Below are 53908 nucleotides of genomic sequence, written 5' to 3'. Positions count from 1 at the left end.
CGACGACAGAGTGGAGGCCGGATCATGATCGCCCTGTTCCTGTCCGCCTTCGTCACCCTGTTCGTGGTGATCGACCCGCCGGGCTGCGCGCCCATCTATGCCAGCCTGACCAATGGCGCGAGTGCCGCCCAGCGCCGGGCGATGGCGATCCGCGCGGTCGGCATCGCGACCGCGATCCTGCTGGTGTTCGCGCTGTGGGGCAAGCAGTTGCTGGGCGTGCTGGGCATCGCGCTGGACAGTTTCCGCATCGCCGGCGGCATCATGCTGTTCATGATCGCGATGGACATGGTGTTCGAAAAGCGCACCCAGCGGCGCGAGGACCGGGCCAACAAGCTGAGCACCGAAGAACCGCATGTCGAGGATGTGTCGGTTTTCCCGATGGCGATGCCGATGATCGCCGGGCCGGGATCGATCGCCACGGTCATGCTGCTGATGTCGCGCGCCAACGGCGTGGCGGAACGCGGCGTCGTGCTGGGCGCGGTGATGCTGACGCTGGTGCTGATGCTGGGGGCGCTGATCGCCGCCGGGCCGCTGATGGCGCTGCTGGGGCGCAAGATCGAGGCGGTGATCACGCGCCTGCTGGGCGTGCTGCTCGCCGCGCTGGCGGCGCAGTTCGTGATCGACGGGATCAAGGCGAGTTTTTGAGATGCGCATTCCGCCCCTGGCAGGGGCGGTGGCAGGCGTTCGCCGGACGGAGGGGTGTCGCCCCATTGACAGGGGGACACATCTCCACCGGCTCCGCCGATCCCCCTCCCCCTTTCAGGGGAGGGTTGATGTCAGCCGCGCATGTCGCCTTCCGTCACCGGGGCGATCTTGATTTCGACGCGGCGGTTGGACGCCTTGCCCTCCGCCGTGGCGTTGGAGGCGATCGGCTGGGTTTCGCCATAGCCGCGCGTGGCGATGCGGGCGGACTGGACGCCCCGGCTCACCAGATAATCGGCGACCGAGCGGGCGCGGCGTTCCGACAGCGCCTGGTTGTAGGCGTCCGCCCCGTCGCTGTCGGTATGGCCCAGCACGTCGATATAGGTTTTGGGATATTGCGCCAGAATCGCGCCGACATCGTTGAGGGTCGGCTGGAATTGCGGCTGCACCACCGAACTGTCGGTCGCAAAGGTGATGCCCGACGGCATCCGCAGCAGCAGATTGTCGCCGTCGCGAATCACGTCGACGCCGGTGCCGGCGGTCTGTTCGCGCAGCTTGCGTTCCTGCGCGTCCATATAGGCGCCGATGCCCGCGCCCGCGACCGCGCCGATGCCCGCGCCCAGAATCTTTTCGGTGCGGTCGCGCCGGCCACCGACCAGGTCGCCCAGCAGATAGCCGCCCAATGCGCCGCCGATGCCACCGATCGCTGCCTTGGACACGCGCCGATCCCCCGTGGTCGGATCGGTGGTGCAGGCGGTGGTGGCGAGCATGGCGGCGAGGCTGGCCGCCCCGATGATGCGATGAGAAATCCTCATTATCCTGTTCCCTTGTCTTGTGCGCCCGTAAGAGACGGCTGCCCGCATTAATGGCCAGGCCATGGCTTTGTTCCACATGCGAACTGAACTCTTGCTGATGGCAGTGTTGTGAAAATGAAAGATTTGCCGTTATAGCGTTGAACCGACCACCATGGCCACGATCCCTCCCCACACGCCGACGCCCTTTCCCTGGGTCGATCTCGTCATCATTCTGGCGCTTGTCGCCCTGAACGGCGTGTTCGCCATGTCCGAACTGGCGATCGTGTCCGCGCGCCGGCCACGGCTCCAAGCGATGGAGAAGGCCGGGCGCAAGGGCGCGCGCACCGCGCTGGCGCTGGCGGCCGACCCCGGCAAGTTCCTGTCGACGGTGCAGATCGGCATCACCCTGATCGGCATCGTGTCGGGCGCCTATTCCGGGTCCAGCCTGGGCGGGCCGGTGGGCGAGCGGCTGCAAGGATTTGGCCTGAGCGCGAATACGGCGGAAAATCTGGGTTTCGCACTGGTCATCGGCCTGACCACCTATGCCTCGCTGATCGTGGGCGAACTGGTCCCCAAGCAGTTCGCGCTGCGCAAGCCCGAACCGATCGCGGTGGTGATGGCCACGCCGATGCTGTGGCTGGCCCGCTTCACCGCGCCGATCGGCTGGCTGCTCGACACGTCGAGCATGTTGATCTTCAAGGCGCTGGGCCTGGCCCGCGAATCGGAAAGCCATGTCACCGCCGAGGAACTGCACCTGATCGTCGCGGAGGCGAGCAAGTCGGGCGTGATCGAGGAAAGCGAGCGGGCGATCATTTCGGGCGTGGTGCGGCTGGCCGACCGGCCGGTGCGCGAAGTGATGACGCAGCGCATGGATGTCGACTGGATCGATATCGGCGCGGATGAAGAAACGATTCGCGCCCGCCTGCTCGACACGCCGCACACCCGCCTGCCGGTGGGGCGCGGGTCGGTGGAGGACATTATCGGCATCGTCCAGGCGCGCGACATCATGACCGCGCTGTTCCGGCGCGAGCCGCTGAACCTGGCATCGCTGATGCGCCGGGCGGAGGTCGTACCCGATCAGGTCGATGCGATGGACGCGCTGGAAGTGCTGCGCCGGTCCGACGTGCCGATGGTGATGGTCCATGACGAATATGGCCATTTCGAGGGGATCGTGACCCCGGCCGATCTGCTGTCCGCCATCGCCGGCCATTTCGCGTCCGACCGCGACGCCTATGACGAGCCGGACATGGTGGAGCGCGAGGATGGCAGCCTGCTGGTGTCGGGGCAGATGCCGATCGACCAACTGGCCGAACGGATCGGCATCGACCTGTCCGAGGATCGCGATTACGCCACCGTCGCGGGCCATGCGCTCTGGCTGCTCAAGCGGCTGCCCGAAGTGGGCGATTATGTGGACGATCAGGGGTTCCGGTTCGAAATCGTCGACATGGACGGGCGCAAGATCGACAAGCTGCTGGTAACGGAACGATAGGGGTTTATCCTATCGCTGGCCCTGTTCCGGGCGTTGTTCCTGGCCCTGGCCCTGGCCGCCCAGTAGCTGATATTTGACCCCCATCGCCTGCGCCAGATGGCGGAGCCGGCGTTCCACCGCCTCACCGAACAGGTCCACATCATCGTCGCGCAGATAGAGGGCGATGCGGTCGCCCTGATGTTCCAGCCGGGACACCGCCAGCGGCCCTTCCACCCCGCCCGACAGGCGTTGCGCCAGGCGGATCGCCAGGCCCCACAGCGCCGCGCGGCGCAACGCATCCGGCCGGGCGATGCGGTCAAGGCCCATCGGCGCGGTGACGCCGCCGCCGAAATGGCTGTGCAGCGCCTGCGCCAGCATCGCCCGTTCATCTGCGGTGATGCCGACCCAGTTGCTGTGCAGCGCGATTTCCACCCCGCGTTCGGCGCGAAAATCGGGATTGGCGCGCCAGCTTACATCGGCGAGCAGGCAGGCGGCGCGACGGATGCGGCGCATGGCCGCGTCGTCATCAGGAAAGAGCGGCGCGATCCAGCGGTCGATGCGGTCGCCATGGCCGCGAAAACGGGCCTGCGCCTCCCCTTCCGCCTCGGCCGCGACCAGCAGCGGGTCATGCGCGCGAATATCCTGCGGCAGATTTTCGTACAGCAGCCCTTCGCGCAGGCCATAGGCCGACACGATCAGGCGGCTGGACTTCAATTGCCGCACCACCACCGACAGCAGGGCGGTCGCATCGGGCAGGGTCGGCACGCGCGATCCGGTCATGGCCGGAATCTGCTTCAGCCGGGCGCGATCGACATGGGAAACGATGCGGGCCAGTTGTTCGGCGCGGGCGGCGGTCATTTCATATTGATGCACGACCGGCAGCGGGAAATGGGTGAGCTGCATGTCGAAGCGGGCCAGCGCGCGCCATGACCCGCCGACAAGGTAGAAGGGCAGGTCCGGTTCCGGCCGCCACCCGGCCTTGTCCAGCATCTTGGCGACGGTGCGTTCCAGCAGGCGTGGCCCCTTGGCCCGGATCTGGGGCAGGCGCAGCACGCCCAGCGGCAGCGAGATCGTCTGTTCGACCGCGCCGCCGCGCACCCGCGCCAGTTCCAGGCTGCCCCCGCCCAGATCGCCGACGATGCCGTCCGCATGCGGAATCCCCGACAGCACGCCCATCGCCGCGCCGATCGCTTCCTGCGCGCCGGTCAGCAGTTCGACGGTCAGCCCCAGCGCCCTGGCGCGGGCGATGAAGTCATGGCCATTGGTGGCGTCGCGCACGGCGGCGGTCGCGACGCAGCGTATGTCCGTCACCTTCATCGCCCGGCACAGATGGGCGAAGCGGCCGATCGCGCGCAGGCCGCGCTCCATCGCGTCCGGTTCGATCGCACCGGTTTTCGCCAGCGACGCGCCCAGCCCGGCCATCACCTTTTCATTGAAGAGGATGAAGGGGATGCGGCGCGGCCCGTCATAGACGACCAGGCGCACGCTGTTGGAGCCGATGTCGATGATGGCGGTGCGGGCGTGCGCCGGTTGCGGCGATGTCGCCATGCTTTCAGCGACAGCGCGGACCCGGCTCAGCATCGAATTCATGGCCGTTCAGCCCTTCCCGCGCAGGCGCAGGGTCGGCACCGCCGCATTGTCCAGCGCGGCGCCGCGCCCGGACAGCGACGGGTTGGTCATGAAATAGCGGTGCAGGTTGAACGGCCTGTCGCCCGGTTCCAGCCGCGTGTAGAGGCCATCGCTGTCGAGCGACCAGCTTTGTTCCGTATCGATCAGATTGGCGACCATGACCTGATCGAGAATCTGGTCATGGACCGTCGCATTTTCGACCGGCGCCATGAATTCGACGCGACGGTCGAAGTTGCGCGGCATCCAGTCGGCCGAACTGATATAGACTTTCGCGCCATTGTTGGGCAGCGCCTTGCCATTGCCGAACACGGCGATGCGGCTATGTTCCAGGAAGCGGCCCACGACCGACTTTACCCGGATATTGTCCGACATGCCCGGCATGCCGGGCCGCAGGCAGCATATGCCGCGGATGATGAGGTCGATCTGGACGCCCGCATTGCTGGCCGCATAGAGTTTTTCGATGATCGTCGGGTCGACCAGGCTGTTCATCTTGGCCCAGATGGTGCCGGGCCGCCCGGCACGGACATGATCGATTTCCGCGTCGATCAGCCGGCACAGCGTATCGCGCAGGTCGCGGGGTGACATGACCAGCTTTTCCAGCCGCGCCGGTTCGACATAGCCGGTGATATAGTTGAACAGCGCGGCGGCATCCCGGCTGTAGGCCGGGTCGGCGGTGAAGAAGCTGAGATCGGTGTAGATGCGCGCGGTGATCGGGTGATAATTGCCGGTGCCGAAATGGCAGTAGCTGCGAAACTGTTCGCCTTCACGCCGGACGACCATCGACACCTTGGCATGGGTTTTCCAGTCGATGAAGCCATAGACGACCTGCACGCCCGCACGCTCCAGCGCGTCGGCCCACATCAGATTCTGTTCCTCGTCGAACCGCGCCTTCAGTTCGACCACGGCGGTCACGGACTTGCCCGCCTCCGCCGCGTCGATGAGGGCGCGGATGATCGCCGACTGCTTGCCCGCGCGGTAGAGCGTCTGCTTGATCGCCACCACATCCGGGTCGATCGCCGCCTGTTTCAGGAAGGATATGACAACGTCGAACGCTTCATAGGGATGGTGGACGACGATATCCTTGGCCCGGATCGCGGCGAAACAGTCGCCGCCATATTCGCGGATGCGTTCGGGGAAGCGCGGGGCATAGGGTTCGAATTTAAGGTCCGGGCGATCGATGTCGACAATGGCGGACAGGTTGCCGATGCCGATGAACCCTTCCACTTCGACCACCACGGCGTCATGGCCCTGGAGCATGTCCTGGAGCATGTCCTCGACCGGCTCAGGAATGCGCTCCTCAATCTCCATGCGGATCACCCGGCCGCGCCGGCGGCGCTTGATCGCGCTGCGGAAGTGGCGGACCAGATCCTCGGCCTCTTCCTCTATCTCGATATCGCTGTCGCGGATGATGCGGAACACGCCGCTGGTGCGGACGCGATAGCCGGGGAACAGGTCGGCGGAAAAGCGGCGGATCACCGCCTCCAGCGCCATGTAGCGGGCCGGTTCGCCGGGGATGCGCACGAACCGGGCGAGGCGGGACGGGATCATCACCAGTTCACGGATCGGCTGTTTATCGGACAGGCGTTCCAGATCGAAGATGATCGACAGCCCTTCATTGGGGATGAAGGGGAAGGGATGCGCCGGGTCCAGCGCCTGGGGCGTCAGGATCGGGAAAATCTGGGTCAGGAAATGATCGCGCAGCCAGTTGGCGCAGGGCTGGTCCATCTGTGCCGTCGGGCCGATCACTTCGATCCCGACCTCCACCAGTTCGCCATGGAGCAGCCCCCACACCTTCTGCTGCGCGCGCATCAGGGTGGCGGTGGCGTCGGTGATCGCGCTCAACTGCTGCGCCGGGGTGAGGCCGTCGGCGGAACGCAGGTCGACATCCTGCAACTGCTGCCCCTTCAGCCCGGCGACCCGGACGGAGAAGAATTCATCCAGGTTCGCGCCGGAGATGGACAGGAAGCGCAGCCGTTCCAGCAGCGGATGGGCGCGGTTCATCGCCTCTTCCAGCACCCGCTGGTTGAACGCCAGCCAGGACAGTTCGCGGTTGAAATAGCGATCGCTGGCAGGCGCCAGGCTGGCGATGGAATCAGCTTCGGCCACGGATTACTCGCGCTGGTCGGTGGAGGGGGCGGGCGGGACTATAGGCAGAAAGCCTGCCGCTTGCAGGGCTTCTTTTGCCATTGCGACCGAAATCTTACGGCCCGATGACAGGGCGGCGCGATCGAGCAGCCCCGTCACCTGCGCAAGCGCGTCATAGCGCCGTTCGACCCGGCGCAGCAGCCAGTCGGGCACATCGGGCGCATAGCTGGCCCCGGCGCGGTCGAAGGCGCGGCAGATGAGCGCATGGGCCAGCGCCTCGTCCGGCTGCCCGATCGCGACATGGGGCACCGCGGCGAGGCGGGAGGCCAGGTCGGGCAACGTCACGGCCCAGCAGACCGGCGGCATCGTCCCCACCATCAGCAGCGGGCGGCGCGTGGTCTGCGCCTCGTTCCAGGCGTGGAACAGGCGATGGTCGTCGACGCCCTGGGCATCATCGATGATGTCGCCGCCGCTCCGCCGCGCGAAATGACGCGCCAGCGTCGACCGGCCCGACAGGGGCGGGCCGATCAGCACGCCCACCGACAGCGGCCAGTCGCGCCAGCGCTCCAGATGGGCGACGGCCAGACGGTTGGCGTCGCTGACCAGGAAATCGCCGGTGCCCGATGCCCCATGCCCGGTCGCCCCATGCCAGTCGAAAGGCAGGCTGATCTGGCTCATTGCGATGGCGCAGGCCCCTGCCGCCGGGTGATCCGCAGGGTCGTGCCGGAAACAGCGACGGCAAAGCCGCGCGCCTGGAGGCCCGCGCGCAGCATGTCGACGCTGCCATCGAAGCTGACCTGCATGACCGACGTGCCGCCCAGCGCCAGGCTGCTGGTGGTCGCGGACCGGACGCCGGGGATCGACCGGACGGTCGATTCGCTGGTGCCGATCGACCCGACATCGGGCGTGTCGAACTGGATCGCGAAGCTGGTGACGCCCGCCGATGCGGTCGGCGCGGTCGGCAATTCCAGCGATTCGACCGGCGCTTCGGCGGCATTCTCGATCGCCAGCGCGTCGGGATCGACCGGCTCCTCGATGATAAGCGAGGGGTCGGGCCGCAGGCGACCGTCATTGAGCGCGCGGATATAGAGTTCGTCGATCCGCCGGGCGCCCTCGTCCATCATCCGGGGGATGCCGCTGTCGTTGGAGGCGCGCAGGGTGACGCTGCCGATCAGGCTGTTGTCGGGGCCGTAGCGCGCGGTGAAGATGCCCGTCACCGGCCCGCCGGGCCAGGCCCGCTCCAGCCGCGCGATCGGGATCACCACATCGGCCGCGCCATATTGGTCGAGCAGCACCCGCCACCACAGGCGGCCGCGCCGCCCGGTCTGGCCCGCGTTCAGCAGGATCGGATCGGCGATTGATCCCGCAACGCGCACATAGTCGATCGCGCTGTCGCCGGTGCGATAGCGCGCCCACGCCTTCTGCCATTCATTGACCCGCTCATAGGAGACGGCGGAGCCACCATCCCACAGCACCGGGATCACCAGCAGCGGCGGGGATCGCATCACATTGCCGCTGACGCCCAGCAGCGCGCCGGTGCGGGCGCGGTCGAACAATATGCCCAGCGTCGCGACATAGCGGTTCGGCCCGGCCTGCTCATAGTCGATCTCTATGCCGGAGATCATCGCCTCAAGCTGCGAATCGGACAAGGCGGGCGCACCGCCGCCGCCATGGGTCCGCGTCCACAGCATCCGCCATGCCTGCCGCTGCGCCATGCGCCAGCCGGCATAGCGGGCGGTGTCGGCATCCTTGGCGAATACATCGACCTTCACCCCGCGCACTTCGAAATCGCCGCCGCTGGCGATCGGCGGCACGCCCCGCTCCCCTTCCATCTGCGCGAACAGCGCGGCGGCGGCGAGGCCGATCGCGACGGCGAACAGGATCTGGACGGGCCGCGAGAGCAGGCGCACGAAGGCTGCGGGGCGGGTTAGGGTCTGGCTCAGGCTCACGCGCGCCCTTTTGGCGGGATTTGCCCAGGATGCCAAGCGCCAACGCATCACGAACTTACTCCGTGCGCCCTGAGCGCAGTCGACGCCCGAACGGCATCGGGATGATAGCGCCAAGATCGAAGGTTCCGTTTTGCGCGCCTTTGCTCTAGGGCGCTCCCCCATGAGCGAGAACGAATCCTACAGCTACGCCAAGGCCGGCGTCGACATTGCCGCGGGCAACGCCCTTGTCCGGGCCATCGCCCCCCTGGCCAAGGCCACCCGGCGCCCCGGCGCCGACGCCGAACTGGGCGGCTTCGGCGGCTTTTTCGACCTCAAGGCCGCAGGCTATGACGACCCGTTGCTGGTCGCGGCCAATGACGGCGTGGGCACGAAACTCAAGCTGGCGATCGACCATAGCCGCCATGACGGCGTGGGCATCGACCTGGTCGCCATGTGCGCCAACGATCTGATCGTGCAGGGGGCCGAACCCCTGTTCTTCCTCGACTATTATGCCACCGGCAAGCTGGAGAGCGGCGTTGCCGAGCGTGTCATCGCCGGTATCGCCGAAGGGTGTCGCCAGGCGGGCTGCGCGCTGATCGGCGGCGAAACCGCCGAAATGCCCGGCATGTACGCGCCGGGCGACTATGACCTCGCCGGCTTCTGCGTCGGCGCGGTCGAACGGGCCAAGGCGCTGACCGGCAACCGGGTGAGGCCGGGCGACGTGCTGCTGGGCCTTGGGTCGTCGGGGGTCCACTCCAACGGCTATTCGCTGGTCCGCCGCCTGGCCGCCGACAAGGGCTGGCGGCTCGACCGCCCGGCGATCTTCGACCAGGACGTGCTGCTGATCGACGCGCTGATGGCGCCGACCAAAATCTATGTGAAGAGCCTGCTGCCGCTGGTCCGCGCCGGGATGATCAACGCGCTGGCGCATATCACCGGCGGCGGCCTGCTGGAAAACATCCCCCGCGTCCTGCCCGATGGCGCGCATGCAAGCGTCGATGCCGACGCCTGGCCGCAGCCGCGCCTGATGGCCTTCCTCCAGGCGCAGGGCCATATCGAGCCGGAAGAAATGGCGCGCACCTTCAACTGCGGCATCGGCATGGTGCTGGCCGTGGACGAAGCCCATGTCGCGGGCGTCACGAAAGCGCTGGAGGATGCGGGCGAAACCGTGTTCCGCATCGGCGCCATCGGCGAAGGCGACAAGGGCTGCACCGTGCGCGGCTCCACCGAAACGTGGAGCGCCAGGGCGGACTGGTCGGCGACGCATCTGGGCTGAGCGCCCTCCCCACCCCCGTTCGGTTCGCAGATCCTGAGCTTGTCGAAGGGCGAGAACGGCGCGCATAGTTCTCGACAGGCTCGAACCGAAGGGAGGGTGTGAGAAATGGCCAAGGCAAAAGTCGGCGTCCTGATCTCCGGCCGTGGCTCCAACATGGCGGCTTTGCTCTACGCGGCGAAGGCAGACGACTGCCCCTATGAGATCGTGCTGGTCGCCGCCAACGATCCTGATGCGCCCGGCCTGGCGCTGGCCGCCGCCGAGGGCATTGCCACCTTCGGCCAGAGCCACAAGGGGATGAAACGCGCCGCATTCGACGCGATCATCGACGCGCAACTGCGCGCGGCGGACGTCCATTATGTCGCGCTGGCCGGCTATATGCGCCTGCTTTCGCCGGAGTTCGTTTCGGCATGGGAAGGCCGGATGCTCAACATCCACCCCAGCCTGCTGCCCAAATATAAGGGGCTGGACACCCACCAGCGGGCGATCGACGCGGGCGACAGCCATGCGGGCTGTTCGGTCCATGTCGTGACGGCGGAACTGGACGATGGCCCGGTGCTGGCCCAGACGCCGGTGGCGATCCTGCCCGGCGACAGCGCCGACACCCTGGCCGCGCGCATCCTGATCGCCGAACATCAGCTTTATGCCCGCACGCTGGCCGATTTCGTCACGCGCGAGCGCCAGCCCGGCTGGCTGCTGAACAAGGTGCGCGCAACAGCGCTGGCCCTGCCGCAGGCGGACGAGATCGTCTCGCACGGGATGCCCTGCTTCGGCATCGTGAAGGGCAAGAAATTCGCTTACTTCACCCGCGACCATCATGGCGACGGCATCATCGCGGTGCTGGTCAAGACCACCGCGCCGGAAGAACAGGCGACCCTGATCGAGGCCGACCCCGACCGCTATTACCGCCCCGCCTATTTCGGCAATGACTGGATCGGCATCCGCCTCGACCTGGGCGACACGGACTGGGAGCATGTCGCGCAGCGGCTGCGGGCAAGCTGGCGACAGGTCGCGCCGAAGAAGCTGCTGGGGCTGATGGATATCGCCGACGCCTTTTAGGGCATCGTGCGGAAAGGCGGGACCGGGCGGCGGCACGGCGGTATCGGACGATCGCCCTGGGGTGCGCGGCCAGGAGGTACAGGCCCGGCAGTCATTCCCGACCGGCGATGCATGGGCTTACAGTGAACGGAAAGGGAAACTGGCTGGGGCGGCAGGATTCGAACCTGCGCATGGCGGCATCAAAAGCCGCTGCCTTACCGCTTGGCGACGCCCCAGCAGGGCCGACTGTGCATCGGCGTGGGGACGCCATATAGCGTGTGATTGGCGAAAGGAAAGCCTAGTCATCACAGTTTGATGTCGCCAATATACATTCTGCCCTTTCGCCGGATCATAGCCCTTCATGTCGGTTTCCAACGCGCCTTCCGCCCAGATTTCGCCTGCATCCCCGCTCTTCCTGCGCGAGGACGAGATACGGCGGGGGATCGAGATGCTCTATTTCGGCTATTCCGCCCTGACCCGCTCGATCGACGAGGGGCTGGCGGCGCAGGGGCTGGGCCGGGCGCATCATCGCGCGCTGTATTTCATCTCGCGCCAGCCCGATCTGACCGTCAAGGAATTGCTGCGATTGCTGGCGATCACCAAACAGTCGCTGGGGCGCGTGCTGAGCGACCTGATCGAACGCGGCTATATCGAAACGCGGACAGGGACCAGCGACCGGCGGCAGAAATTGCTGCGGCTGAGCCCGGCGGGCAAGACGCTGGAGGCCGAGATGTTCCGCGCCCTGCGCGAGAAGATGGCCGCCGCCTATGCGCAGGCGGGGCAAGGGTCCGTCACCGGATTCTGGCGCGTTCTGGAAGGGCTGATCCCCGAAGCGGATCGGTCGATGGTGTTCGGGCTGCGCGGCGGATAAGCGCGCAAGGGGCGAAACCTTCTGCCCGCTTGCGCGCTTATCCCGCTTCCCGTTTGCGTCGAAAGAGGAACCATCATGCGTACATATATGCTTGCCGCCACCGCCCTGCTGACCGCCGCCGGCCTGTCCGCCTGTTCGGAAAAGGCGCAGGACAATCTGGAAAATGCGGGATCGGCGATCGGCAATGATGTGAGCAATGCGGTCGATCATGCAGGCGCGAAGATCGACAAGGGCCTGGATAAAGCCGGACGCGCGATCGACAATGGCGCGGACAGGATCGACGCGGCGACCGACGAGGCGGCGGCCGACGCCAGGCGCGAGGCAGGCGAGGCCAAGCGCGAAGTCGGCGCGTCGCTGGAAAAGGCAGGCAGCGACCTGCGCAACGAATAAGGCGCGGGGCGCAAGGCGCGGGCTTTGCCCCCATGATCGCCCGATCACAAACCCGATCACAAAAGGGCGGTGGATCGCGCCACCGCCCTTCCCGCCTGCCTATTTCCCCGCGAACCAAGCCGTCAGCGGCGCCTGCAACCGGCTGCGCGTTTCGATCCGCGTCCTGATGGCGGAGATGGCGCGGTCCACCACCTTGCGCGATTCGGGCGTCAGATAACGGGTGGCATAGGCGTCCAGCTTGGTCGCCATCGCCGGGTCGGCCGACCCGCCGCCCAGCCGCGCCAGCGCCTGGCTGCGCGCCGACACGTCGATCAGCGCCTCATATTGCGCGCGATGGGCCAGCACATAATCGACCGCCAGCATCGGATGCTCCGCGCCCACCTGGGCAATGATCGCCGCGCTCGTCGTCTTGCCCGGCTCGTCGGTCAGGGCCAGGTCCAGTGCCTGCGCCGCCAGCTTCTCGTCCTTCGCGCCGCCCAGCAGCGCATAGGTGCTGCTCTTTTCCAGGTCGGTCTTTGCGCCCTTGGCCAGCGCGCGCAGCTTGTCCCAGGTCGCCTGATCGGCGTTCTTCGCGATGATCGACAGCCAGGTGTTGCGCAGCGGCCCGTCGAGCAGGGCGGGCTGGGCGAAGCGGCGGTTGGCCTCCGCCACCACCGCCCTGTCGCCCATGTCGCCCAGCGTCACCACCAGCGCCTGCCGCAGCACCGGCACCTGCGCGCCTTCACCCGGCTTTGCGTCATAGCCGATGCCGGTCAGCACTGGCCCCAGCCTGGCCGAGGCATAGGCCAGCACCCGGCCCTGCGCCGCCTTGTCGCTTTCCAGCATGGCGTGGGCGCTTGCCAGATAGCCCGGCACTTCCGCCATCACGGCGGGTGTCGCCGTCGCGGGCACGGCATCGATCAGGTCCATCGCCAGCCCGATCGGCTGATAACCGCCCAGGCCAAGCTGGAAATTATCCGCCAGCAGCCCGGTCTGGTCGATGCTCGCCAGCCTGGTAAAATCCTTCGCCAGCGCCTGCACATTGGCCGCCGGATAGAGCGAGCGATAATAGCCCGTCTGCCCCGCATTGACGACATAGGCGCCGCAGCCCGGCAGCGTCACCGTGCCCTTGCCCTGCAGGATCAGCCGCTGCGCTTCGCCGCCAATCGTCTGCGCCTTGACCGGCACGTTCCACTTGAGCGGCGCCTTGTCCTTCTGGTCGCGGCTGAACTCGCTCTGGCTCAGCGTCAGGACGGTCGATCCGCCCTTGCACATGGCGCTGTCCACCGTGACCAGCGGAATGCCCGGCTGGCTGGTGAAATCATGCGCGATGGCAACCAGCCCCTTGGCCCCCGCGCCCTCGACCGCTTTCCACAGGTCGTCGGTCACGGTGTTGCCATAGGCGTGCGCCTTCATATAGGCTTGGATGCCCGTCTTCCACGCATCTTCGCCGGCATAGCCTTCCAGCATGGTGATGACCGCTTCGCCCTTCTGATAGGTGATGGCGTCGAACGCCTGGTTCACCTGGTCGACGGTGGTGATCTTCTGCACGACCGGGTGCGTGGTGGCGAGCGAATCGAGGCTCATCGCCGCTTCGCGCCCGTCCACGCGGGTCAGCAGCATTTCCCAGTCGGGTTGCAGCTTGTCCGTCACCTTGGTCGCCATCCAGCTTGCAAAGCCCTCGTTCAGCCACAGATCGTCCCACCACGCCATGGTGACGAGGTCGCCGAACCATTGATGCGCCATTTCATGCGCGACGGTTTCGTAAATGCGGCGCTTGGTCGCTTCGGAGGTGAAGCGCGGGTCGACCAGCAGCGCGCGTTCGAAGGTGAAGATCGCACCCCAATTTTCCATCGCGCTGAAAAACTGGCTCTGGCCGGGGCCAGCGACATTATCCAGCTTGGGCAGCGGATAGGGGACGCCGAAATAGTCGTTGAACCAGGGCAGTATGCTGGCCGATGCGTCGAGCGCCAGTTGCGCCTTGCCCGTATTGCCCTTGCCGGTGATGACGCCCACTTCGGTATTGCCCGCCATCTTCGTCGCCCGGTCCAGTTCGCCCAGGCCGAAGAACAGCAGGTAGGAGGACATTTTGGGGCTGGTGCCGAACGTCACCAGGCTCTTGCCGCCGCCCAGATCCTTGGTCGCCTTGACCGGCATGTTGCCGACCGCCAGTTGGCCGGTCGGGATGACGGCGGACAGGTCGAACGTCGCCTTGTAGCTCGGTTCGTCCCAGCCCGGCACGAAGCGGCGCGCGTCGGGCGCTTCGAACTGGGTGAAGAGGGCGCGCTTCGCCGCGCCGGCATTGTCGGTATAATCGAGCGCGAACAGGCCGTTCGCCTGTTGGTTGATGATGCCGGCATAGGCGATGTCGACCATGTAGCGGCCGGGCGCGATCGGCTGGCCGAAATCGAACGTCACGGTCTGCGCGTCGGCATCGACCTTCGCGGTGCCCTTGATCGCCCTGCCCTTGGCAGGCGTCAGGGTGACGGCGGAGAAGGTCAGATCGGCCGCGTTCAGCACGAGCGCCGGCAGCGTGGTGGCGACGCTCACGTCGATCGTCGCCTTGCCGGTGAATGTCAGCTTCGCCGCATCGGGCGTCACTTCGATCGCATAATGGCTGGGCGCCGCGCCGCGCGGCAACTGGGTGGTGATGCCGGCGGCCGGGCCGGCGGGTGCCGTCTGGGCCAGTGCGGGCGACAGCAGGGCGAGCGGGGCGGCCGCAATCAGCAGCGGCAGGACTTTCTTGAAGGACATGGACGACTCCGACACGTCAGAAGGGCGCGATGAGACAATATTCCCTCGCGCGCGATAAACGCGGGATCGGCCGTTTCGCTGCATCGGTCAAGCGACGCATGCATGCGCCCATGTCGTTGGTCGAACATTGTTGGTCGTTCGTCAAACAGTGGGCGCAGGCGCCTGTTGCGACGCCCCTCTCACGCACGGATGACGGGCATCGCAACCTTCAGACGCAGAGAAAAACGCAGCGCCGCCCTGCACCAACGGCGTTCACCCCCGCCCTCTGTAGCCCGGCACGTCCTGCGCGGGCAGCCACAGGCCCGCCGGCGGCTCGCCCGATTGCCAGAACACGTCGATCGGGATGCCGCCGCGCGGATACCAGTAGCCGCCGATGCGCAGCCAGACCGGGGCCATCTCGGCGAACAGCCGCTCGCCGATGCCCACGGTGCAATCTTCATGGAAGGCGGCATGGTTGCGGAACGCGCCCAGGAACAGCTTCAACGACTTCGATTCGACGATCGTTGCAGCGGGTGCATAGTCGATCACCAGATGGGCAAAGTCGGGCTGTCCCGTCACCGGGCAGAGCGAGGTGAATTCCGGCGCGGTGAAACGCACAAGATAGGGTTTGCCGGGGCGCGGATTGGGCACATAGTCCAGCACCGCCGCTTCCGGGCTGGCGGGCAGGGCGCTGGTCTGGCCCAGATGCAGGGGGGGGATGGGAAGGTCGGTCATGCGCGGCCATCTACGCCATTGCACGGCTGATGTCATCGCCTTCGCATTGTTCACTTGCAGTTCAGCCATTCTTGTGCCTTGCCACGCTCATGGGGTCCATCATCCGTCCGTTGCTGTTCGCCGCGCTGCTTGTGCTTGTGCCTGCGCCTGTCCTCCCTGGGCCTGTCCTTGCCCAGCAGGCGGAGGCGCCCGCCACCGGCCTGTCGATCCCGCCCGCCGGCACCGCGCCCGACGCGAACCGGCAGGGACCGGAACTCAACGTCTATCGCGATCCGGTGACGCCGCGCGCCGCGCCGCCGGCGGTCGCGCCCACGGTCGCGCCGCCAGTGGCGCCAATGACGACAGTGCAGCCCGTCCCCCAGCCTGCGCCCCGGCCCGCCCCTGCATCCCCCGCTTCCGCCCGCACCGCCCCGGCTGAACCGCGCATCCAGCGCCCCGCACCACGGACGACGGCGGCACCGGATGCCGCAGGCGAAGCGGTCAGCCAGAGCGCGCCGGTCGCTCCGGTGCGGACGCCACCCCCGGCCCCCGTGACCAACGCGGGGGAAGCGGCCGCGCCGGTCGCCGCCCCTGCGCCCGTTCCCGTAGCTGTGCCTGCCCCTGTCCCGGCCGACGACCAGGATATACCCCGCGCCTGGATCATCGGCGCCGCGCTGGCGCTGATCCCGCTGGCCGCCTTCTTCCTGCTGCGGCGGCGCCGTCCGGCCAAAGCACTGGCAGCGCCAACGCCCGCCGCCGCGCCCCCCTCTCCGGCCCCGGCCCCATCTTCTCCGGTCCCGTCTCCGGCCAGGCCGGTCCCGGAACAGCCGGCCGCCGCCGTCCCGCCCGCATCCGCGCCATCCACGCCCGACGAAACCGACCGACCCTGGATCGACATGGACATGGCCGTCGGGCAGGCGCGCTATTCGATGATCGGCGTGACCATCCAGTACGGCCTGATCCTGCACAATCGCGGCAACCGGCCGGCACAGGACATCCTGATTCGCGGCATCGTGGGCAATGCCGGCGCACAGCAGGCCGCCCTGCTCCAGCGCTTCTTCAGCGGCGACGACGGCCTGCCGCTGCACAGCGCGGTGGGCATCGCGCCCGGCGAAACCGTGCAACTGACCGGCGAACTGCGCCTTGCGCCAGAGGATATCGTGCCCGTCACCATGGGCCAGCGCAGCCTGCTGATCCCGCTGACCGCCTTTGACATGGCCTATCGCTGGGACCGGCGGGACGCCGATCCGGGCCAGGGCCGCACCGCCCGCGCCTTCATCGTCGGGCAGGAACAGGAACCCCCGGCCGATCGCCTTGCGCCCTTGCGCCTCGACCAGGGGCCGCGCCAGTATCGCCGCGCCGCGGCCCGCGCGGCCGCGGAACTGACGCCGGCCTGATCAGCGCAACGCCCTTTAATCGCTGGCGGTCCCGCTCTAGTGTCCGACGACACAGGGTTGATTCGTCCTTGCGCGCGCAGCGAAGCAATCCATGCGCGCTCCAGTGGATCGCCGCGCTGCGCTTGCAATGACGGCGTGGGTCAATCTGACGTCATCCCGCTCCGAGACAGGCGCGCATCAAGGGACCGAAGGACGCCGCATGACCATTTTCCTGTCCACCGCAGACCTCGCGGCCCAATTGGGCCAGCCTGATCTGCGCATCATCGACGCAACGCTGTTCCTGCCCGGCACCCCGCGCGACGCCCGCGCGGAATTCGAGGCCGCCCATATCCCCGGCGCGGCCTTTCTCGACCTCGACACGCTGGCCGACCCGGACGCGCCCGCGCCCCATACGCTCCCGCCCGACCCCCTCATGACGCAGCGCGTGCAGGCGGTCGGCATCGACGCCGACAGCCGCGTCATCCTGTACGACAACAGCCCGATCCGCAGCGCCGCGCGCGCATGGTGGATGATGCGCCTTTATGGCGTGGGCGCATCGGTCGCGATCCTCGACGGCGGCCTGCCCAAATGGGTGGCGGAAGGGCGCGCCACGCACAGCGGCCCAGCCAGCCCCGCGCCCGGCACCGCCATCGCCCGGATCGACCGGGCGCAGGTCCGCACCAAGGCCGATATGCTCGCCAATCTGGACAGCGGCGCAAGCCAGGTGCTGGACGCGCGCGGCGCGGGCCGATTCACCGGCGCGGAGGCGGAACCGCGCCCCGGCATGGCGTCCGGCCATATCCCCGGCGCGCGCAACCTGCCCTATTCCGCCCTGTTCGCCGCCGACAACAGCCTGAAATCCCCCGACCAACTGCGCGCCCTGTATGCAGCGGCCGGCATCGACCTGTCCCGCCCCGTCATCACCACCTGCGGCAGCGGCGTCACCGCCGCCATCCTGCTTGCCGGCCTCGAAACGCTCGGCAAGACCGATATCGCCCTGTATGACGGCAGTTGGGCCGAATGGGGCCTGGACCCTGTGACACCGAAAGTGACAGGTGCCGCATGAAGGACGATGCTTCCGGCAAGGATGGGCGCAGGCCGCTCACGCAACTCGCCCAGGCCGGGCGCAAGCCCGAATGGACGGGGATGCCCGGCCAGCCCGGCGCGATCGTCAGCCCCCCGGTGTGGCGCGCATCGACCATCCTTTATGACGATGTTGCCCATTTGCGCAAAGCGGCGGGCAGCAGCACGCATGAGCGCCTGTTCTACGGGCGCAAGGGCACGCCGACCGCCTGGTCCCTTGCCGACGCGCTCACCGAAATGGAGCCGGGGGCGGCGGGCACGATGCTCTATCCGTCGGGCGTCGCGGCGATCGCCTGCGCGCTGATGGCGGTGCTGAAACCGGGCGACCGGCTGCTGATGGTGGACAGCGCCTATGATCCGACCCGCGCTTTCTGTACCCAATTGCTGGACAATTACGGTATCGAAACGATCTATTATGATCCCGCGAGCATCTCGCTCGATGCCCATCTGGCAGGCGGCCCGATCCGCGCCCTCTTCCTCGAAAGCCCCGGCAGCCTGACGTTCGAGGTGCAGGACGTGCCCGCGCTGACCGCCTGGGCGAAGGCGAACGGGGTCGTCACCCTGATCGACAACACCTGGGCGACGCCGCTCTATTTCCCGGCGCTGGCCCATGGCGTGGACATTTCCATCCTGGCCTGCACCAAATATATCGTCGGCCATAGCGACGTGATGATGGGCAGCGTGACCGCCACCGCCGACTGGTTCGGCCCCATTCGCCAGACCGCCTATCTGTTCGGCCAGATGGTCAGCCCCGACGACGCCTGGCTCGCCAGCCGCGGCCTGCGCACGCTGGGCATCCGGCTGCGACAGCATCAGGACAGCGCCATCGCCATCGCCCGGTGGCTGAACGACCAGCCGGAGGTCGCCCGCGTCCTGCACCCCGCGCTGCCCGACTGCCCCGGCCATGCCATGTGGCAGCGCGATTTTTCAGGATCGACCGGCCTGTTCAGCTTCATCCTGGACGGGGGGGACGAAGCGGCCCGCGCCGCCATGATCGACGGCCTTGCCCATTTCGGCATCGGCTATAGCTGGGGCGGTTTCGAAAGCCTCGCCCTGCCCGTCGATCCCGCCCGCTATCGCAGCGCGACGCAATGGCAGGCGGCCGGCCCCGCCATCCGCCTTCATATCGGCCTGGAAGACCCGGCCGACCTGATCGCCGACCTTGCCGCCGGACTCGCCCGTTTCCGGGCCGTGCGGGACGGAAGGGAAGCCGACCCCGGCGGCCCGGCGGGCTAACCCCGCATTTTGTTGCAGAGTAGCAACATTATGGCAGCAAAAGACATTAAGCAGCAATAATTTCTTGTGCACCGCAACGAGGAAAGGCATTTCCACACGGGTTGAGGCAGCCGGCCCATCCCAAGCGGGGGAAGCAGAGAGGCGGGCGCCTGGACGCAGGCGGGACGATCGCAGAACCATCAAGGGGATTAGCATGCGTAAGTCCATTCTCGGCCATTCGGCCCCTCTTTTCCTGGGCGCTCTCATCGGTGCGCTCGCCGCCGTCCCGGCGCCTGCCATGGCCCAGGACGCGCCCGCGCCCGCACTGACCGTCACCGGCAATGCGGCGGTCGTCACCGACTATCGCTTCCGCGGCATTTCGCAGACCAACAAGAATTTCGCGCTGCAAGGCGGCATCACCGTCAGCCACAAGTCCGGCTTCTACGCTTCGGTCTGGGGCAGCTCGATCGACGATTATGTCGCGGCCGGATCGGATCAGGAACTCGACCTGATCGGCGGTTATTCGACCACCGTGGGCGCCGCCACGATCGACCTGGGCGTGCTCTATTATTACTATCCGGGCAATGCCGGCCTCAACACCGACTTCGTTGAGCCTTATGCATCGGTCAAGGGCACGTTCGGCCCCGCCACCGCCAAGCTGACCGTCAACTACGCGCCCAAGGCGAAGGCGCTGTCCGTCGGCAATGGCAAGGAGGACAATCTCTATGTCGCGGGCGACCTGTCGGCATCCATCCCCGACACCCCGATCGGCGTGTCGGCGCATCTGGGCCACAGCTTCGGGCCCAGCTACCTGACGATCGGCGACGAATATACCGACTGGAATATCGGCGCGACCTACACCTGGGAGCATCTGACCTTCGGCGTCTCCTATGTCGACACCGACAAGTCGCTCTATTCGCCGGCGGGCCACAATATCAGCAAGGCCGGCGTGTTCGGCACCCTGACCGCCGCTTTCTGATCGCCTGACCTTTAGGGGGGTGAACCGGGCCGCGACCGCGCCAGCGATCGCGGCCCTTTTCGCGCGCGCCCTGCTTCACCCCGGTCGCGCCGCGCGAAGGCAAGGGAGGTGATCCAGCCGGACGCACGAAGGGGCATGGCATCCGCATCATTACAGGGTCGCCACCGCCGCCCGCCGCCCCTATATTGCCGCCATGTCCGCCCTGTCCCTTGCCCTCATCTTCCTTGCCACCGTCGCCGCGATGGAGGGGTTCGCCTATGTCATGCACCGCTGGGTGATGCACGGCCCCGGCTGGTTCCTCCACGCCAGCCACCACCGCCCGCGCACCGGCATGTGGGAAGCGAACGACCTGTATTTCGTGATCTTCGCCCTCCCCTCCATCCTGATGCTGCTGGGCGGGGTGCAATGGGGCTGGGGCGATTGGGCAACCGCGATCGGCGCGGGCATCGCCGCCTATGGCGCCATTTATCTGGGCTTCCACGACATCATCGTGCATCAGCGGGTCAGGCACCGCTATGTCGCCCGATCGCCCTATATGAAGCGCATCGTCCAGGCCCACCGCCTGCACCATGCGGTGGAAACGAAGGCCGGCACGGTCAGCTTCGGCTTCCTGATCGCCCCGCACCCCACCGCGCTCAAACAAACGCTCGCCCAGCGCGGCCGCGAAGGCGTGCGCGCGGCGAAGGGGCTGGAGGATGTGGGGGCGGGGGGCTGATTTGGGTGGATTGCGGAAGGACGGCTTCCAGTTGAACCACCATGCAAAGCAGACAAAATTCTGTTAGTTCGTAAACATGGGAATATTGCACAAATCTGCCGCCACGCTGGGTTTTTACGGCGACGATCTTGACCCAGAGGAGATCACTAACTTTCTTCGCATTGAGCCGACAGTCGGGACCAGAAAGGGCGGTGTTTGGCTGACAGGCTCAGGTGTCGAAAAGACGGCCAGAACCGGCGTATGGCGATTAGTTGCTGACCGGTGCGAGCCAGCCGATCTCGATGGTCAGATTGGCTGGCTGTTATCGCCGCTGCCGAACAATCTCGAAATTTGGCGGTCATTGGCCGCACGTTATCGCGGGCGAATATTCGCGGGCTTGTTCATGCATAGCGGCAATGAAGGGCTAACTCTCCAGCCGGATACACTTTCTATGATGGGAGGACGAGGGTTGGTCCTTGATCTTGACATATATGGCGCTGAAATGCCCGAGTGATCCAGTCGCCTCGCCAGTGGCCATCAGGGTGGTTCGGAGACTGTCCGTTTCGGGCACGGCAGCGGACGAAGCAGAACCGGATGGATCAATCGTTCGGGAACGCCCCCGACGGGATGGCAGCTTCGCCTTGAGGCGTGATGGACAGCAAATAAAAGGTCGCGCCTTCATTCGCCGGTGGAATGTAGTTCTCGCTTCTTTTCACGACAGTCAAAGCATCATCCCTGTTCATGGGCGCAGCAGCCCTTGCCTGCTCCCATGCAGTAACTTCAAGCGTTGTTAGGTAGCCACCCTCAATAAGAGGCACGAGAAAACCAACACTTTATTCGATGCTCCTGGTCGTCGGACCCGCCGGTATCTCCCACAACGCCCGCCAGTCCTCGTGGCAGTCTTCCAGAAGGCCTGTTTCATTATCTCCAAGTTCCAATGCCCAGCCCTTTCCGCTTTCTTCAGCGACATGCGTGCCATCGTTGGCGAGCGTCTGCAATCGGGAGCGGCACGCCCCGCGCCGAACGGCAACAAATGGTCGTCAGCGACCATTGCTCACTCCGTCGGCGGACAGTCCCCCAGTCAGCTTTCGTTCCCCCGCACCACAGTCTTTCCTATTCCGCCATTCTCTGGTTTACCCTCACCGATGGACCAGCCCCCCTCGTCACCCCCCCCCACGCCTGCCAGTCGCTGCCCGTCGCATCCGCGGCGCGCAGCAGGCGCGTCCCGGCGCGCCCCCGGCGCGTCGGCGTGACCCGATCATGACCGTTCCGTTACCCGCCTGTGGCCTCGCGATAGCCTCGCGATGGCCTCGGCGGTACTTTTGCCCCCAAACACCCGACGACGGTGTGAACTTCGAACGGGATACGCAACCGACGCTTTCGCGACGCGCCTGCGCCATCAAATCCCCGTTCCCCCTTCATCTTCCCCGCCGCTTGTTCTATGCCCGCACTCCAATTCCCAAGGGGACGCCGTTTTGATCCTGGACCTTGCCGCCGCCGCTTCGGGCGCGATTCATTTCAAAGATCTGGGGCTGGACCCGGTCGCGCTCGATCTGGGCTTCTTCACGCTCAAATGGTACAGCCTCGCCTATCTGGCGGGCATCCTGATCGGTTACTGGTATCTGCTCAAACTGGTGGCCCAGCCGGGATCGCCGATGGGCCGCCGCCATGCCGACGACATGATCTTCTACGCGACGCTGGGCATCATCATCGGCGGGCGGCTGGCCTATGTGATCTTCTACCAGCCCGAAATCCTTGCCCACCCGCTCGACATCTTCAAGCTGTGGAATGGCGGCATGTCCTTCCATGGCGGCGCGATCGGCGTGTCGCTCGGCATCCTCTACATGGCGTGGAAGGAAAAGCTCTCCTGGCTGCGCATCCATGACTATGTCGCCTGCGTCGTGCCCTTCGGCCTGTTCTTCGGCCGGCTCGCCAATTTCGTGAACGGGGAATTGTGGGGCAAGGAAACCGATGTGCCCTGGGCGATCGTCTTTCCCACCGGCGGCCCCTTCGCCCGCCATCCCAGCCAGCTTTACGAAGCCGCGCTGGAGGGCGTGGTGCTGTTCCTGATCCTCGCCTTCGCCTTCTGGAAAACCCGCGCGCGCTACAAGCCGGGGATGCTCGTCGGCCTCTTCATCCTGGGCTATGGCTGCTTCCGGTTCGGGGTGGAATATGTCCGGGAAGCCGACGCGCAGTTGATGGAATTCGCCGCGCGCACCGGCCTGCATATGGGCCAGTGGCTGTGCATCCCGATGATCGTCGGCGGCCTTTACCTGATCGCCACCGCCGGGCGGCGCCGGGTGCGGGTGGAACCGATTGCCGGGACGAACAGTGTCGCCTGAGCCGGCTTCGCTGGCCGACCGGCTGGCGCGGCAGATCGCATCGGGCGGGCCGATCTCCGTCGCCCATTATATCGGCGAGGCGAACCAGCATTATTACGCCACCCGCGACCCGCTGGGCGCGGATGGCGATTTCACCACCGCGCCGGAAATCAGCCAGATGTTCGGCGAACTGATCGGCCTGGCGCTGGCCGACATGTGGATGCGGTCGGGCCGCCGCCCCGATCCGGTCTATGCCGAACTGGGGCCGGGCCGCGGCACGCTGGCGGCGGACGCACTGCGGGCGATGGAGCGCGCGGTGCTCGCGCCCAAGGTGCATCTGGTGGAAACCAGCCCGGTGCTGCGCGGCCGCCAACGCGCCCTGCTGCCCCATGCGGTCCATCATGACGGCATCGACAGCCTGCCCGATACCGGCCCGCTGCTGGTGGTCGCCAATGAATTTTTCGACGCCCTGCCGGTCCGCCAGTGCATCCGGGTGGGGGATGAATGGCGCGAGCGGGTCGTCATCTGCCGCGAGACGGAGGGCCGCTTCATTCCCGTGCCCGGCTATCGCCGCATCGAATCGGGCCTGCCCCCGATCGCCGGTCAGGCCAGCGACGGGGCGATCATCGAAAGCCCGATCGTGGGCGCAGGCATCGCCTATGCGCTGGCCCACCGCATCGCCAAGCAGGGCGGCACGGCCATCATCATCGACTATGGCTATGAAGGCCCGGCGCTGGGCGACACGTTGCAGGCGGTCAAGGGGCACCGCTTTGCCGATCCCTTCGCCGATCCGGGCGAGGTCGACCTGACCACCCATGTCGATTTCACCATGCTGGGCAATATGGCGCGGCAGGCGGGCTTGCGCGTCCATGGCCCGGTGGGCCAGGGCGATTTCCTGCGCCAGCTTGGGCTGGACGCCCGCGCCGACCAGCTTGCCCGCGCCGCGCCGGAGCGCGCCGCCGAAATCGACGCCGCCCGCCACCGCCTGACCGACGGCGCGGAAATGGGCACATTGTTCAAGGCGATGGCCTGGACCCATCCCGACTGGGCGGACCCGGCCGGGTTCGAACGGCCTTAATCGTCCTGGTGGTAACGGCTGAGCTTGCGGATGAAGCCGATCAGGCCGGTCTGGCGGCTGCGCTTCATCCGTTCGGCGTGCAGGATCGTCTGCACCCGGCGGAAGCAATCATCGGCATCGACATTGCAGAGCACATAGTCATAGCCGTCCCAATGGGCGATCTCGTTCGCGGCGCGCGCCATGCGGCCCTCGATCACGTCCTCACTGTCGGTCGCCCGCCCGCGCAGCCGGCGCTCCAGCTCCGCCATCGAGGGCGGCAGGATGAAGATGCGGACGACATCGCCGCCGGCAATCTGGTGCAATTGCTGCGCGCCCTGCCAGTCGATGTCGAACAACACGTCCTTGCCCGATTTCAGCATCGCTTCCACCGGCGCGCGCGGGGTGCCGTAGCGCTGGCCGAACACATGCGCCCATTCCAGAAATTCATGCTCCCCGGTCATCCGGCGAAATTCTTCCAGATCGACGAAATGATAATCCCTGCCGTCAACCTCGCCAGGGCGCATCGGCCGCGTGGTGGCCGATACCGACATGGACAGGTCCGGCTCGGCAGCCAGCAGCTTGCGCGCGATGGTGGATTTGCCCGCGCCCGAAGGCGAGGAAAGGACGAAAAGGACGCCCCGCCGCTTGAAGTCGGGAGTCTCGGAGGAAATGGTGTCGGCCATGGCCGCTAGTGACGCCGCAGCGGCGTTTTTGCAAGAGGTCGCTTGCGTTGCCAGAGCATCGTGCGGAAAAACGGGAACCGCTTTTCCGCCAGAAATGATGCGACGACAGAAAAGAGGAGCGCGCTAGGGGCCGGTGCGGGCTTTACGGGCGCTTTCGATCGGGATGGCCGCATCACTATGATCGGGCAGCAGCTTCTGCGCCTTCTTCCGATCCGCATCGCGCTTCACTTCATAAAGCCTGCCCGCCATATAGGCGCCGGTCACGAACAGCGCGCCGGCGGGAAAGCGCATGATCAGTCGCTTGGCCCCGGCCCCGGCGATCAGGCCGACGACTCCCTTCTTGCCCGTCGCCGCCGCGACCCGTGCCGCAACGACCGTGGCCCCCAGCCGCGCCGCCTTTCTGAGCAGGCCGGCCTTTTTGGGCGGGCGTATCGTGACCAGCGGCGCGGCGGGGGTGAGCGGAGTCTTTTTCATAAGGCATCAATGTATCGAACCCCCGCCGGTTCCGCCATGTTGATGTGGATCAGACCATATTTTCGGGACGCACCAGCCGGTCGAACGTCGGCCCGTCCACCAGCCCCAGTTCCAGCCCGGCCTGCCTGAGGGTCAGCCCCTTCTTATGGGCATATTTGGCGATGGCGGCGGCATTGTCATAGCCGATCTCCGGCGCCAGCGCCGTCACCAGCATCAGCGAGCGGTCGACCAGTTCCGCGATCCGCGCTTCATTGGCGACCAGCCCCTCGACACAGCGGTCGGCAAAGCTCTCCATCCCCACGCTCAGCAGATGGATCGACCGCAGCACATTGGCGCCGATGAGCGGCATGAACACGTTCAGCTCGAAATGCCCCTGCATGCCCCCGATCGTCACCGCCTGCGCATTACCGATCACCTGCGCCGCCACCATGGTCAGCGACTCGCACTGGGTCGGGTTGACCTTGCCCGGCATGATCGAACTGCCCGGTTCGTTGGCGGGCAAATCCAGTTCGCCCAGCCCCGATCGCGGCCCCGACCCCAGGAAACGGATGTCGTTGGCGATCTTGGTCAGCGCCACCGCCAGCGTGCTGAGCGCGCCAGCGAAGAACACCAGCCCGTCCTTGGCCGCCAGTTGCTCAAACTTGTTGGGCGCGGCTTCGAAAGCGGTCCCGGCAATATCGCTGATCGCCGCGACCATATCCTCAGCCCAGCCTTCGGGAGCATTGAGGCCGGTGCCGACCGCCGTGCCGCCGATCGCCAGTTTGCGGATATTGCCGTTGAGCGCGCCCTCGATCCGCGCCCGCGCGCTCACCAGTTGCGCGGCATAGCCCGAAAATTCCTGCCCCAGCGTCAGCGGCGTCGCATCCTGCGTATGGGTGCGGCCGATCTTGACGATATGGCCCCAGCCTTCCGCCTTGGCGGTGAGCGCGCCGGTCAGCTTTTCCAGCGCCGGGATCAGCCGGTCGCGCGTCGCAATCACGGTCGCGACATGCAGCGCGGTCGGGAAACTGTCGTTGGACGACTGGCTCATATTGACATGATCGTTGGGATGGACCGGCGACTTGCCGCCGCGCGTGCCCGCCAGCTTCTCGTTGGCGAAGCCGGCGATCACTTCATTGACGTTCATGTTGGTCTGGGTGCCCGACCCGGTCTGCCAGATGACCAGCGGAAACTGATCGTCCAGCGCGCCCGACACGATCTGCTGCGCGGCATCCTCGATAGCGGCGACCAGTGTGGCGTCCAGCCCATGCTTGCCATTCACCCGCGCCGCCGCCTGCTTCACGATCGCCTGGGCATGGACGATGCCAACCGGCATCCGTTCGGCGTCGCCAAAGGGAAAATTCTCGATGCTCCGCTGCGTCTGCGCCCCCCAATAGGCGTCGGCGGGCACCGCTATGGCGCCGATACTGTCGGTTTCGGTGCGGGTGGCGGGCATTCTGGCAGGCTCCCGGTGGGGTTTGGATCGCGGATACAGGTGGCCATTGAAGGGTAAGCCACGGAAAACCAATCGGTCCGGGATATACCGGGTCGTCCGCGCGCCGAAACTTCTCAAACTTCTCCTGTGTGCGCCTTTGCATGTTTGCGGAGGATAGCGGAGAGGTGGCGTGTAGGACAGGGGGCGGGGTGACGGGAAGGTGCCAACTTAAGTCGTTGGACGGCGATTTGCCTATGCTTAGAAGCGGACGTTCAAATTTTTGCCCAAATTCGAGACATTTCTGCTGTCCCGATCGATGCGTAGAACGGCTACCCTGCTCTCCCTAAAGCCAGCTTACTTGTTCCAGCCGTCGACAATGGATTGTGCGGATCGCTTGGCAGAGGCGATGCCATCCTCCTTCATGTATGCCGCTACTTGATGGAGATAGTACGAGATTTTTTCTTTCGCGAAGCCGCCATTGTTAGCTGGCGGGGTAGCAAAGCCATGCCGATGCAGCTTATTCATTACCACGTTTAGATTGGCGATGACCGCTGGATTGGTGAACATACTGCTGCTGTTGTCGAGCGAGTAAGCGGCAAGCGATACATCATTAGTCAAAGCCTCAAACGGGCTCAGCCTGCCTCGCTTCGCCAGCCAACGACGAACAAACACGGTTGCGACGCATCCAAGCACGAAAAACGCGACGGCTAAAAACCAATCCGTCTGCATGATCCTGAAGAGCCAGTTTGGCAATGAGCGGACCAGCGGGTTTGTTGCGTAGCTGGTGAGGTTGGATTGCATCTCGCTTGCGGACTGGTTCGCCATAAAAGCGATCAACGCCAGCAAGGGCGATCCCACAAAGACGATCAGTTTCCAGAAGTTCTTCATGTGTCCCCAGATACTCCCTGCTCCAAAGCGTAAATCGGTGCATGGAAAATACCAAGTAATTAACCTATGCGTTCGCGCGAAAGATCGCAGTTGAGGCGCGTTGCGGTCGTCTGTTTTGACCAACCCGCTCGGCAGCTTCTCTCAAGGCCCGACGTCCGCGGGGAATGTTTTGAACAATCGGGGCTGGTCGGTGAGTGCGCGCCAGCGGCAGGTGTCGCCATATCATCGTTCCGGACCGGACATTCGCCTACCGGCCAAAGATCGACGCAGCCCCCTCAACCGGCCGCGCAAGCGCGCGACGCGCCGCCCGCCGCCTACTTCTTCTTCCCGAAGTCCACGGTCACGACATTGGAGCCATCTTCCGCCACCACTTGCGGGCCGTCATTTTCCGCTTCGTCATGGGGCTGCGGCAGTTCGTCGGCGGCGACCTGGAATTGCAGCGCGAAGTTGACGGCGGGATCGACGAAGGCGGTGATCGCGCTGAAGGGGATGTTGAGGTGGGCCGCGACCTGATTGAAGGTCAGGCTGACCTCGAAATGGCGGTCACTGACCTTCAGGTCCCAATATTTATTTTGCAGGACGATGGTCATCTCGTCCGGGAAGCGCTCGATCAGATGCCTGGGGATATCGACGCCGGGCGCCTGCGTCTTGAAGGTGATGTAGAAATGGTGCGCGCCGGGCAGGCCGCCGGTCTGCTGCACCTCGCCCAGCACCCGGCCGACGACCGCGCGCAGCGCCTCCTGCACGATTTCGTCATAGGGAATCAGGCTGTCGGGCAGATCATCGCTCATGGCCCAATGTCCTAACGGCGCGAAACAGGCGGTCAACCCCTGCAAGAGCAGATTGCATGACGCGCGCCACGCGCTATAGGGCGGCCATGCGCACGGCCGAGATTCACCGCAACACGGCGGAAACCCAGATCGACGTCACCGTCAACCTCGACGGAACGGGCCTTTATACGGTGTCGACGGGCATCGGCTTCCTCGATCATATGATCGAGCAACTGTCGCGCCACTCGCTGATCGACATGACCGTCAAGACGGTGGGCGACCTGCATATCGACCAGCATCACACGACCGAGGATACCGCCATCGCCATCGGCGAGGCGCTGGCCAGCGCGCTGGGCGACAAGCGCGGCATCAGCCGCTATGGCAGCGTCTATTCGCCGATGGACGAGACGCTGAGCCGCGTCGCGCTCGACATTTCGGGCCGCCCCTGGCTGGTGTGCAACCTGCCCTTCACCGTCACCAGGATCGGCGAATGGGACACGGAGATGGTGGAGCATTTCTTCCACAGCTTCGCCCAGGCGGCCGGGATCACGCTGCATATCGAACTGCTCTATGGCAGCAACAACCACCATATCGCCGAAAGCGCGTTCAAGGGGCTGGCCCGCGCGCTGCGTCAGGCGGTGGAGATCGACCCGCGCAAGGCGGACGCGATTCCCTCCACCAAGGGCATGTTGTGACCCATATCGCCCTCATCGATTACGGCGCGGGCAATCTCCATTCGGTCCATAACGCCCTGCGCAAGGCGGGCGCGGACACTGTCACCATCACCGCCGACGCCGATGTCGTGGCGAAAGCCGACCGCATCGTCCTGCCGGGCGTGGGCGCGTTCCGCGCCTGCCGCGATGCGCTGGTCGCGATCCCCGGCATGGTGGACGCGATGACGCAGGCGGTGAACCAGCGCGGCGTGCCGTTCCTGGGCGTATGCGTGGGGATGCAGTTGCTGGCGGACGCGGGCGAGGAGTTCGGCCGGCATGACGGGCTGGGCTGGATTCCGGGCACCGTGCGCCTGATCGAACCGGCCGACGCGGCGGTCAAAGTGCCGCATATGGGCTGGAACGATGTGGTGCTGCACGGCGCGCCGCCCCTGATCGAAGCGGGCGAAGCCTATTTCCTGCACAGCTATCATTTCGAAGCGGCGGACGCGCGCCATGTCGCCGCGACGACCGACCATGGCGGGCCGCTGGTCGCCGCGGTCGCGCGTGACACCATCATCGGCTGCCAGTTCCACCCGGAAAAGAGCCAGCGCTACGGCCTGTCCTTCCTGTCCCGTTTTCTCGACTGGCGGCCCTGAGCCTCCGTTCGCGCAAAGGTTGAACCCATGTCCCTGATCGTCTTTCCCGCCATCGACCTGAAAAACGGGCAGGTCGTCCGCCTGGCAGAAGGCGACATGGACCGGGCCACCGTCTATGGCGACGATCCCGCCGCGCAGGCACTGCTCTTTGCGGAGGCTGGCGCCCAGCATCTCCATGTCGTCGACCTGGACGGCAGTTTCGCCGGGCATGCGGTCAATGCGCAGGCGGTCGAGGCGATCGTCGCCGCCTTCCCCGGCCATGTCCAACTGGGCGGCGGCATCCGCAACCGCGAATCGGTGGAGCGCTGGTTCGACCTGGGCGTATCGCGCATCGTCATCGGCACGGCGGCGCTGAAAGACCCCGCCTTCGTCAAGGCGGCGGCGCGCGACTTTCCCGGCGGCATCGTCGTGGCGGTCGATGCGCGCGACGGCTTTGTCGCGACCGACGGCTGGGCGGAAAAGAGCGACATGCCCGTGATCGACCTGGCCCGCCGGTTCGAGGATGCGGGCGTCGCGTCGCTGCTGTTCACCGATGTGGGCCGCGACGGGATGCTCAAGGGCTGCAATGTCGACGCCACCGTCGACCTCGCCCGCGCCACCGACATTCCGGTGATCGCCAGCGGCGGCGTGGCGGGGATCGCGGATATCCGCATCCTCAGCCTGCACGCCGACGACGGGATCGAAGGCGTCATCACCGGCCGCGCGCTCTATGACGGGCGGCTGGACCTCAAAACCGCGCTGGCGGTGGCGCAGGCGGCGGCATGACCGTCCGCACCCGTGTCATCCCCTGCCTCGACGTTGCCAACGGGCGCGTGGTGAAGGGCGTGAATTTCGTTGACCTGAAGGATGCCGGCGATCCGGTCGAGCAGGCGAAGCTCTATGACGCGGCGGGGGCGGACGAACTCTGCTTCCTCGACATCACCGCGACGCATGAGGCGCGCGGCACCATCCTGGACGTGGTGCGCCGCACGGCGCAAGTCTGCTTCATGCCCGTCACCGTGGGCGGCGGGGTGCGCACGCCGGAAGATGCGCGCGCGCTGCTGCTGGCCGGGGCGGACAAGGTGGCGGTCAACAGCGCGGCGGTCGCCCGGCCCGAACTGGTCGCCGACATTGCCGACCGCTTCGGCAGCCAGTGCATCGTGGGGTCCGTCGACGCGCGCAGGGTGGCGGAGGGCCGCTGGGAAATCTTCACCCATGGCGGGCGCAAGCCCACCGGCATCGACGCACTGGAACACGCCTTGCGCCTGGCGGAACTGGGCGCGGGCGAACTGCTCGTCACGTCGATGGACGGCGACGGCACGAAGCAGGGCTATGACCTGGCGCTGACCCGCGCCATCGCCGATGCGGTGTCGGTGCCGGTGATCGCCAGCGGCGGCGTCGGCACGCTCGACCATCTGGTCGAGGGCGTGGTGCAGGGCCATGCCAGCGCGGTGCTGGCTGCCTCCATCTTCCATTTCGGCCAGCATACGATCGCGCAGGCGCACCGCGCGCTGGCGGCGGCGGGCGTGCCGGTTCGAGCGGCCTGAAACGTCGATTTACTTTACAGTAACCATGATCTCCGATCCGGCGTTAACCAGTATGGGCGCGGGAAATGCTGGCCTTTCCGCCTGATGGCACAAAGCCTGCTTAACCTTCGTTCAGGGTCGCAATCAACCATCACAGGTTCGACGCAAAACGGGGTGAAGTGATATGAAATTGACCAAGATGCTGCTGATGGCCGGCGCCGCCGGTTTGATGGGCGCGGCTGTGCCGGCGCCCGCCAACGCCACTTTCTGGTGCTGGTTCGGCAAGTGCGGCGGATCGTCCAGCGGCGGCACGACGACCAGCAGTTCGGGCGGCACCACAAGCTCGTCGGGCGGCACGCCGACGCAAGTGCCGGAGCCGGAACAGATGGCCCTGTTCGGCATGGGCGCGGCCGTTCTGGCCGGCCGCATGTTCCTTGCGAACCGCAAGCGCAAATAATCGATTGACGGGTCGCGCGCGTGGCGCTTGATGCGCTCCCATGCGTGCGACCCTTCATACCCTTGAACAGACCATCCGCCAACGGCGGAGCGCTGATCCGTCGGCATCCTATGTCGCGAAGCTGACCGCCAGGGGCCGCGCCAAGATTGCGCAGAAGGTCGGCGAGGAAGCGGTGGAGACGGTGATCGCCGCGATGGCCGATGACCGCGATGGCGCGATCAGCGAAAGCGCCGACCTGATGTTCCACCTGATGCTGTTGCTGGCCGACATGGACGTGCCGTTCGACGCGGTGCTGGACGAGCTGGACCGGCGCGAAGGCGTGTCGGGGATCGCCGAAAAGGCCGCACGCCCGGCCGACTGATCGCCTGACCGGGAAAGATGTTGCCCGCCCTGCGTTGATGCGTCAGCTTCACATCAGGAAAAGGGGAGGCACTATGGTTCGTGCTCTGATCGGCGGCCTTCTGGGCGGCCTTGCCATGTTCATTACCGGCTTCATCTTCTGGGGCACGCCGTTGTCCGCACTGGCGCTGAGCCGCGTCGGCGACCAGGCCAGCGCCAATCTGCAAGCCGCGCTGGCACAGGGGCTGAACGCCACCGGCACCGGCGTCTATGTGATCCCCGATCCGGCGACGGCGCAGGGCACGGTCCTTTACGGACGTGGCCCGGTGGCGCAGATTTTCTATAACAGCAGCGGCTTTCCGGTGATGGACAGCGGCGCGCTGGTCGGCGGGCTGATCCTGTCGCTGGTGGTGGGCGTGCTGATCGCGCTGGCGCTGCGCTTTGCGCTTTCCGACTTCGCCAGCCGGGCGCGGATATCGATCCTGTTCGCGCTGGCGGCCGCATTGTGGATGCATGTCGGCCAGAGCGTGTTCAACCATGCGCCGTGGGGCTATATCCTCTACCTTGCCTTCAGCGATTTCGTGGCGGTGGCCGCAGCGGGACTGATCGCCGCGAAGCTGATGGAGACAAAGGCGCAATCCGTGCCGGGCGAATCGCTGCACTGAGCAAGATCTCAGGCAAGTTCTTCGGCCATTCGTATCATGCAGGCGGCATGGCGGCGCGCGACTGCCATCCGGTCCGCGCCATAGCCGCCGCCCATGGTGCTGGCGACCGGCACGCCCCGCCTCCGCGCCTGCCGCATCACATAGCGGTCGCGCATGTCGAGGCCCGCATCGGTGAGCGCCAGCCGGCCCAGCCGATCTTCGCCATGCGGATCGACCCCCGCCTGGTAGAGGATAAGGTCGGGCGCGAAATCATCGAGCACGCGCGGCAGGATATCGGACAACACCGCCTGATAGGTCGAATCGTCGGTGCCATCCGCCAGCCCGATGTCGAGCGTCGAGCGCGCCTTGCGCACCGGAAAATTTTTTTCGGCATGGATCGACAGGGTGAAGATATCGCTGCGCCCCGCCAGCAGCGACGCGGTGCCATCGCCCTGATGCACGTCGAGGTCGAGGATCAGGATGCGCGCGGCGTCCCCCTCCGCGATCAGCCGGTTGGCAGCGATGGCGAGGTCATTGAGCACGCAATAGCCCGCCCCGCTATGGCCAAGCGCATGATGGCTGCCACCGGCCGCATTGGCGGCATAGCCATGGATTTGCGCCAGCTTCGCGGCCATCCATGTCCCCCCTGGCGACAGCAGGGAGCGGCGCATCACCCGATCGGTGACGGCAAAGCCGATCCGGCGCTCCTTTTCCGGCGGCACCGACAGGGTCAGCACTTCATCCACATAGGCGGGATCATGCACCGCATCGATCCATATGCGCGGCATCGCCTGCGGTTCGTGCAGGTGAAAAACCGCGTCGCTTTCCCGCAACGCTTCCATCACCAGCCCATATTTGTCGAAACGAAAGGCGCTGCCGGCTGTTGCAGGAGAGACATAGGCAGGATGGTGAACAACGTGCAGCATGATCTTTTCCCGCTATCGCGATTTGAACCGTGGCGGCTTTGCGCTATCTGGTCCAGCATGAACCGTCCTGATTTGATCCGTTTCCCGCTGCTGGCGCTAGCTGGCCTTGCTGCCATGCCCCTGTCCGCGCAGACGCCGCCGCCCGCCGTCGCGCCGACGATGGCCCCGCCAACCGTCCAGCCCATTCCGGCGCCGCCGCCGCCGGTGCCGATTCCCGCGCTGTCCCCGGCGCAGGAAGCCTGGGCCAATGGCTGGCTCCAGACCGGCGCGGCGCAGGGGCTGATGGCACGGCAAAGGGCCAGCGCGCCGCTCAAGGGCGAAGCGCTGGTCAACGCCCTGCTCGACCGCGCCAAGGCGCTGGGCACCGGCCGGGTCGACAGTGCCGACTTCCTGGAGGTATGGGCGCTTCGCCCCGCCGCCATCGATCCGCGCCCGGCGCTTGCCAAGGCCGTGAGCGAGGACAAATTGCCCGCATGGGCCAGCACCCTGACCCCGCCCTGGGCCGGTTACGAGACATTGCGCAAGGGCCTGGCCAAATATGAGGCGATTCGCGACAGGGGCGGCTGGCCGACGCTGACCGCCAGTTCCGCGCCCGATGTCGTGCGCGCCCGCATCGCGCTGGAAGATCCGGCCGTCACGCGCGAGGAAAAGCTGGTCGACGTGATCCAGCGCGCCCAGCGCCGCTATGGCCTGGAACCCACCGGCCAGCTTGGCGCGCGGACGCTGGAAGCGCTCAATGTCGGCGTGGACGACCGGATCGCCGCGATCATGGCCAATATGGAGCGGTGGCGCTGGATGCCGCGCAGCCTGCCGGTCAATCGCGTGCAGGTGAACATCGCCGCCGCCGTGCTGACCGTGTTCGAAGGCGACCAGCCGGTCACGTCGATGCGCGCCGTCACCGGCAGCCCGACCAACCAGACGCCGATGCTGTCGTCCAGCATCCATTCGATCGTGGTCAACCCGCCGTGGAACGTGCCCATGTCGATCGCCAATCGCGAACTCTTCCCCAAGGGGCGGGCGGCGCTGGCGCGGCAGGGGTACAAGATCATCAAGACGCCCGAAGGCGGCGAGCGGATCGTCCAGCCGGCCGGGCCGAACAGCGCGCTGGGCCGGTTGAAGTTCGACTTCAACAATCCCTTCGCGGTGTACCTGCACGACACGCCTTCGCGGGGCAAATTTTCCAGCTATGACCGGCTTGCCAGCCATGGCTGCATCCGGCTGGAAAAGCCGGTGGCGCTGGCCGAACGGATGGTCGCGGCCGATCCCAGCCTGAACGGCCAGATCCAGACGCTGATCGACGCGGGCAAGACCCAGCGTGTGTCCTTGCCCAGCCAGGTCGCGGTCTATCTGCTCTACTGGACCGCCTTTGCCGGCAATAACGGCACGGTCAGCTTCCGCGCCGATCCCTATGGCTGGGACAAGCTGCTGGCGCAGAAGATCGAGGCGTCGAGCCGCCGCGCCGATCCGACCGCCATTGCATCCAACAGTATCGCATCGAAGGATTGATCCATGCGCAAAATCGCTCTTGTCGCCCTTGCCGGCGCGCTCGCTCTGGCCGCCTGCGGGAAGAAGGAAGAGGATGCGCCGGCCGCGACCAACAATCTGGTCGAGCCGCCGGTCGAAAATGTGATCGTCGACGAACCGGACGCACCGCTGCCCGAAGTGCAGAACAACGCCGTCGCGACTCCGCCCGCCCCGCCCCCGTCGATTTCGGAACAGCAGCAGATTCAGGATGATGCCGAAGCGACCGGCATGACAGCGCGCCTGCCCGAAGGCGGCGAACAGAGCCAGTCGGCGGACGGGACGAGCATGACCGGCGAGTAAAGCCCATCGCCCCGGTCTTGGACCGGGGCGGCGGCTTTGCTATATTGCGGTCATGGATCGCCGCAATTTTACGAAGTTCGCTTTAAGCGGACTCGCCTTTTCGTTTCTGTCGGACAGCATGGGCCGTGCGGCCCTGCCGCTGTCGCCGGCAGAGGGTCCTGGGGCTGAACCCGCGCGCCCTGCCCCGGTTCCCGCGACGCCGCGCGCGGTCGCGCAAAAACCCTATGCCCCGCTGCTGGAGCGCGCCAAGGCCGCGCTGGACCGCCATGCCGGCGCGCTTGAACTGCGTGACCGGCTGGCGATCGTGGATTTCGACGCGCCATCGAAGGACATGCGGATGCATATCGTCGACCTGATCGGCGGGCAGACCAGTTCCTATCTGGTCGCCCATGGCCGGGGGTCCGATCCGGCCCATTCGGGATGGCTGCACAGTTTTTCCAACCAGCCCGATTCGCTGGCCAGCAGTTCGGGCGCGTTCAAGACCGGCGAGATGTATTTCGGCCAGCATGGCCGGTCGATGCGCCTGCTGGGCCTCGACCCGCAGAACAGCAACGCCGAAGCGCGCGCCATCGTCGTCCATGGGGCCGATTATGTGAGCGAGGATCATGTCGCCGCCTGGGGCAAATGCGGCCGGTCGGAGGGCTGCTTCGCCGTCGCCCCGCATATCGTGCCGCAGGTGCTGGGCCTGCTGGGTCCGGGGCGGATGCTTTACGCCGACAAGCTGGGCATGGCCTGACTCAACCGGCCGTACCGCTCATCGCGTCGAGCGTGGGCCGGTTGCTGGCGTCGATCGATCCGTCGGCAATCATCGCCTTGCCCATGGTGAGCGCTTCTTCCAGCATCCCTTCCTCGGTCGAGGTCTGGCCCGCGCCGATCAGGGCGGACAGCAGGATATTTCTGGCGGCGGGGTCGCCCGGCTGCTCTTCCACCCCCTTGCGCGCCAGCGGCAGCGCTTCGGCATAATAGGGATCGGCCCCGGCGCGATCATGGTCCGCCAGCCTGTGGTTGCCGATCTGGATCAGGATGCCGGCCAGGATGTTGCGGCTGGTCGCATCGGCCGGTTTCGCTTCCACTATCCTGCGCCAGTGCGGCAACGCTTCTTCATAGAGCGGGATCACCTGGTCCCTCTGCCCCAGCGCGCCATGGGCAGCGGCGGCCGCGTAGAGCGCGTTGGCGAGGAAATGCACATTGTCACTATTGGCCGGGTCAGCCTCGACCGCGGTGCGGATGGCGGGCAGGGCAGCGTCATACTGCGCGGCGGCGGTTTCATTGTCGCCCTTCTGCTGCGCGGTCTGGCCAGCAGTGAAGGCGGTGACGGCGCGGTTGAAGGCGATGATTTCGGCCTGGGTCAGGTCGCGCGCGACCGGCGGCGCCTGCTCGGCCGGGGGCGATTCGACCGGCGGGGATTCCGGCGGTGGCGCGGGGGGCTGGGCGAGCGCCAGCGGCGCGGTCAGCGTCAGAAGGGCGGTCAGGATCGACCTGCTCAGCATCGGGGCCAAGGTCTGTGTCTCCTCATGGCGTGAAATGGCGGGGCGCGTTGCGCGCTTATCGCATTGCACAATGACCGAAAGGCGACGGCGGTTCCAGCCTTCAGCTACGGCTGAGCGCGCAGAAGGTGGCGGCCGTAGCGAAATCGGCCGCGCGGCGGGCAGCGCGGGCGGCGGCTTCGGCATCCTCGCCCCATTGTTCGACCTGCCAGGCTTCGTCGATTTCCGCCGCCTGCCAGAGCCGGTCGCGGTCATGCCCGCCTTCGACCAGGGCAAGGCCGCAGACCAGCGATCCGCTCAGCGTCACCACCGTCGACAGGCCGCACAGCGTGAACGGGTCGAGCGCGGCGACCGCCGCTTCCAGCCGGGCCAGCGTCTCGGCGGGCTGGGGCACCGGGATGATCCCCTGCGTCACGGCAAAGGCGACATCATAGCGCGCGCGTGCCCAGTCGAGCAGCGCGTCCCATGCCGCCGCCTGGCGCGCGACCAGCGTATCGGGGCCATGGGCACGATAACAGAGCAGGTCGCTCTGCCCATAGCGCGCCACGTCGGCGGCGAAACCGGCCTGGTTGGGGACGACATGGTCGATCGCCGCATTGGCGAGGCCGGTCATCGGCATGGCGGCCGGGTCGATCATGTCGCCCTGCGCCTGCCATTCGGCGGCGACGGCCTGCGCCAGTGCCGGGGTCGGCAGCACCAGCAGCGCGCGGGCGGGGGTGCGGACCGGGCGGCCGTCGAGCTGGATCGCGAAGCCGGTTTCGGCGGGCACGATCGTCACGTCGCTGTAGAAACGCTTCATTGCGGCGGCCTCTGGCGGAACAGCGCCAGCAGCAGGCGCGGCACGACCACGAACTGGAACAGGCCGGTGACGACCATGATCGCGCCGAACGCCTTGGCCCGGTTGCCCTGCACCCAGTCGAACCGCTGCATGATGGCGAGGAAACCGAACATCACGATGAAGGCGCCCGACAGGCGGAACAGGCCGATGGCGAAATGACGCTGGCGCGCGACCTGTTCGGGGTCGGTCGGAGGAGGCGAAGGCGAGTCGGTCATGGCGCGCCGATATGGCCGCGCAAGTCCAGACTGTCCATCGCCACCGCATGGGCGCCGGCCGCGACAAGTTCGTGCGGCGGATGATAGCCCCAGGCGACGCCGATCGTCCGCACGCCGGCCGCCAGTCCCATGTCGATATCGAAACTGGTGTCGCCGATCATCACCGTGCTTTGCGGCGTCGCCCCCGCCTCCGCCATGGCGGTGTGCAGCATCGCGGGATGCGGCTTGGACGGGTGGCGGTCAGCGGTCTGGAGCGTGACGAAGCGGTCGATGATGCCATGGTGGGTGAGGCAGAGGTTGAGGCCACGATCGGACTTGCCGGTCGCCACCCCCAGCAGCCAGCCCGCCGCGTCCAGATCATGCACCAGGTCCGCCATGCCGGGATAAAGCGGTTCCGACACCGCATGCTCGCGGCGCAGGGTGTGGAAGGCCAGCTTGTAGCGTTCCGCCAGATGATCGTGGAAATCGCGATCCGCATCCGGCAGCAGCCGCGCCATCGCGACCGGCAGCGACAGGCCGACGGCCGACAGGATCGCCGGCCGGTCTGGCGGGGGCAGCTTCACATCCTCGAACGCGCGGACCATCGCCGCGCAGATATTATGCTGGCTGTCGACCAGCGTGCCGTCGCAATCGAAAACGACGAGGGGGTTGCTCATGCGGTGCGGCTGCTCCCGCGCGCGCGCCGCTCGCCCTTCCGGTCCTTGCGGACCTGCTTGGCGTGCTGGCGCGCGAACTTCTTTTCATCCTCGCGGGTGGGGGTGCGGTCGATCTCGTCATCGAGCGGCATGTCGCCGAGGCTGAGGTCGAAGCCCAGTTCATGCAGGCTGTTGGCGAAATGCGGCGGCAGCTCCGCCATCACGTCCACCCGGCCGCCATCGGGATGATCGACGCGGATGCGGCGGGCGTGCAGGTGCATCTTGCGGCTGATCGTGCCGGTCAGGAAAGCGTCCTTGCCGCCATATTTGCCGTCGCCCACGATCGGGAAACCGATCGCGGCAAGATGCACGCGCAACTGGTGGGTGCGCCCGGTATAGGGTTGCAGCTCGACCCAGGCGGCGCGGTTGCCCGCGCGCTCGATCACGCGATAGCGGGTGCGGGCGGGCAGGCCATCGGCTTCGTCCACATGCATCTTCTCGCCGCCGGTGCCCGGCTGCTTGGCGAGCGGCAGCTCGATCATGCCATCGTTGATCGAGGGCACGCCGATCACCAGCGCCCAATAGACTTTCCGCGCGGTGCGGCTGGAGAACGCCTTGGCGAAATGGGCGGCGGCACGGCTGGAGCGGGCCAGCAGCAGTGCGCCCGATGTGTCCTTGTCCAGCCGGTGGACCAGCTTGGGCCGCGAATCGGCGTCGAACAGCAGGCCGTCGAGCAGCTTGTCGACATGCTCGTCGGTCTTGGTCCCGCCCTGGGTGGCAAGGCCCGGCGGCTTGTTGATGACGATCGCCTGCGCGTCGCGGTGGATCACCATGTCCTGCGCATAGGCGATTTCGTCCGGGGTCAGGTCGATCACGCGGACGCGCCTGGGCTTGTCCGCCGCTTCGGGCCGGGCTTCGGCGGGGGGGACGCGGATGGTCTGCCCTTCGACGATGCGGTCGCCCGGCGCGGCGCGGGCGCCGTCGACGCGGAGCTGGCCGGTGCGCGACCAGCGCGACACCAGGTTGAAGCCGACATCGGGCAGATGCCGCTGGAACCAGCGGTCGAGGCGGATGCCGTCATCGTCGGCCTTGACCCGGAACTGGCGCACGTCGAGCGACACGCCCTTGGCGGGATTGGGCCTGGCGGGGACGGATGCCACCTTGGCCGGGGCCGGTTTTGCGGCGGCGGATTTGGCCGCTGCCGGGGCCTTGGGCCGGAAGGCGGGCTTGTCGCCGTCGCTCTTGCGCGGGCCGGATGGCTTGCCGCGACCGGGCGCGCCGCCGGGCTTGCGATCGGCGAACTTGCCCGTGGAGGGGCGGCCGGCCGCAGGCTTGCCGCCAGCCGGCTTGCCACCGCGCGCGCCCGTGCCACCCCTGGCGGGAGGACGCCCCTTCATGCCGCGACACTCCGCATCAGGCCAAGGCCCAGCGCCAGCGCGGCGATCGCGCCGACCACCGATGCCAGGGCATAGGCCAGCGCCAGCGCGACCTGGCCCCGTTCGATCATCAGCAGGGTTTCCAGGCTGAAGGCGGAGAAGGTGGTGAAGCCGCCCAGCACGCCCACGCCCAGCAACAGGCGGATCGGTTCAGCCGAAAGGGCGCCGCCGCGCGCCAGCCAGCCAGCCAGCAGCCCCATGGCGAAGCCACCGATCAGATTGGCGGCAAATGTGCCCCAGGGCCAGGTCGTGCCGGGCGCCATCTGCACGGCGAAGCGGCCCAGTTGATAGCGCAGCGCAGCGCCGATCGCGCCGCCGCCCATCACGAGAAAGATATTGGTCATGGAAAACGCCCTATAGGCAAAGTGCCAAAGGGGAAAGGACGCAATCAGGCGGCGATCGGAGCGCAAAGCGTGACAGCGAGTGGTACAGCTAGAACGCAATGACGACAGATTGATCCGCTGCGCTCGCAAGGACGGATCAAGCCTGTGTCATCGGCCTCATGAAATGCATGGCGCGTCGGGGGCAGCAGGCCGCAACAATGAGCGGACATGGATAAGTCATTGTAAATATTATATAAATTAAAAATTCCATGATCCCGCCGGGATCAGCGGGCGGAGGGGATGCGCCACATAGCCGCCGGCCGCGTGAAGCTGACCCCGCCCTTATCGTCCCCCGCCCTTATCGTCCCCCACCCTTATCGCCCATTGTCGGCGATGATGTCCACGCTGGTCTTGCCGCCCGGCGCATCGGTGAAGAGGATGAAATAGGCGCTGCCGTCCGACCCGCGTGTGCCGCCCAGCACATGATCGCCGCCCAATATCCGGTGTTCGCCATCATAGCCGGCGCGGCGGGCGAGCGTATAATAATAGTCCATCACCCCCTGTCGCGGCGCGGGCGTGACGAAGCTCGCCGCGCGCAAGGTGCAGCCGTCGGTTTCCGCGCCGGCCGCTTCGGTCAGTTGCGCGCCGGGGTACAGGGCGAAGGGTTCGGGCAGGCGCTGCGCCCATTCCATGCCATAGGCCAGCTTTTTCGCGCAGCCGCCCGTGCCGCCGCGCCGCACCGCCTGTTCGCGCGCGACCGCGCCCAGCGTCACCGTCGACGCCAGCGCTTCGCCCTCGCTGGCGGCAGGCGCAGGCATCAGCTTGCCGCCGACGGCCTTCAACGCCGCCGCCTGCGCCGCGCCGGCATCGCCCGCCAGCACCGGCACCGCGCCATTGGCGGGCCGGTCGGCCGGGCGCACGGCGTTGCGGTTGGACTGGCCCACCAGTTGCGGATCGACCAGGATCGGGTCGGCCAGCGCGCCCTTCAGCGCCGGGTCGGCGGCATTGCTGGTCAGTTGCGCGTCGAGCGCGGCGAGGCTGGCATCCTTGTCGCCCTTGCCACAGGCGGCGAGCGCCAGCACCAGGGACAGCATCCCGACAGACCGCATATATGCCATGTTTCACTCCCTCGCCGCCCAGTTGTGCACGGGAAGCCTTGCTCTATTCTTTAGGATGGGGGCCAAACTGGCTGATTTTTCGACGAAAGGCCAGTTTGGTGTCACTGGCATCGCAGCCCTGTCTTGCTCTGGGACAGGTTGAAAGCCATGTGTGAAGCATGCTGAACCTTCTTTCCGGCTTCATCGGCCTCGTCGCCCTCATCCTGATGATCCCCGCCGTCATCCCGCTGCTGGGCGCGCTCAACTGGCTGTTCGTGCCGCTGGCGTTGCTGGGCGCGTTCATCGGCATGCTGTCGTCGAAGAAGGGCGGGCAGAATTTCTGCCTGATCGTCGCCGCCTTCGGCGCGCTGCGCCTGTTCCTGGGTGGAGGCATCATCTGATCGCCGACCAGACCCAGCAGGGCGCGGGCGCGGTGCGCAAGGGATTGATGGCGGGCCTTGCGGCCTATGGCCTGTGGGGCCTGCTGCCGCTTTTCTTCCGCCTGCTGCACCATGTCGATCCGGTCGAGATCGTGACCCAGCGCATCCTGTGGTCATTGCTGCTGATCCTGTCCCTGCTGGCGCTGCGGCGCGGCCTGCCCGCCTTTTTCCTGGTGCTGCGCGACCGGCGGCTGGTGCTGGCGCTCACCATATCGGCCCTGATGATCGGGCTGAACTGGCTCACCTATGTCTGGGCCGTCAATCAGGGGCATGTCCTGGCCGCGAGCCTGGGCTATTTCCTCAATCCGCTGGTCAATGTCACGCTGGGCGTGCTGGTGCTGAAGGAAAGGCTGCGGCGGCCGCAATTGCTGGCCATCGGGATCGCGGCGATCGGCGTCGCCATCCTGGCCGCGTCGGCGCTCACGACCCTGTGGATCAGCCTCACCCTCGCCATCAGCTTTGCCTTCTATGCGCTGGTGCGCAAGCTGACGCCGGTTGCCCCGATGGCCGGGCTGGGCGTGGAAACGGCGCTGCTCGCGCCGCTGGCGGTCGGCTATCTGGTCTGGGAAGCGCAGCATGGCGGCATCGGTTTCGGACAGGACATGGCCACCACCAGCCTGCTGATCCTGGCGGGCGCCGTGACGACCGTGCCGCTGCTGCTGTTCGCGGTCGCCGCTCAGCGTCTGCCGATGGCGATGCTGGGCCTGTTGCAATATATCACGCCCATGCTGCAATTTTTCTGCGGCGTGCTGTTGTTCGGGGAAAAGCTGGGCCTGGGCCAGATGCTCAGCTTTGGCCTGATCTGGGTCGGCCTGATCCTCTTTGCCAGCGACGGCATCGCCGTTGCCCGGCGCAACCGGCTGGCGACCGCCTGATCCGGCCGGGTTTCAGGCGAATTGCGTCGCCTCGAACCGCACCGGCTCGCCGATGGCGGCATCGGCCAGCGCGTCTTCCCACATCACGCGGTTGCCGCGGATGATGGTGCCGACCGCCTTGCCGGTCAGCTCCATGCCCTCGAACGGCGACCAGTTGCAGCGCGAGGCGAGCCAGTCGCTGCCCACGGTCCAGCGCTTCTTGAGGTCGACGATGGTGAAATCGGCGTCATAGCCCTTGGCGATCCGACCCTTCCCCGTCAGGCCGAACACGCGCTGCGGCCCCGATGAGGTGAGTTCGATGAAGCGGCGCAGCGACAGCCGCCCCTCCGCCACATGGTTGAGCAGCAGCGGCACCAGCGTCTGCACGCCGGGCATCCCGCTGGGCGAAGCGGGATAGGTTTTGGCCTTTTCCTCGATCGTGTGCGGCGCATGGTCGCTGCCCAACACGTCGGGCACGCCCTGACCCAGCCAGAACCACAGGCCGTCGCGGTGCGCGGCGGACCGGATCGGCGGGTTCATCTGCGCATAGGTGCCCAGCCGCGGATAGGCATCCTCCCCCGCCAGCGTCAGATGCTGGGGCGTCACCTCGCAGGTGGCGATGTCCTTGTTCTGGCCGATATAGTCCAGTTCGGCAGGCGTGGTGATGTGCAGGATATGGATGCGGCGGCGCGCCTGGCGGGCGAGCGCGATGATCCGCTTCGTGGCGATCAGCGCGCTTTCATCGTCGCGCCAGACCGGATGGGAGGACGGGTCGCCCTCGACCCGCAAATCCTTGCGCGCGTTCATCCGCGTCTCGTCCTCGGCATGGATGGCGACGCGGCGGGTGCCGCTGGCCAGCACGCGGGCCAACGCCTTGTCATCGTCCACCAGCAGGCTGCCAGTCGACGCGCCCATGAAGATCTTCACCCCCGCCGTGCCGGGAATCCGCTCCAGCTCTTTGAGTTGCTCGGCATTGTCGGCGGTCGCGCCGACATAGAAGGCATGGTCGCACCACATGCGATGATGCGCGCGGGCGAGCTTGTCATGGACCCGCTCGGCGGTGTCGGTGTTGGGATTGGTGTTGGGCATTTCGAACACGGCGGTAATGCCGCCCAGCACTGCCGCGCGGCTGCCCGATTCCAGATCCTCCTTATATTCCAGCCCCGGTTCGCGGAAATGGACCTGGCTGTCGATGCAGCCGGGCAGCACGTCGAGGCCGGTGCAGTCGATCACCTCGCCCGCGTCCCCCAAGGCCGTGCCGATCGCCACGATCCTGCCGGCGCGCACGCCCACGTCCACGCGCTCCGCGCCGCCCGGCGTATGGACGGTGCCGTTCTTCAGGATCATGTCGAAGGTCTGGGTCATGCGGATATTCCTATATTCCGTTCGCGCGGACGGCTTGGCTAAGTCGTGCTGCCGTCCTACCTAAAGCCGATGATTGGCACCACCCTGCGCGACCGCGCGATCTTACGAATTTCGGGCGCGGAGGCGAAACCCTTCCTGCAGGGCCTGCTGACCCGCGATGTCCTGACGCTTCAGCAGGGGCAACCGCGCTGGACGGGGCTGCTGACGCCGCAGGGCAAGGCGCTGTTCGACTTCATCCTGTGGGCAGAGGACGACGATGTGCTGCTCGATTGCGAGGCGGCGCAGTCAGATGCGCTGGCAAAGCGCCTGACCCTCTACCGCCTGCGCCGGAAGGTGACGATCGCCCGCGACGAATCGCTGGCGGTCCACTGGTCCCCCGATGCCGGCGACCAGCCGCTCGACCCGCGCCTGCCCGCGCTCGGCCATCGCTGGCTCGCCCCCGCCATGCCTGGCGACGCATCGGCCGCCTTCCGCGCGCATCGGCTGGCGCTGGGCGTGTTCGAAGGGGTCGCCGAACTGGGGCAGGACCAGCTTCTCTGGCTCGAAACCAATGCCGGCGAACTGCACGGCGTCGATTATGACAAGGGCTGCTATGTCGGCCAGGAAAATACCGCGCGGATGCATTATCGCAACAAGGTGAGCCGCCGTCTGGTCGCCGTGCCGCTGGACGAGGCGGACGAGAAACGCCAGCGCGCCGCCCTGCCCGACCTTAACCTCTCGATCGAACTGCGCCGGGTCGAAACGCTCGATCCTGTCACCCTGCCCGGCTGGCTGGCCGCCGCGATCGCGGATCAGGCGGCGGAATGAAGCGCCGCATCCTTGCCGTGATGGGGGCGCTGGTCGTCGCCTTCACCCTCGCCGCCCCGGCGCGGGCCGACACGCGCTGGACGCTGGTGAAAAGCCATCCGCATGACGCGACCGCCTTTACCGAGGGTCTCTTCTATCTTGACGGCGCGCTCTATGAGAGCACCGGGCTGGAAGGCCGCTCCGACATTCGCAAGGTCGCGCTCAGGACCGGCAAGATATTGCACCGCCGGATCATCGAACGGCCCTATTTCGGGGAAGGCATCGTCAACTGGAAGGACAGGCTGGTCAGCCTGACCTGGCGCCATGGTCAGGGCTTTGTCTGGCGACTGAGCGACTTCGCCCCGCTTTCGGGCTTTCGCTATGATGGCGAAGGCTGGGGCCTGACGCAGGATGGCACAAACCTGATCATGAGCGACGGCACCGCGCAACTGCGCTTCCTGGACCCCGACAGCCTGGCCGAACGGCGGCGCGTCACCGTGACCTGGAACGGCCGGATGGTCGATCGCCTGAACGAGCTGGAATATGTGAAGGGCGAGGTCTGGGCCAATATCTGGTACGACACGCGCATCGCCCGGATCGATCCGGCGACCGGCGCGGTGATCGACTGGATCGATATCGCCCCGCTGCGCAAGGCCGCAGGCGTGACCGACAGCGAAGCGGTCGCCAACGGCATCGCCTATGACGCAAAGGCCGACCGCATCTTCATCACCGGCAAGAACTGGCCCAAGCTGTTCGAGATCAGGGTCGGCCAGTAAAGCATCGTGCGGAAAAGCGGGAACCGGCTTTCCGCCGGACATGATGCGAAAACACGAAAGCGGAGCGCGCGATCCGCGTCCGGCCAAAGGCAGCGTGCTCCAGGCCGCCTCAGGTCAGTCCGCGCACCAGTCTATCGCGGTCCGTGACCAGGGGCGGGCATGGCCCTTGAGGATCATGAGCTGGCTCAGCGACACGCCATCGCGGGTCAGGATGCGGGATGCGGGATCGGGATCGGTGGGATCGGGCACCGCTTCGAACGCGCCGCCGTTCATCATCGTGGCCAGCGCGGCGCGGCCCTGGCGGGCGCGGGCGCCTTCCCGTTCGCATAGCGGCGCGGTGAGGCTGGGGACGCTGAGGTCGGACAGATGATAGCGCCGGCCGCGCCAGGCATAGGTATCGGCGGACAGGACGCAGGCATCGCCGCCAGGATCGTCGCACAGGGCGAATGTGGCCGAGATGGTGGCCGGCCCGTCCGCCCCGCCCCGTTGACCGGCCCCCGGCAGTGCATCCTTCAACAGGAACATCACCCCTGCCGCCAGTGCCAGCGCGGCCAGGATCATGCCGACCGGCACGACGCGCGCGCGCTCTTCCTGCTTGTCATTCAGCCAGGCGCCCGTTTCATCCGGACGATCGCCGACATCATAGAGATTGCGTGCCATATTCCGTCCTGTTCCGATCGACCCTTATCAGCAACTATGGAAAATTTTGGTTAACTACCCCGCTATCGTCCATGGCTTGACGCACGCGCGGGGCCATGATGAAGTCGCCGCCCACACGGATCGGAGACGGCATGAGCGAACCCTGGCTATATGACGAGCATCCCGCGATGATCCGGGCGCACCCTTTCCTGTTCCTGCTGCTGCTGCTGTCGGTCGTCGGCATCCTGGCGATCGGCGTGTGGTGGGTGCTGCACAAGGGCGAGCGGCTGGCGCTGAGCGAGCGCGAGGTGTTGCTGGAGCGCGGGCTGCTGGCCAAGCAGCGGACCGAGATCGCGCTGACCTCTATCCGGTCGGTGCGGATCACCCAGAGCCTGGGCCAGCGCATCTTCGGCGTCGGCCATGTCGAACTGTTCAGCGCCGGCGATGTCGCGGAAATCGCGATCAAGAATATGCCGCGCCCCGACCGCATCCGTGCGATCGCGGCTGCACGCAAGCTCGACCTGTTGCCACAGCGATAAGGGCGCGCGGTTGGAGAGGCAGCGCTTTTCCCCCGGATAACAGCCGAAAAACAGGGGGTGGGTGCGCATCCCCGCCGCCGGTTTCATATCGCGGTTGCGAGAAGATTATGCCCAGCCCCTTGACTTGGCCGCATTTATTTCAACGATAGTGTAACCAGAAGGGCGCCGGTCGAGCGCCCGATCGCAAGAGGACGCCATGTGAGGAACGACCGTCCACAAAGGTGTGGACGGCGCTCAAAGGGGTGTCGCCATGGTTGGCTTGCGAGTGATGCCGTCTTTGCTGGACCTGACCGCCGATCAGCGCGCGGAAATCCGCCACGCCTGCGGCTTTGCCTGTGTGCGCTGCGGCGTCACCATCTATCGCTATCTGGGCCTGCCCGACGGGCCGGGCGCGACGCTGCTCTGCCCGACCTGCCACGGGCTGGTGGAGGAAGGGCGGCTGACCACGACCCAGGTGCACAGCTTCCACGCCAATCCGGTGGTCCGCCAGCGTCATTTTTCGCGCGACCGGCTGCCCTTTTCGGCGGAGTTGCCGCAACTGATCGTCGGCGGATCGCGGCTGCTGCGCGACACGCCGATCCCGATCACGCTGGAGGGCGAGCCGATCCTGATCTTCGCGCCGCCACGCCGGACCAATGGCGCGACCCGGATCAGCGTGCGGCTGGGCAATGCGGAAGGCGAAGCAACGCAGATCATCGACGGCAATGAATGGAAGCCGACCAACGGCAGTTGGCATTTCCTGCTGCGCGGCGACCGCTATTCGATGATGGCGGCGCGCGGCGATGGCCTGTGCGTGTTGCGAATCGTCGCGCGCAACCGGATCGCGGTCGAACATCTGCGCACCACCATCAACGGCCGCCGGCTGGAGATCACGCCCGACTGGCTGGAGATTGACGGCAAACGCCATGTCGACCGGATCGGCAGCGGGACGCTGATCGGGCTGGAGCTTTAGAACGGGATGACGGCAGATTGCCCCACCGCGTCCTTGCGCGCGCAGCGGGCCGAAGGCGGGTGAAGCCCGACCGATCCGCCCCGCGCCCGCAGCGCCGCCAGCACGTCACCGGCCAGCCGCGCATAGTCGGCGCAGGCGCGTTGCAGCGCGGCTTCGGCTCCGTCGCCGCGCAACCGGCCGAAACATTGGCGGTTCTGCGCCGCGCGCATCTGGCGCAGGCGGTCGCGCGCATCGGCGGCCAGCCCCAGATGCGGTTCTGCGCGCCGCCAGGCTTCGGCCGCGCTGAAGATGCGGCGGCCCGGATGCATGCCAGGGTCGCGCCCCGCCGCCGCGCCCAGCCGGTCGATCCGCCCCGCTTCCACGATCAGGTCGGTCAGGAACAGGTCGAGTTCGCGCAGCCCGTTGCCGATCAGCCTGGCGGACATGGCATCGCGCCGCCGCGCCGCCGCGTGCGGGCAGGCGCCCAGCGACAGGCCGTTGGCCAGGAACGCCGCCGCCCGCTCGATCCGCGCGACCTGCCCCGCTATCTCGGCGCAGCGGTCGCGCATCCGATCAGTTCTCGTCGCCCATGCGCAGCGCGGCGATGAAGGCTTCCTGCGGAATCTGGACCGATCCATATTCGCGCATCCGCTTCTTGCCTTCCTTCTGCTTGTCGAGCAGCTTCTTCTTGCGGCTGATGTCGCCGCCATAGCATTTGGCGGTCACGTCCTTGCGCATCGCGGCGATCGTTTCGCGTGCGATCACCTTGCCGCCGATCGCCGCCTGAATGGGGATCTTGAACAGGTGGCGGGGGATCAGATCCTTCAGCCGCTCGCACATGCCGCGCCCGCGCGATTCGGCGGTGCCGCGATGGACGATCATGGACAGCGCATCGACGGGTTCGCTGTTCACCATGATGCTCATCTTGACCAGGTCGCCCTCGCGATAGCCGATCTGGTGATAGTCGAAGCTGGCATAGCCCCGGCTGATGGACTTGAGGCGATCATAGAAGTCGAACACGACTTCGTTCAATGGCAGTTCGTATGTGACCTGCGCCCGGCCACCCACATAGGTCAGGTTCTTCTGGATGCCGCGCCGGTCCTGGCAAAGTTTCAGGATGGAGCCGAGATATTCGTCGGGGCAATAGATGATCGCCTCGATCCACGGCTCCTCGATCTCGTCGATCTTGGTGGGGTCGGGCATGTCGGCCGGATTGTGCAGCTCGATCTCGCCTGCGCCATAGGTGAGCTGGATCTTGTACACCACCGACGGCGCGGTGGTGATGAGGTCGAGATCATATTCGCGGGTCAGCCGTTCCTGGATGATTTCCAGATGGAGCAGACCCAGGAAGCCGCAGCGGAAGCCGAAACCCAGCGCCGCGCTGCTCTCCATTTCGAAGGAGAAGCTGGCGTCATTGAGGCGCAGCTTGCTGATCGAATCGCGCAGCTTGTCGAAATCGTTCGCATCGACCGGGAACAGGCCGCAGAACACCACCGGCTGCACTTCCTTGAAGCCCGGCAGCGGCTTGGCCGCCGGGTTCTTGACCGTGGTGATGGTGTCGCCCACGCGGGTCTGGCTGATATCCTTGATCTGCGCGGTGATGAAGCCGATCTCGCCGGGGCCAAGTTCCGGCAACTGTTCGATCTTGGGCCGCATGCAACCCACCCGATCGACCAGATGTTCGGTGCCGCCGATCATGAACTTGACGTTCTGCCCCTTCCTGATGACGCCGTTCATGACGCGCACCAGGATGACGACGCCCAGATAGGGGTCATACCATGAATCGACCAGCATCGCTTCCAGCGGCGCGTCGCGATCGCCCTTGGGCGGGGGGATTTTCCTGACGATGGCTTCGAGGATATCGTCGATGCCGATGCCCGACTTGGCGCTGGCCAGCACCGCTTCGGATGCGTCCAGGCCAATCACTTCCTCGATTTCCGCGCGCACCTTTTCCGGTTCGGCGGCGGGCAGGTCGATCTTGTTGAGGACCGGCACGATCTCATGATCATGCTCGATCGACTGATAGACGTTGGCCAGCGTCTGCGCTTCCACGCCCTGCGCGGCGTCCACCACCAGCAGCGCGCCTTCACAGGCGGCCAGGCTGCGCGACACTTCATAGGCGAAGTCGACATGGCCCGGCGTGTCCATCAGGTTGAGTTCGTAGGTTTCGCCATTTTTCGCGACATAATCGAGGCGCACGGTCTGCGCCTTGATGGTGATGCCGCGCTCTTTCTCGATATCCATATTATCGAGGACCTGGGCGCTCATCTCACGATCGGTCAGGCCGCCGGTGCGCTGGATCAGCCGGTCGGCCAGCGTCGATTTGCCATGGTCGATATGCGCGATGATGGAAAAATTGCGGATATGGCTGAGATCGGTCATCGGCGCCCGATAGCAGCGATTCTCCGCCCTGTCAGCAGGATCGCGCGCGGCGATGACAAGCGCCGTCATCTGCCGCCGCCTTGCTTGGAAGCAGCGGGCGGCTGTGATAGGCTGCCGCAAAAATAACCGGGGCCGCGCGATATTTTCTCAATACAGGAACGGGGTTGTTGAAATGCGTGGATTGAAGATGCTGGCCGCTGCGTCGGCTTGCCTTGCTGTGACGACATTGCCGGCGCTGGCGGCGGACAAGGGTTCATCGGGGCGCCAGGCCCAGACCAAGAAGCAGATGGAAATTCCCCGCTGCACCAAGCGACTGGGCACGGTCGCCATCGTGGAGCCGGACAATCAGTGGTGGCGCGAACTGAATCTGGGCAGTCCTGAAGCGATCATCAAATTGTTCGTGCAGCAGTCCGGCTGTTTCGGCATCGTCAACCGCGGCCGATCGATGGCCAGCCGCAACCTGGAACGCGCCATGGCCGATTCGGGCGAATTGCAGGCCGGGTCGAACCTGGGCAAGGGACAGGTGAAGGCGGCGGACTATTTCATCCAGCCCGACATCGTGACGACGAACAAGAATAGCGGCGGCAACGCCATTGGCGGCATGCTGGGCGGCATGCTGGGCGGCCGGATCGGCGGCGCGTTGCTGGGCGGCATTTCGGTCAAGAAGAGCGAGGCGAATGTCATGCTCTCCGTCGTCAATGCCCGCACCACCGAGGAAGAGGTGATGGCCGAAGGCTATTTCCGCAAGTCGGACCTGAGCTTTGGCGGCGGCGGCGGCCTCGGCTGGATGGGGGGCCTCGCCGCTGTGGGCGGTGGCGGCTACCAGAATACCGACATCGGCCAGGTGATCGTGCTCGCCTATCTCGACGCCTATACCAAGATGGTGACGCAGATGGGCGGATTGCCGGTCAATGCGGCGGCAGCGGCGCCGGTCGCACAATAAGCATTGCACCGCAGGGAAAGGAGGGCGCGGCCGGAAACGGCGGCGCCCTTTCTGCTCAGCCTTCGCTGACCACCGGCCTGCGGGCCGGGCGGCGCGTGTCACGCCGCCGTTTCCACCATGCCAGGATCGCTTCGCCCGCCGGACGCTCGACCACGCGATTGATCGCCGTGCCCAGCGTCAGCGCCACCAGGAAGGCAGCCGCAAAACCGATCCACGGGCTGTAGCCGGCCCTGGCGCATTCCAGCATGACGACGAAGCCGACATGCTGGTGGATGAGGTAGAAGCTGTAGCTGATCCCGCCCAGCCAGACGAGCGGCCGCAGGGCGAGGAAGCGCAGATGGCCATGGATCAGCGCCACGAAGGCCATCAGCAGTACGAGGCCGACGACGGCGACATCCCATGTTTCCATGGTGGCGATCGACAGCAGGGCCAGTGCCGCATAGGGGGCCTGTTGCCACAGGCTGCGCTGCCCCCGCCAGACCCGGTAGGCCAGCATCCCGATGACGAAGAAGGGCGTATAGCGCAGCACCAGAAGCATGATGATCCGTTCCGGCATGTCGGGCCAGACCCAGAACAGCCAGCGAATCACCAGCCATCCCGCCAGCACCGGCTCCAGCCGCCGCACGCCTGCAAATTTCCAGATCGTGATCATGCAGAAATAGAAGGCGATTTCGACCGTCAGCGTCCAATAGGCGCCATCCACTTCGGGCAGGAAGGCGAAACCCTGGAGCATGGTCATATTGGCGAGGATCGCGAGCGGGCCGACCAGCAACTGGGTCGCATGCGCCAGATATTCGATCCCCAACGTCAGCAGCATCGCCACCAGATAGGCCGGATACAGCCGCGCGAAACGGTTGACGATGAAGTCCGCCACCGTCCCGATCCGGTCGAGCGTGAAGAAGATCGCGAAACCCGAAATGGTGAAGAACAGCAGGACACGGTAATTGCCGCCGGGAAAGCTGAACGGCACATGCGCCGCCTGCGGGAACAGTTCGTGGAACCGGGTCGAATAATGGAAAACCAGCACGCACAGCGCGCCGATGCCGCGCAACGCATCCAATTCCGTCAGGCGGCCACGGGACGATAAGGATTCAACCACGTCGCTTCATAGCAATAGCACAGCAACGAATCCGTTAAGATCGTGGTTAATGACAGAATTTTCGTTGCTATAGTTTGTCCGTTTATGGCGCGGGTGATTCCGCCACCCGTTTCAGCCCCTGCAACTGCGCGGCCAGCACCTGATCGACCAGCGGCGCCATCGCCGCCGCACCGCCGCGCAGATAGCCGCCCACCACATAGGTCATCGTCACCCGCACGCCCTTTCCTGCGGGCGTGATGTGCATGTCCAGCGTGCCGACCACGCCCTCCCCCTGGAGCGGGCCGAGCGCGCCCGACAGGCGCAGCCTCTGGCCCGGCACGGCATAGATGACGCGCGCATGTTCGATCGTGCCCGACGGTCCCGCCCTGGCCGGGATGGTTTCGCAGAAACAGCCCCCTGCATGTGCGTCGATCGTCATGTTCGCCGAATCGCCGCTGTAGGTGTGGGCGCCGCTCCACCAGCGCCCCGGCTGGCCCAGCAGCGCATAGAGGCTGGCCGCGTCGGCGGCGATCTCGACCCGGTTCTCCGTCGCGAAGCCGATCTCGCTCGTGCCGGTAACAGCAGCATGGGCCGGCGCGGCCATCGCCACACCAGCCCATGCCAGAATCATCGATATGCGCATGTCATCCTCCCCCCATCATTGCGGGGCAGGAGACTATATCAGGCCGCGCCGCCGTCCAAGATGGCAGCGATGGCGACGGTCACGTCATCCATGTCCGCCATGCCATCCACGCGGCTGACGATGCCGCGCGCTTCATAGATCGGCAGGATCGGCGCGGTCTTGGCGCGATATTCGGCCATGCGGGTGCGCACCGTGTCCTCATTGTCGTCGGGACGGCGCTTGAACTCATGCCCATGGCACTTGTCGCACTCGCCCTCGACCTTGGGCCTGGCGAAGCTGTCATGATAGCCCGCCCCGCACGTCGCGCAGGTGAAGCGGCCGGTGATGCGTTCGACCAGCGCATCCTCGTTCACGTCCAGTTCGATCACATGGTCGAGCGTGCGGCCACGGTCGCTCAAAATGCCGTCGAGCGAATGGGCCTGCGCCTGCGTGCGCGGATAGCCGTCGAAGATCACGCCGGTATCGGCCGGCAGCGCGTCGAGCGCTTCACCGATGATGCCCGACACGATGTCATCGGACACCAGTTCGCCCGCTTCCATCACCGCCTTGGCCTTAAGGCCAATGGGCGTCCCCGCCTTCACCGCCGCGCGCAGCATGTCGCCGGTCGAAAGCTGCACCATGGACCGGCTTTCCACCAGCCTGGTCGCCTGCGTCCCCTTGCCGGCTCCCGGAGGGCCAAGCAGAATGATATTCATTACGCGCATTCTCCCCTGTTCGTGCGCCAATCGGAATCGGCTGCGCCCCTCAGCGCAAACGTCCCTTGAGCTTCGCCTTCTTGATCAGATCGCCATATTGATGGGCGAGCAGATGACTCTGGATCTGGGTCACGGTATCCACCGTAACATTGACCACGATCAACAGGCTAGTCCCGCCAAGGTAGAAGGGGATGCCCGCGCGCGCGATGGCAAATTCCGGCACCAGGCAGATGAAGGCCAGATAGGCCGCGCCGATGACGGTGATGCGCGTCAGCACATAGTCCAGATAATGTTCGGTATTCTT

The 53908-nt window shown here is 66.2% G+C and carries 61 protein-coding genes and 1 tRNA gene (2 of these 62 cut by a window edge); 32 read left to right on the top strand and 30 right to left on the bottom strand.

Annotation, left to right across the window (positions count from 1 at the left end; all coding sequences use genetic code 11):
- Both Q4610_RS05700 and Q4610_RS05695 read left to right on the top strand, forming a co-directional pair.
- Positions 1-28, top strand: partial view of a YybH family protein gene (locus tag Q4610_RS05700; RefSeq protein WP_304535034.1) — the 3' portion only. The gene continues 611 nt to the left of window position 1, outside the view; the window shows 28 of its 639 coding nt (coding positions 612-639); its start codon lies beyond the left edge, outside the window; the stop codon is at positions 26-28.
- On the top strand, positions 25-645 hold the full coding sequence (locus tag Q4610_RS05695; RefSeq protein ID WP_304535033.1) for a MarC family protein: 621 nt from the start codon (positions 25-27) through the stop codon (positions 643-645). The genes Q4610_RS05700 and Q4610_RS05695 overlap by 4 nt, the downstream gene beginning before the upstream one ends.
- 131 nt (positions 646-776) lie before the next feature.
- Here the strand turns inward: Q4610_RS05695 and Q4610_RS05690 are convergent, their stop codons facing one another.
- The gene (locus Q4610_RS05690) at positions 777-1457 is read right to left on the bottom strand and encodes a YiaD family glycine zipper/OmpA-like lipoprotein (protein WP_304535032.1); all 681 of its coding nucleotides are present in this window, start codon (positions 1455-1457) and stop codon (positions 777-779) included.
- Between the two features lie 151 nt (positions 1458-1608).
- Here Q4610_RS05690 and Q4610_RS05685 point away from each other — a divergent pair, with 151 nt between their 5' ends.
- A complete protein-coding gene (locus Q4610_RS05685; RefSeq protein ID WP_304535031.1) occupies positions 1609-2925 on the top strand; it encodes a hemolysin family protein in 1317 nt (438 codons plus the stop codon).
- 9 nt (positions 2926-2934) lie between these two features.
- Here Q4610_RS05685 and Q4610_RS05680 read toward each other — a convergent pair whose 3' ends face one another.
- The 4 genes from Q4610_RS05680 to Q4610_RS05665 are packed head-to-tail and all read right to left on the bottom strand — an operon-like array spanning position 2935 to position 8615.
- Positions 2935-4494: a Ppx/GppA family phosphatase gene (locus tag Q4610_RS05680; protein ID WP_304535030.1), complete on the bottom strand. Its 1560-nt coding sequence runs from the start codon at positions 4492-4494 to the stop codon at positions 2935-2937.
- 6 nt (positions 4495-4500) lie between these two features.
- Positions 4501-6639 carry an RNA degradosome polyphosphate kinase gene (locus tag Q4610_RS05675; protein ID WP_304535029.1) on the bottom strand — a complete coding sequence of 713 codons (2139 nt, stop codon included), beginning with the start codon at positions 6637-6639 and terminating at the stop codon, positions 4501-4503.
- A gap of 3 nt (positions 6640-6642) precedes the next feature.
- Entirely contained in the window at positions 6643-7296 is a 654-nt protein-coding gene (locus tag Q4610_RS05670; protein WP_304535028.1) for an HdaA/DnaA family protein, read from the bottom strand.
- Positions 7293-8615: a heavy-metal-associated domain-containing protein gene (locus tag Q4610_RS05665; RefSeq protein WP_425262529.1), complete on the bottom strand. Its 1323-nt coding sequence runs from the start codon at positions 8613-8615 to the stop codon at positions 7293-7295. The genes Q4610_RS05670 and Q4610_RS05665 overlap by 4 nt, the downstream gene beginning before the upstream one ends.
- Before the next feature lie 112 nt (positions 8616-8727).
- Here Q4610_RS05665 and purM point away from each other — a divergent pair, with 112 nt between their 5' ends.
- Together purM and purN are read left to right on the top strand one after the other, a co-directional pair.
- Positions 8728-9822, top strand: a complete 1095-nt coding sequence (gene purM, locus Q4610_RS05660; RefSeq protein ID WP_304535026.1) for a phosphoribosylformylglycinamidine cyclo-ligase — start codon at positions 8728-8730, stop codon at positions 9820-9822.
- Positions 9823-9927: 105 nt separating this feature from the next.
- The gene (gene purN, locus Q4610_RS05655; protein WP_304535025.1) at positions 9928-10878 is read left to right on the top strand and encodes a phosphoribosylglycinamide formyltransferase; all 951 of its coding nucleotides are present in this window, start codon (positions 9928-9930) and stop codon (positions 10876-10878) included.
- A 140-nt stretch (positions 10879-11018) separates the two neighbouring features.
- Here the strand turns inward: purN and Q4610_RS05650 are convergent.
- Positions 11019-11093: transfer RNA gene (locus Q4610_RS05650), tRNA-Gln, on the bottom strand.
- Positions 11094-11218: 125 nt separating this feature from the next.
- Between Q4610_RS05650 and Q4610_RS05645 the strand changes: the two genes are divergently transcribed.
- Complete coding sequence (locus tag Q4610_RS05645) at positions 11219-11728, top strand: MarR family winged helix-turn-helix transcriptional regulator (RefSeq protein WP_304535024.1); 510 nt, start codon at positions 11219-11221, stop codon at positions 11726-11728.
- Positions 11729-11803: 75 nt separating this feature from the next.
- Positions 11804-12118, top strand: coding sequence for a hypothetical protein (locus Q4610_RS05640; RefSeq protein WP_304535023.1), 315 nt, complete (start codon positions 11804-11806; stop codon positions 12116-12118).
- Between the two features lie 99 nt (positions 12119-12217).
- Here Q4610_RS05640 and Q4610_RS05635 read toward each other — a convergent pair whose 3' ends face one another.
- Both Q4610_RS05635 and queF read right to left on the bottom strand, forming a co-directional pair.
- A complete protein-coding gene (locus tag Q4610_RS05635; RefSeq protein WP_304535022.1) occupies positions 12218-14851 on the bottom strand; it encodes a M1 family metallopeptidase in 2634 nt (877 codons plus the stop codon).
- Between the two features lie 252 nt (positions 14852-15103).
- Positions 15104-15565 carry a preQ(1) synthase gene (gene queF, locus Q4610_RS05630; RefSeq protein ID WP_304535021.1) on the bottom strand — a complete coding sequence of 154 codons (462 nt, stop codon included), beginning with the start codon at positions 15563-15565 and terminating at the stop codon, positions 15104-15106.
- Between the two features lie 89 nt (positions 15566-15654).
- Between queF and Q4610_RS05625 the strand changes: the two genes are divergently transcribed.
- From Q4610_RS05625 to Q4610_RS05600, 6 genes are all read left to right on the top strand, one after another.
- Entirely contained in the window at positions 15655-16941 is a 1287-nt protein-coding gene (locus tag Q4610_RS05625) for a hypothetical protein (protein WP_304535020.1), read from the top strand.
- Positions 16942-17140: 199 nt separating this feature from the next.
- Positions 17141-17986 (top strand): sulfurtransferase, encoded by an 846-nt coding sequence (locus Q4610_RS05620; RefSeq protein WP_304535019.1) that lies wholly within the window; start codon positions 17141-17143, stop codon positions 17984-17986.
- Positions 17983-19239 carry a cystathionine beta-lyase gene (gene metC / locus Q4610_RS05615; protein WP_304535018.1) on the top strand — a complete coding sequence of 419 codons (1257 nt, stop codon included), beginning with the start codon at positions 17983-17985 and terminating at the stop codon, positions 19237-19239. Before Q4610_RS05620 ends, metC begins: the two co-directional genes overlap by 4 nt.
- 193 nt (positions 19240-19432) lie before the next feature.
- Entirely contained in the window at positions 19433-20197 is a 765-nt protein-coding gene (locus tag Q4610_RS05610; RefSeq protein ID WP_304535017.1) for a TorF family putative porin, read from the top strand.
- A 193-nt stretch (positions 20198-20390) separates the two neighbouring features.
- Positions 20391-20912: a sterol desaturase family protein gene (locus tag Q4610_RS05605; RefSeq protein WP_304535016.1), complete on the top strand. Its 522-nt coding sequence runs from the start codon at positions 20391-20393 to the stop codon at positions 20910-20912.
- 85 nt (positions 20913-20997) lie between these two features.
- Positions 20998-21405, top strand: a complete 408-nt coding sequence (locus tag Q4610_RS05600; protein WP_304535015.1) for a DUF4279 domain-containing protein — start codon at positions 20998-21000, stop codon at positions 21403-21405.
- A gap of 85 nt (positions 21406-21490) precedes the next feature.
- Here Q4610_RS05600 and Q4610_RS05595 read toward each other — a convergent pair whose 3' ends face one another.
- Positions 21491-21634: a hypothetical protein gene (locus Q4610_RS05595; protein WP_304535014.1), complete on the bottom strand. Its 144-nt coding sequence runs from the start codon at positions 21632-21634 to the stop codon at positions 21491-21493.
- A 732-nt stretch (positions 21635-22366) separates the two neighbouring features.
- Here Q4610_RS05595 and lgt point away from each other — a divergent pair.
- Together lgt and Q4610_RS05585 are read left to right on the top strand one after the other, a co-directional pair.
- The gene (gene lgt / locus Q4610_RS05590) at positions 22367-23233 is read left to right on the top strand and encodes a prolipoprotein diacylglyceryl transferase (RefSeq protein WP_304535013.1); all 867 of its coding nucleotides are present in this window, start codon (positions 22367-22369) and stop codon (positions 23231-23233) included.
- A complete protein-coding gene (locus Q4610_RS05585; protein ID WP_304535012.1) occupies positions 23223-24290 on the top strand; it encodes a class I SAM-dependent methyltransferase in 1068 nt (355 codons plus the stop codon). The genes lgt and Q4610_RS05585 overlap by 11 nt, the downstream gene beginning before the upstream one ends.
- On the opposite strand, the gene gmk is transcribed toward Q4610_RS05585, so the two are convergent.
- The 5 genes from gmk to Q4610_RS05560 form a co-directional block, all read right to left on the bottom strand.
- Positions 24287-24952 (bottom strand): guanylate kinase, encoded by a 666-nt coding sequence (gene gmk, locus Q4610_RS05580; RefSeq protein ID WP_304535011.1) that lies wholly within the window; start codon positions 24950-24952, stop codon positions 24287-24289. The two genes, Q4610_RS05585 and gmk, sit on opposite strands and share 4 nt — an antisense overlap.
- 123 nt (positions 24953-25075) lie before the next feature.
- Positions 25076-25426, bottom strand: a complete 351-nt coding sequence (locus tag Q4610_RS05575; RefSeq protein ID WP_304535010.1) for a hypothetical protein — start codon at positions 25424-25426, stop codon at positions 25076-25078.
- Between the two features lie 49 nt (positions 25427-25475).
- The gene (gene fumC, locus Q4610_RS05570; protein ID WP_304535009.1) at positions 25476-26861 is read right to left on the bottom strand and encodes a class II fumarate hydratase; all 1386 of its coding nucleotides are present in this window, start codon (positions 26859-26861) and stop codon (positions 25476-25478) included.
- A 333-nt stretch (positions 26862-27194) separates the two neighbouring features.
- On the bottom strand, positions 27195-27728 hold the full coding sequence (locus tag Q4610_RS05565; RefSeq protein ID WP_304535008.1) for a hypothetical protein: 534 nt from the start codon (positions 27726-27728) through the stop codon (positions 27195-27197).
- 314 nt (positions 27729-28042) lie between these two features.
- Positions 28043-28519, bottom strand: coding sequence for an SspB family protein (locus Q4610_RS05560; RefSeq protein WP_304535007.1), 477 nt, complete (start codon positions 28517-28519; stop codon positions 28043-28045).
- An 86-nt stretch (positions 28520-28605) separates the two neighbouring features.
- On the opposite strand from Q4610_RS05560, the gene hisB reads away from it, so the two are divergent.
- The 7 genes from hisB (at position 28606) to Q4610_RS05525 (ending at position 32773) form a co-directional block, all read left to right on the top strand.
- The gene (gene hisB / locus Q4610_RS05555; protein ID WP_304535551.1) at positions 28606-29193 is read left to right on the top strand and encodes an imidazoleglycerol-phosphate dehydratase HisB; all 588 of its coding nucleotides are present in this window, start codon (positions 28606-28608) and stop codon (positions 29191-29193) included.
- Entirely contained in the window at positions 29190-29807 is a 618-nt protein-coding gene (hisH, locus tag Q4610_RS05550) for an imidazole glycerol phosphate synthase subunit HisH (RefSeq protein ID WP_304535006.1), read from the top strand. The genes hisB and hisH overlap by 4 nt, the downstream gene beginning before the upstream one ends.
- A 27-nt stretch (positions 29808-29834) precedes the next feature.
- Entirely contained in the window at positions 29835-30572 is a 738-nt protein-coding gene (hisA, locus tag Q4610_RS05545; RefSeq protein WP_304535005.1) for a 1-(5-phosphoribosyl)-5-[(5-phosphoribosylamino)methylideneamino]imidazole-4-carboxamide isomerase, read from the top strand.
- On the top strand, positions 30569-31333 hold the full coding sequence (gene hisF / locus Q4610_RS05540) for an imidazole glycerol phosphate synthase subunit HisF (protein WP_304535004.1): 765 nt from the start codon (positions 30569-30571) through the stop codon (positions 31331-31333). Before hisA ends, hisF begins: the two co-directional genes overlap by 4 nt.
- 163 nt (positions 31334-31496) lie before the next feature.
- Positions 31497-31769, top strand: coding sequence for a PEP-CTERM sorting domain-containing protein (locus Q4610_RS05535; RefSeq protein ID WP_304535003.1), 273 nt, complete (start codon positions 31497-31499; stop codon positions 31767-31769).
- 40 nt (positions 31770-31809) lie between these two features.
- On the top strand, positions 31810-32130 hold the full coding sequence (locus Q4610_RS05530) for a phosphoribosyl-ATP diphosphatase (protein ID WP_304535002.1): 321 nt from the start codon (positions 31810-31812) through the stop codon (positions 32128-32130).
- Between the two features lie 73 nt (positions 32131-32203).
- Positions 32204-32773, top strand: coding sequence for a hypothetical protein (locus Q4610_RS05525; RefSeq protein ID WP_304535001.1), 570 nt, complete (start codon positions 32204-32206; stop codon positions 32771-32773).
- An 8-nt stretch (positions 32774-32781) separates the two neighbouring features.
- Here Q4610_RS05525 and Q4610_RS05520 read toward each other — a convergent pair whose 3' ends face one another.
- Positions 32782-33678, bottom strand: a complete 897-nt coding sequence (locus Q4610_RS05520) for a histone deacetylase family protein (RefSeq protein WP_304535000.1) — start codon at positions 33676-33678, stop codon at positions 32782-32784.
- A 57-nt stretch (positions 33679-33735) separates the two neighbouring features.
- Here Q4610_RS05520 and Q4610_RS05515 point away from each other — a divergent pair, with 57 nt between their 5' ends.
- From Q4610_RS05515 to Q4610_RS05505, 3 genes are read left to right on the top strand one after another with little or no spacing between them, the layout of a single operon-like run.
- Complete coding sequence (locus tag Q4610_RS05515; RefSeq protein ID WP_304534999.1) at positions 33736-35184, top strand: L,D-transpeptidase family protein; 1449 nt, start codon at positions 33736-33738, stop codon at positions 35182-35184.
- A 3-nt stretch (positions 35185-35187) separates the two neighbouring features.
- Positions 35188-35502, top strand: coding sequence for a hypothetical protein (locus Q4610_RS05510; protein ID WP_304534998.1), 315 nt, complete (start codon positions 35188-35190; stop codon positions 35500-35502).
- 52 nt (positions 35503-35554) lie between these two features.
- Positions 35555-36238: a murein L,D-transpeptidase catalytic domain-containing protein gene (locus Q4610_RS05505; RefSeq protein WP_304534997.1), complete on the top strand. Its 684-nt coding sequence runs from the start codon at positions 35555-35557 to the stop codon at positions 36236-36238.
- Position 36239: 1 nt separating this feature from the next.
- Here Q4610_RS05505 and Q4610_RS05500 read toward each other — a convergent pair whose 3' ends face one another.
- The 7 genes from Q4610_RS05500 to Q4610_RS05470 form a co-directional block, all read right to left on the bottom strand.
- A complete protein-coding gene (locus Q4610_RS05500) occupies positions 36240-36992 on the bottom strand; it encodes a tetratricopeptide repeat protein (protein ID WP_304535550.1) in 753 nt (250 codons plus the stop codon).
- A gap of 100 nt (positions 36993-37092) precedes the next feature.
- Complete coding sequence (locus tag Q4610_RS05495) at positions 37093-37788, bottom strand: ATP12 family chaperone protein (protein ID WP_304534996.1); 696 nt, start codon at positions 37786-37788, stop codon at positions 37093-37095.
- Complete coding sequence (locus tag Q4610_RS05490) at positions 37785-38042, bottom strand: hypothetical protein (protein WP_304534995.1); 258 nt, start codon at positions 38040-38042, stop codon at positions 37785-37787. Before Q4610_RS05490 ends, Q4610_RS05495 begins: the two co-directional genes overlap by 4 nt.
- Positions 38039-38698: an HAD-IA family hydrolase gene (locus Q4610_RS05485; protein ID WP_304534994.1), complete on the bottom strand. Its 660-nt coding sequence runs from the start codon at positions 38696-38698 to the stop codon at positions 38039-38041. Before Q4610_RS05485 ends, Q4610_RS05490 begins: the two co-directional genes overlap by 4 nt.
- Positions 38695-40074, bottom strand: a complete 1380-nt coding sequence (locus Q4610_RS05480) for an RluA family pseudouridine synthase (RefSeq protein WP_304534993.1) — start codon at positions 40072-40074, stop codon at positions 38695-38697. Before Q4610_RS05480 ends, Q4610_RS05485 begins: the two co-directional genes overlap by 4 nt.
- Entirely contained in the window at positions 40071-40457 is a 387-nt protein-coding gene (gene crcB / locus Q4610_RS05475) for a fluoride efflux transporter CrcB (RefSeq protein ID WP_304534992.1), read from the bottom strand. The genes Q4610_RS05480 and crcB overlap by 4 nt, the downstream gene beginning before the upstream one ends.
- A gap of 353 nt (positions 40458-40810) precedes the next feature.
- The gene (locus tag Q4610_RS05470; RefSeq protein WP_304534991.1) at positions 40811-41554 is read right to left on the bottom strand and encodes a hypothetical protein; all 744 of its coding nucleotides are present in this window, start codon (positions 41552-41554) and stop codon (positions 40811-40813) included.
- Between the two features lie 158 nt (positions 41555-41712).
- Here Q4610_RS05470 and Q4610_RS05465 point away from each other — a divergent pair, with 158 nt between their 5' ends.
- The gene (locus tag Q4610_RS05465; protein WP_304534990.1) at positions 41713-41934 is read left to right on the top strand and encodes a hypothetical protein; all 222 of its coding nucleotides are present in this window, start codon (positions 41713-41715) and stop codon (positions 41932-41934) included.
- Between the two features lie 47 nt (positions 41935-41981).
- Positions 41982-42848 (top strand): EamA family transporter RarD, encoded by an 867-nt coding sequence (gene rarD, locus Q4610_RS05460; protein ID WP_304534989.1) that lies wholly within the window; start codon positions 41982-41984, stop codon positions 42846-42848.
- A 12-nt stretch (positions 42849-42860) separates the two neighbouring features.
- Here the strand turns inward: rarD and Q4610_RS05455 are convergent, their stop codons facing one another.
- Positions 42861-44192, bottom strand: coding sequence for a dihydroorotase (locus Q4610_RS05455; RefSeq protein WP_304534988.1), 1332 nt, complete (start codon positions 44190-44192; stop codon positions 42861-42863).
- Positions 44193-44261: 69 nt separating this feature from the next.
- Between Q4610_RS05455 and ygfZ the strand changes: the two genes are divergently transcribed.
- Together ygfZ and Q4610_RS05445 are read left to right on the top strand one after the other, a co-directional pair.
- Complete coding sequence (ygfZ, locus tag Q4610_RS05450; protein ID WP_304535549.1) at positions 44262-44999, top strand: CAF17-like 4Fe-4S cluster assembly/insertion protein YgfZ; 738 nt, start codon at positions 44262-44264, stop codon at positions 44997-44999.
- Complete coding sequence (locus Q4610_RS05445) at positions 44996-45754, top strand: glutaminyl-peptide cyclotransferase (RefSeq protein ID WP_304534987.1); 759 nt, start codon at positions 44996-44998, stop codon at positions 45752-45754. The genes ygfZ and Q4610_RS05445 overlap by 4 nt, the downstream gene beginning before the upstream one ends.
- A gap of 114 nt (positions 45755-45868) precedes the next feature.
- Here the strand turns inward: Q4610_RS05445 and Q4610_RS05440 are convergent, their stop codons facing one another.
- Positions 45869-46414, bottom strand: a complete 546-nt coding sequence (locus tag Q4610_RS05440) for a nuclease (protein ID WP_304534986.1) — start codon at positions 46412-46414, stop codon at positions 45869-45871.
- Between the two features lie 131 nt (positions 46415-46545).
- Here Q4610_RS05440 and Q4610_RS05435 point away from each other — a divergent pair, with 131 nt between their 5' ends.
- Positions 46546-46932 carry a PH domain-containing protein gene (locus tag Q4610_RS05435; RefSeq protein WP_304534985.1) on the top strand — a complete coding sequence of 129 codons (387 nt, stop codon included), beginning with the start codon at positions 46546-46548 and terminating at the stop codon, positions 46930-46932.
- 250 nt (positions 46933-47182) lie between these two features.
- The gene (locus tag Q4610_RS05430) at positions 47183-47884 is read left to right on the top strand and encodes a hypothetical protein (protein WP_304534984.1); all 702 of its coding nucleotides are present in this window, start codon (positions 47183-47185) and stop codon (positions 47882-47884) included.
- Here the strand turns inward: Q4610_RS05430 and Q4610_RS05425 are convergent.
- Positions 47881-48432, bottom strand: coding sequence for a hypothetical protein (locus Q4610_RS05425; protein WP_304534983.1), 552 nt, complete (start codon positions 48430-48432; stop codon positions 47881-47883). The genes Q4610_RS05430 and Q4610_RS05425 overlap by 4 nt on opposite strands.
- 4 nt (positions 48433-48436) lie before the next feature.
- On the bottom strand, positions 48437-50245 hold the full coding sequence (gene lepA / locus Q4610_RS05420; protein ID WP_304535548.1) for a translation elongation factor 4: 1809 nt from the start codon (positions 50243-50245) through the stop codon (positions 48437-48439).
- Positions 50246-50417: 172 nt separating this feature from the next.
- On the opposite strand from lepA, the gene Q4610_RS05415 reads away from it, so the two are divergent.
- Entirely contained in the window at positions 50418-51188 is a 771-nt protein-coding gene (locus Q4610_RS05415; protein ID WP_304534982.1) for a CsgG/HfaB family protein, read from the top strand.
- A gap of 55 nt (positions 51189-51243) precedes the next feature.
- On the opposite strand, the gene Q4610_RS05410 is transcribed toward Q4610_RS05415, so the two are convergent.
- From Q4610_RS05410 to secY, 4 genes are all read right to left on the bottom strand, one after another.
- Positions 51244-52287, bottom strand: coding sequence for an acyltransferase family protein (locus Q4610_RS05410; protein ID WP_304534981.1), 1044 nt, complete (start codon positions 52285-52287; stop codon positions 51244-51246).
- Positions 52288-52369: 82 nt separating this feature from the next.
- Positions 52370-52909 (bottom strand): SRPBCC family protein, encoded by a 540-nt coding sequence (locus tag Q4610_RS05405; protein WP_304534980.1) that lies wholly within the window; start codon positions 52907-52909, stop codon positions 52370-52372.
- Between the two features lie 38 nt (positions 52910-52947).
- A complete protein-coding gene (locus Q4610_RS05400; RefSeq protein WP_304534979.1) occupies positions 52948-53604 on the bottom strand; it encodes an adenylate kinase in 657 nt (218 codons plus the stop codon).
- A gap of 49 nt (positions 53605-53653) precedes the next feature.
- Positions 53654-53908: the 3' end of a preprotein translocase subunit SecY gene (secY, locus tag Q4610_RS05395; protein ID WP_304534978.1), read on the bottom strand. 1110 nt of this gene lie beyond the right edge of the window; the window shows 255 of its 1365 coding nt (coding positions 1111-1365); the start codon falls outside the window, past its right edge; the stop codon is at positions 53654-53656.

This window comes from Sphingobium cyanobacteriorum (assembly GCF_030580935.1).
In the GTDB taxonomy this organism is placed as follows: domain Bacteria; phylum Pseudomonadota; class Alphaproteobacteria; order Sphingomonadales; family Sphingomonadaceae; genus Sphingobium; species Sphingobium cyanobacteriorum.
This window is presented reverse-complemented; position numbering and strand designations above follow the sequence as displayed.

Excerpts from the sequence above, each read along its gene's own strand:
- Q4610_RS05695 (WP_304535033.1), top strand. The coding sequence starts at position 25 with ATGATCGCCCTGTTCCTGTCCGCCTTCGTCACCCTGTTCGTGGTGATC.
- Q4610_RS05690 (WP_304535032.1), bottom strand. The coding sequence starts at position 1,457 with ATGAGGATTTCTCATCGCATCATCGGGGCGGCCAGCCTCGCCGCCATG.
- Q4610_RS05685 (WP_304535031.1), top strand. The coding sequence starts at position 1,609 with ATGGCCACGATCCCTCCCCACACGCCGACGCCCTTTCCCTGGGTCGAT.
- Q4610_RS05680 (WP_304535030.1), bottom strand. The coding sequence starts at position 4,494 with ATGAATTCGATGCTGAGCCGGGTCCGCGCTGTCGCTGAAAGCATGGCG.
- Q4610_RS05670 (WP_304535028.1), bottom strand. The coding sequence starts at position 7,296 with ATGAGCCAGATCAGCCTGCCTTTCGACTGGCATGGGGCGACCGGGCAT.
- Q4610_RS05665 (WP_425262529.1), bottom strand. The coding sequence starts at position 8,615 with ATGCGTTGGCGCTTGGCATCCTGGGCAAATCCCGCCAAAAGGGCGCGC.
- purM (WP_304535026.1), top strand. The coding sequence starts at position 8,728 with ATGAGCGAGAACGAATCCTACAGCTACGCCAAGGCCGGCGTCGACATT.
- purN (WP_304535025.1), top strand. The coding sequence starts at position 9,928 with ATGGCCAAGGCAAAAGTCGGCGTCCTGATCTCCGGCCGTGGCTCCAAC.
- Q4610_RS05645 (WP_304535024.1), top strand. The coding sequence starts at position 11,219 with ATGTCGGTTTCCAACGCGCCTTCCGCCCAGATTTCGCCTGCATCCCCG.
- Q4610_RS05640 (WP_304535023.1), top strand. The coding sequence starts at position 11,804 with ATGCGTACATATATGCTTGCCGCCACCGCCCTGCTGACCGCCGCCGGC.
- Q4610_RS05635 (WP_304535022.1), bottom strand. The coding sequence starts at position 14,851 with ATGTCCTTCAAGAAAGTCCTGCCGCTGCTGATTGCGGCCGCCCCGCTC.
- queF (WP_304535021.1), bottom strand. The coding sequence starts at position 15,565 with ATGACCGACCTTCCCATCCCCCCCCTGCATCTGGGCCAGACCAGCGCC.
- Q4610_RS05625 (WP_304535020.1), top strand. The coding sequence starts at position 15,655 with ATGGGGTCCATCATCCGTCCGTTGCTGTTCGCCGCGCTGCTTGTGCTT.
- Q4610_RS05620 (WP_304535019.1), top strand. The coding sequence starts at position 17,141 with ATGACCATTTTCCTGTCCACCGCAGACCTCGCGGCCCAATTGGGCCAG.
- metC (WP_304535018.1), top strand. The coding sequence starts at position 17,983 with ATGAAGGACGATGCTTCCGGCAAGGATGGGCGCAGGCCGCTCACGCAA.
- Q4610_RS05610 (WP_304535017.1), top strand. The coding sequence starts at position 19,433 with ATGCGTAAGTCCATTCTCGGCCATTCGGCCCCTCTTTTCCTGGGCGCT.
- Q4610_RS05605 (WP_304535016.1), top strand. The coding sequence starts at position 20,391 with ATGTCCGCCCTGTCCCTTGCCCTCATCTTCCTTGCCACCGTCGCCGCG.
- Q4610_RS05595 (WP_304535014.1), bottom strand. The coding sequence starts at position 21,634 with ATGAACAGGGATGATGCTTTGACTGTCGTGAAAAGAAGCGAGAACTAC.
- gmk (WP_304535011.1), bottom strand. The coding sequence starts at position 24,952 with ATGGCCGACACCATTTCCTCCGAGACTCCCGACTTCAAGCGGCGGGGC.
- Q4610_RS05575 (WP_304535010.1), bottom strand. The coding sequence starts at position 25,426 with ATGAAAAAGACTCCGCTCACCCCCGCCGCGCCGCTGGTCACGATACGC.
- fumC (WP_304535009.1), bottom strand. The coding sequence starts at position 26,861 with ATGCCCGCCACCCGCACCGAAACCGACAGTATCGGCGCCATAGCGGTG.
- Q4610_RS05565 (WP_304535008.1), bottom strand. The coding sequence starts at position 27,728 with ATGAAGAACTTCTGGAAACTGATCGTCTTTGTGGGATCGCCCTTGCTG.
- Q4610_RS05560 (WP_304535007.1), bottom strand. The coding sequence starts at position 28,519 with ATGAGCGATGATCTGCCCGACAGCCTGATTCCCTATGACGAAATCGTG.
- hisB (WP_304535551.1), top strand. The coding sequence starts at position 28,606 with ATGCGCACGGCCGAGATTCACCGCAACACGGCGGAAACCCAGATCGAC.
- hisA (WP_304535005.1), top strand. The coding sequence starts at position 29,835 with ATGTCCCTGATCGTCTTTCCCGCCATCGACCTGAAAAACGGGCAGGTC.
- hisF (WP_304535004.1), top strand. The coding sequence starts at position 30,569 with ATGACCGTCCGCACCCGTGTCATCCCCTGCCTCGACGTTGCCAACGGG.
- Q4610_RS05535 (WP_304535003.1), top strand. The coding sequence starts at position 31,497 with ATGAAATTGACCAAGATGCTGCTGATGGCCGGCGCCGCCGGTTTGATG.
- Q4610_RS05530 (WP_304535002.1), top strand. The coding sequence starts at position 31,810 with ATGCGTGCGACCCTTCATACCCTTGAACAGACCATCCGCCAACGGCGG.
- Q4610_RS05525 (WP_304535001.1), top strand. The coding sequence starts at position 32,204 with ATGGTTCGTGCTCTGATCGGCGGCCTTCTGGGCGGCCTTGCCATGTTC.
- Q4610_RS05520 (WP_304535000.1), bottom strand. The coding sequence starts at position 33,678 with ATGCTGCACGTTGTTCACCATCCTGCCTATGTCTCTCCTGCAACAGCC.
- Q4610_RS05515 (WP_304534999.1), top strand. The coding sequence starts at position 33,736 with ATGAACCGTCCTGATTTGATCCGTTTCCCGCTGCTGGCGCTAGCTGGC.
- Q4610_RS05510 (WP_304534998.1), top strand. The coding sequence starts at position 35,188 with ATGCGCAAAATCGCTCTTGTCGCCCTTGCCGGCGCGCTCGCTCTGGCC.
- Q4610_RS05505 (WP_304534997.1), top strand. The coding sequence starts at position 35,555 with ATGGATCGCCGCAATTTTACGAAGTTCGCTTTAAGCGGACTCGCCTTT.
- Q4610_RS05500 (WP_304535550.1), bottom strand. The coding sequence starts at position 36,992 with ATGCTGAGCAGGTCGATCCTGACCGCCCTTCTGACGCTGACCGCGCCG.
- Q4610_RS05495 (WP_304534996.1), bottom strand. The coding sequence starts at position 37,788 with ATGAAGCGTTTCTACAGCGACGTGACGATCGTGCCCGCCGAAACCGGC.
- Q4610_RS05490 (WP_304534995.1), bottom strand. The coding sequence starts at position 38,042 with ATGACCGACTCGCCTTCGCCTCCTCCGACCGACCCCGAACAGGTCGCG.
- Q4610_RS05485 (WP_304534994.1), bottom strand. The coding sequence starts at position 38,698 with ATGAGCAACCCCCTCGTCGTTTTCGATTGCGACGGCACGCTGGTCGAC.
- Q4610_RS05480 (WP_304534993.1), bottom strand. The coding sequence starts at position 40,074 with ATGAAGGGGCGTCCTCCCGCCAGGGGTGGCACGGGCGCGCGCGGTGGC.
- crcB (WP_304534992.1), bottom strand. The coding sequence starts at position 40,457 with ATGACCAATATCTTTCTCGTGATGGGCGGCGGCGCGATCGGCGCTGCG.
- Q4610_RS05470 (WP_304534991.1), bottom strand. The coding sequence starts at position 41,554 with ATGGCATATATGCGGTCTGTCGGGATGCTGTCCCTGGTGCTGGCGCTC.
- Q4610_RS05465 (WP_304534990.1), top strand. The coding sequence starts at position 41,713 with ATGCTGAACCTTCTTTCCGGCTTCATCGGCCTCGTCGCCCTCATCCTG.
- rarD (WP_304534989.1), top strand. The coding sequence starts at position 41,982 with ATGGCGGGCCTTGCGGCCTATGGCCTGTGGGGCCTGCTGCCGCTTTTC.
- Q4610_RS05455 (WP_304534988.1), bottom strand. The coding sequence starts at position 44,192 with ATGACCCAGACCTTCGACATGATCCTGAAGAACGGCACCGTCCATACG.
- ygfZ (WP_304535549.1), top strand. The coding sequence starts at position 44,262 with ATGATTGGCACCACCCTGCGCGACCGCGCGATCTTACGAATTTCGGGC.
- Q4610_RS05445 (WP_304534987.1), top strand. The coding sequence starts at position 44,996 with ATGAAGCGCCGCATCCTTGCCGTGATGGGGGCGCTGGTCGTCGCCTTC.
- Q4610_RS05440 (WP_304534986.1), bottom strand. The coding sequence starts at position 46,414 with ATGGCACGCAATCTCTATGATGTCGGCGATCGTCCGGATGAAACGGGC.
- Q4610_RS05435 (WP_304534985.1), top strand. The coding sequence starts at position 46,546 with ATGAGCGAACCCTGGCTATATGACGAGCATCCCGCGATGATCCGGGCG.
- Q4610_RS05430 (WP_304534984.1), top strand. The coding sequence starts at position 47,183 with ATGGTTGGCTTGCGAGTGATGCCGTCTTTGCTGGACCTGACCGCCGAT.
- Q4610_RS05425 (WP_304534983.1), bottom strand. The coding sequence starts at position 48,432 with ATGCGCGACCGCTGCGCCGAGATAGCGGGGCAGGTCGCGCGGATCGAG.
- lepA (WP_304535548.1), bottom strand. The coding sequence starts at position 50,245 with ATGACCGATCTCAGCCATATCCGCAATTTTTCCATCATCGCGCATATC.
- Q4610_RS05415 (WP_304534982.1), top strand. The coding sequence starts at position 50,418 with ATGCGTGGATTGAAGATGCTGGCCGCTGCGTCGGCTTGCCTTGCTGTG.
- Q4610_RS05405 (WP_304534980.1), bottom strand. The coding sequence starts at position 52,909 with ATGCGCATATCGATGATTCTGGCATGGGCTGGTGTGGCGATGGCCGCG.
- Q4610_RS05400 (WP_304534979.1), bottom strand. The coding sequence starts at position 53,604 with ATGAATATCATTCTGCTTGGCCCTCCGGGAGCCGGCAAGGGGACGCAG.